Raw genomic sequence first — 55,296 nt, 5'->3', positions numbered from 1 at the left:
CCTCTCACCCCTCTCCCCCCCCCCCCCCGTTCTTCGCCCCGCCCCCCCCCCCCCCCCCTCCCCCCCCCCGCTCCCATGTCCGGGTCGGCTCCACCGCACCCTTGTTATGAGCGTACGCTCATGAGCACCTGTTCATGAACGTACGCTCATAACCGAGGAGAGGATCATGACGGACCTGTCGGTCCGCGGCCTGACCAAGCGCTTCGGCGCGGTCCATGCCGTTTCGGACCTGTCATTCGAGGCGCCCGCCGGTCGCATCACCGGGTTTCTCGGCCCCAACGGCGCGGGCAAGACGACCACCCTGCGGATGGCCCTGGGCCTGGTCACCCCCACCGCCGGCACCGCGTTGATCGGCGGACGCCGGTACGCCGACCTGCCCCGACCACGGCGGACGGTGGGCGCGGTGCTTGAGGCGACCGGCCTGCACCCGGGCCGTACCGGCCGGGACCACCTGCGGGTCCTCGCCGGACCAGCGGGGGTGGGACCGTCCCGGGTGGACGAGGTCATCGACCTCGTCCAGTTGACCGACGCCGCCGACCGGCGGACCCGCGGCTACTCCCTGGGCATGCGTCAGCGGCTCGGGCTGGCCGGTGCCCTGCTCGGCGATCCGGACGTGCTGGTCCTGGACGAACCCGCCAACGGCCTCGACCCGGCCGGGATGGCCTGGCTACGGGGCCTGCTGCGCGACCTCGCCGCGGGCGGGCGGACCATCGTGATCTCCAGCCATGTCCTCAGCGAGGTCGCCCAGACCGTCGACCAGGTCGTGATCGTCAACCGGGGACGACTGCGCTACGCCGGTCCACTCGACGGCCTCGGCGACTCACTGGAGGCCGCCTTCCTCGAACTCACCACCGCCGCCGGCTAGGAGATGAGCATGCGAACCGAGATCGACAAACTACGCAGCGTACGCGCTCCGCTGGTGCTGCTGGTCGCCGCCCAACTGGTCATCGTCGCGGGGGTGAGCGGGCTGTTCCTCAGCGATGACCCGGCCGTGGCCGACCCGGTGACCGCCCAACGAGCCGTCGCGCACGCCGGACTGGTGTCGCTGTTCTCCCTCGTCCTCGGCATCCTCGCCGTGGCCGGCGAGTACCGGCACCGGACCATCACCGACACCTACCTCGGCACGCCCCGCCGTGGCCGGGTGATCGCCGCCAAGCTCGCCGTCCACACCGGCGCCGGGGTGGTCTTCGGCCTGGTCAGCTCGATCGTGGCCATCGCGGCCACCGCCGTCTGGCTGGCCGCCAAGGGCGGTTCGCTGGACCTGGGCTCATCCGCGGTCTGGGGCACCGTCGCGGGCTGCGTGGCCTGGAACGCCTGCTTCGCGGCGGTCGGCGTCGGGGTCGGCGCGCTGGTCCGCAACGTCACGGCCGCCGTGGCGGGGGCACTGGCCTGGTTGGCCCTGGTCGAGGGCATCGTCGGGCAGTTGCTGGGTGATCTCGGCCGCTGGCTGCCGTTCCGCAGCGGGCAGGCGCTGGAGGGCGTGTCATTTCCGGGTGTCGACGTGCTGCCCCAGTGGGGTGGCGGGCTGGTTCTCGCCGGCTACGCCACCGTTCTCGTGCTGCTGGCCGGGTCGGTTACCGTTAGGCGCGATGTCACCTAGACGGACCAGAGTCACGCGGGGCCGGGTCGAGGACGACCCGGCCACCGCCCTGCGGGAACAGCTGGTCGATGCCGCCGAACGGCTCCTCACCGAACGGCAGGTCGGCTCGATCACCACCCGCGAGATCGCCCGTGCCGCCGGGGTGTCCGACGGCGTGCTGTACAACTACTTCGCCGACAAGTCGGAGCTGCTGGTGGCAGCCCTGGTCCGCCGCTACGCCCGGGAACTTGCCGGGTTCGAACGGGACCTGCCACAGCCCGGCACGGGCGACGTCCGGAACAATCTGATCACCTACGCGGGTGCCCTCCACAAGGTGGTCGCCGACACCCTGCCCGTGGTGACGGGTCTGGTCTCCGAGCCCGCGCTGCTGCACCGGTTCATGGTCGAGATCCATCGGGAGCCGATGGGACCCCAACGGCTACGCCAACCGCTGGCCGACTACCTCACCGGCGAGCGGCGACTCGGCCGGCTCGGCGACTTTCCGCTCGACGCCACGCTCACCATGATCATCGGTCCGGCGATGGTGCTCGGGTTCACCGAGATCGTCGGTGGCGTCCACCGCCCCGTACTGGCCGAGGGCATCCCCGACATCATCGACACGCTCCTCGCCGGCATCGCCCCGCGCTGAACCCCCGTCGGCGCGGCATCCCACCCCGCCGTCCTCCCCCGGCACGCGGACCGGAACGGTCGTCACCTTTCCGACAGGCACGACCGCTTCCGCGTGGGTCCATGGTGGACCTGGATCACTAGGATGGGGTGCCCTGCCGGTGCCACGGAGGTCGGATGGACGACGGGCGGTCGGGTCCCGACTTCTTCATCAGCTACGCGAGCGTGAACCGTGGCTGGGCCGAGTGGATCGCCGTCCAGCTTGAGCGGACCGGGTTCAGCACGGTGTATCAGGCGGCGGACTTCCGGCCGGGCTCCGACTTCGCGCACCAGATGCACGCGGCCGTCAGGTCGGCACGGCGGGTCATCGCGGTGCTGTCTCCGGCGTACCTGGAGTCGCCGTACTGCGAGGCAGAATGGCGGGCGGTGTTCGCCCGGGATCCGAGCGGGGAGCACGGGTTGCTGATCCCGGTCCGGGTGCAGCCGTGCGAGCCGACCGGGCTGTTGACCACCCGGGTCTACCTGGACCTCGTCGACGTGGCCGAGATGGGTGCCGGGAAGAAGTTGCTGGCCGCGGTGGATGTTGACCGGCTACGTCCGACCCGGGCGGCCTTCCCGGGCTCCCCCGGCCCGGCGGGTTCCCTCAGCCTAGCCGGCGACCTCAGCCCGGCCGACGACGGACCGGCGGCGGGCGGGCCCGCGCGGGTGCGGTTTCCCGGCGCCGGGCCGGCGGTGACGAACCTGCCGGCCCGCAATCAGGTCTTCACCGGCCGCGCCGAGGCGACTCGCGAGGTGTACCGCAGGCTGCGGGCGGACGCCTCGGCCGCCGTGGTCTCGGGCGCGGTGCACGGACTGGGCGGAGTCGGCAAGACCACGCTGGCGGTCGAGTACGCGTACCGGTTCGGCAGCGACTACGACCTGGCCTGGTGGATCGCCGCCGAGCAACCGGCCACCGTGCCGGCACAGTTGGCCCAGCTCGGGGGCAGACTCGGCCTACCCGCCGCGGCCGACGAACGGGAGGCGGTGGCGGCGGTCTTCGACCACCTGCGCGGCCGGGACCGCTGGCTGCTGGTCTACGACAACGCCGAGCGGCCGGAGTCGTTGGCCGGGCTGGTGCCGCCGGGAGGCCGCGGACACGTCCTGGTCACCTCCCGGTGGCCGGCCTGGGGCGCGCGGGCCGCACCGGTCGCCCTGGAGGTGTGGTCCCGGCAGGAGTCCGTGGCGTACCTGCGGAACCGGACCCGGCACACCGACGAGAAACTGCTGGGCGACCTGGCGGACCTGGTCGGCGACCTGCCGCTGGCGGTGGAGGAAGCCGCCGCCTACCTGGAGCAGACCGGCGAGGACCTGGCCGGGTACGTCGGGCTGGTCCGGGACCGCGCCCGGGAGCTGTTCGCGCTGGACGAAGCCGGTACCGGCAACGACCCGCCGGATCCGGACCGGCGGCGGGTGGCAACCGTCTGGACGCTGTCGCTGGAGCAGGTCCACGCCCAGCAGCCGCTGGCGGAACAACTGTTGAACCTGCTGGCATTCCTGGCCTCCGAGGTTCCCCGGGACCTGCTGCCGGAACGGGCGTCGCTGTTGCCCGAGCGGCTGGGCGCGGCGGTGGCGGACCGGCTGGCCTACAACCGGCTGCTGGCGGCGGTCGGCGGCTATTCGCTGGTCACCCTCGGCCCGACCGAGGTCGGCATGCACCGCCTGGTCCAGGCCGTGGTACAGGCCCGGTTGACCGACGGGGAACGGGGCGTCTGGGCCGCCGTGGCGGTCGACCTGATCCGGGTGGCCTTCCCCAACGACAGTTGGGAGGTGCCAACCTGGCCGGACTGCGAGCGGCTGCTGCCACATCTGCTGGCCGTGACCGATCACGCCGAGCGGCTGGGCGTCCGCGGCGAGCAGGCTGGCTGGCTGCTCGACCGCGCCTCGACCTACCTGCGCGAACGGGGCCAGTACCGCCAAGCCGAACCGTTGGCCCGGCGGGCCCTCGCCGTCACGGCGGCGACGCTCGGCCCGGACCACCCCGAGACGGGGCGTCGGCACGACGAAGTGGGTCGGGTCTTACAGAGCCTGGGCCAGCTCGACGAGGCCCGCGACCAGTACGAACAAGCCCTCACCATCAGCCTCGCCGCCCTCGGCCCCAACCACCCCGAGATCGGGATCCGGCGCGGCAACCTCGGCGGCGTGCTACGTGAGCTGGGCCGGCTCGACGAGGCCCGCGACCAGTACGAACAGGCCCTCACCATCAGCCTCGCCGCCCTCGGCCCCAACCACCCGGACATCGGCATCTGGCGCAACAACCTCGGCGGCGTGCTACGTGAGCTGGGACAGCTCGACGAGGCCCGCGACCAGTACGAACAGGCCCTCACCATCAGCCTCGCCGCCCTCGGCCCCAACCACCCCAACATCGGCATCCGGCGCGGCAACCTCGGCTACGTGCTACGCGCACTGGGACAGCTCGACGAGGCCCGCGACCAGTACGAACAAGCCCTCACCATCAGCCTCGCCGCCCTCGGCCCCGACCATCGGCGGACCCGAGCCATTCGAGCGGAGCTGGAATCGCTTGCCGGTGCGGGTCGCGAGCCCGACGATCCGACGAGAGGACCGGAATGAGTGACGCCGCGGACGTCGTGCTGGCCTACTGGACCGAGCACCGTCAACAGCTGCGCCAGTGTGAGGACCAGCGGGCCACCATGACCAACTTCATCCTGGTGATCACCGCCGGCCTCAGCGGGCTGATCATCCAGCAGAGGTTCGCCGACAGCACGATCCCGCTCGGCATTCTCATCGCGCTCATCGGCCTGTACGGCGCCCTCACCTCGGCGAAATACCACGAGCGTTCCCGCTATCACCTCAGCCAGGCCCGGGCCCTGACCACCACGCTCAAGGAGCTGAAGACGCTGGTCGAGGATCCGAACATCGTGCGGTTCCGGCAGCTGCACTACGACGCCCATCCCCGGCTGCACCGGATCCGCCTGCACTGGCTGTGGACCGGCCTGCACCTCGGCGTCGCAGGGTACGGGGTCGGGCTCACGGTGATTGCCATCGTCCACTGACGAGTCGCGTACCGGCGTCGGATGGCCTGGCCGGCGGCCCGTACCGGCAGGGTCGCTGGTTGGCCGACGGCCGTGCCGGTACGGCGGTCGGCTGGACGACATGGAACGGGCCGGGGGGGGGGGGGGGGGGGGGGAGAGGGCGGTTTGCTCTTCCCCCCCCCCCCCCGGCCCGTGATGTTCACGGTTGTTCGCCGTGTCGACTTCGTTCCGGCGGCCTGACTGTCAGACCTTGGTCCACTTCTGGTTGTTCTGGCCGTTGCAGGTCCACAGCTGGATCTTGGCTCCGTTGGCGGTGGACCCCCCGACGATGTCCAGGCAGAGCCCGGACTGGACCCCGGCGATCGAGCCGTCGGAGTTCATCCGCCACTGCTGGTTCGTCTGACCGTTGCAGTCCCAGAGGATCACCTGGGTACCGGTGCTGGTCTGGTTGTTGTAGGCGTCGGCGCACTTACCCAACACCTGCAACTGGCCGCCGCTGGTGAACGTCCACCGCTGGTTGGTCTGACCGTTGCAGTCCCAGATGTTCAGCTGCACCCCGTTGGTGGTGCTGCTGTTCGGGTCGTCCAGGCACCGGTTCGACGCGACGCCGCGCAGCCCGAACGTCGAGTCGCTGGGGCCGGGGCTGGGGGTGCTGGTGGTGCCCCCGGACACCCGGTACATGACCACCCCGTGCCCGGGAACGCTGGCGCTGATGCTGCCGCTCGTGGTGCTGGTCGCTCCGGACCACAGGTCCTTCAGCGAGTAGCTGTCGGCGCCGCTCTTGCCGATGGCGCCCACCGTGGTGCTGATGGTGGCCGTGGAGCTGCCCTCGTTGAACAGCACCACCGAGACGTCGCCGTTGGCCAGCGGCTTGGCCAGCACGTCCCGTCCGCTCGAGGAGCTGATCATCCGACCCTGCTTGCCCAGCGAGTCCTGGTCGACCGCGATCACGTCCCGGTTACCCAGGATGGACAGCGTGGTGGAACTCGCGTTGACCAGGTTGTTGCCGGCCAGCAGCGGCGCGGCCATCTCGGCCCACAGGCTGAAGTGGGCCCGGTCCTCGGTCGCGGACATGCCGTTGCCGACCTCGAGCATGTCCGGGTCGTTCCACGCGCCGGGCTTGGCGTACGCCGACAGTCCCACGTTCTGGTGGAAGATCGACAGCATGCTGTTGTAGTTGTTCTGGATGTCGCCGGTGGTCCGCCACAGGTTGCCGACGTCGCCGGCCCAGGTCCACGGGGCGTTGACGCCCCACTCGCAGATGCTGTAGACGATCGGCCGGTTGGTCGCGGCCAGCGCGTCGCGCATCGCCGAGTACCGCTGGATGTACTGCTGGGTGGTGCTGCTGCCGTTGTTGAAGCAGTTGTCGTACTTCAGGTAGTCGATGCCCCAGGAGGCGAACAGCCGGGCGTCCTGGGCCTCGTGGCCGAGGCTGCCCGGGTAGCCGGCGCAGGTGGACGTGCCGGCGTCCTCGTAGATCCCGATCTTGAGGCCCTTGGAGTGGACGTACGCGGCCGTGCCGGAGATCCCGTCCGGGAACTTGCCGTAGTCGGGCTGCAGGTTTCCGCTGCCGTCCCGGTTGTGCTGCATCCAGCAGTCGTCGATGTTGACGTACTGGTATCCGGCGGTGGCCAGGCCGGAGGACACGATCCGGTCGGCGGTCTGCTTGACCAGGTTCTCGGAAACATTGCAGCCGTACGCGTTCCAGTCGTTCCAACCCATCGGGGGCGTCAGTGCCAGCCCGTTCCCGAGCGCCTGCGCGGGTGGGGCCAGCGGCCCTGCGACCACCCAGAACGCGGCACCGATCAGCAGCAGCAGCGCCGCCATGAGCGGGCCGCGCCGTCGGCGGGCCCTCCTGTCTCCGAGACCCATCAGGTTCTCCCTCCGGGCCACATCGGGCCCTCCACCTCGACATGGCTGCCGGCCGTAGCCGGCGACCCGCACGAACCAGACCGGCAGCGTGCAGCGATCCGGTCGGGATCGCACTGCCCGGCGATGAACCGGTGACCGACCGGATGAAGATCATGGTCGGCACCCATCGGCATCGATGTTATCGATAACATCGGAACAGTCAACAGGTCTCACCACCACTGACCCGCCGGGTATCCCGGGGACGGCCGGCCCCGATCGGCCGGTGAACCAACGCGGATCGGCGCAACCGAACCGTCATCTATCGGCAAACAAGTCTTGACATCGGAATAGGTCGATTCTAATGTGGCGTCGAACCGATTCGCAGACTCCCCGGCCCACACCGCCAGACAGGCAGTCCTGGCAGGCAATTAGCGTGACACACATCAATCGAAACGATCCTATCGGTGTGCTGCGGGGCCGCGCCGGGCATCGGACTGGGCTGGACGGGCTCAGGTCGTGCGGCACACCGGACAGCGGAGGCAAAGGTGTCAGTCAGACTAAGGCGGACTTCCCGTCGGCATCGATGGTTGTTCGGATCGGTCCTCAGCGCGGTGGCCGTCGCGGTCGTCGCCGCCCTGCTGCCGGGGACGCCGGCGGTGGCGGCCGGTGGGGTGTCGGTGGACTTCTCCAGCACCCTGGGGGCGCCCACCTACCGCGGATCGGGCTGGATCTACGGAATGACCGAGAACGGTCAGAACCCGCCCGACAACTACTTCCGGGACGTCAAGTTCCAGGCGATGCGCGCCGGCGGCGCCCAACTACCCGGACAGGGCTGGGTCGGCGGCGGCTACGACCGCCGCTGGAACGCCACCCTGGCCCAGGCCCGCCGCACCGCCGCCCTCGGCGGCACCTTCGTACTGCTCAACCACGACATCTGGGGCGCCGACGGTGCCGGCATCAGCCGCTTCCCCGGTGACAACGGCAGCTGGACCGACTACGACAACTATCTGAACCGGCTGTTCAACGACGTCAAGACCGCCGGCATCACCGTCGAGTGGGACATCTGGAACGAACCCAACCTCAGCATCTTCTGGAACCGGTCCCAGTCCCAGTACTTCGAAATGTGGAAACACACCTACCAGCGCATCCGCTCCACCTTCCCGAACATGCTGATCGTCGGACCGAGCATGGCCGGCGTGCCGTCCACCGGCGGCTGGTGGACCCAGTACCTCGACTACGTCAAGGCCAACAACGTCGTACCGGACATCTTCAGCTGGCACTCCCTGCCCGGCGACCCGGTGTCCAACGTCAACACCGCCAACTCCACCCTCAGCTCCCGGGGCATCGCCCACCCGCGCCCCCACCAGATCAACGAGTACGGCGCCTCCAACGAGCAGAACCCCGGCAACGGCGCCTGGTACCTCGGCCGTCTCGAACGCGCCGGCGCCGACGGCCTGCGCGCCAACTGGGCCGGCGGACAGAACCTCCACAACGACATCGCCAGTCTGCTCACCCGCAACTCCAGCGGCCAGTACCAGACCAAGGGCGAATGGTGGGCCTACCAGTTCTACGGCTCCATGACCGGCAACCGCGTCACCACCACCCAGTCCGGCAACATGGAAGCCGTCGCCGCCAAGGACACCGGCACCGCCAAGGTCCTGCTCGGCAACCACGGCGACACCGGCACCGTCAACATCGCCCTCAACCGCCTCGACACCACGGGGCTGGTGCAGAACGGCCAGATCCGTGCCATGGTCCAGCGGGTCCCCTACAACAACGGCGGCGCCGTCTCCGGACCGACGACCGTTTCCGATCAGACGATCGCCGTCAACGGCAACACCGCCAACGTGAGCGTGAACTGGACCGACTCGCACGACGCCTACACCATCACCCTGCTGCCGCCGACGGGCGGTCCGACCGGCGGTCCGACGGGTGGGCCGACGGGTGGGCCGACCACGCCGCCGCCGTCGGGTGCGCAGCGGATCGTGGGTGGCCAGTCCGGCCGCTGCGTCGAGGTGCCGAACTCGTCCACCACCAACGGCACCCAGGTGCAGTTGTGGGACTGCAACGGCGCCGCCGGCCAGTCCTGGACCTACACCTCGGGTAAGCAGTTGCAGGTGTACGGCAACAAGTGCCTGGACGCGAACGGCGCCGGTACGAGCAACGGCACCACGGTGATCATCTGGGACTGCAACGGTCAGGCCAACCAGCAGTGGAACGTCAACTCCAACGGCACGATCACCGGTCAGCAGTCCGGCCTGTGCCTCGACGCCAACGGTGCCGGTACGGCCAACGGCACCAAGCTGATCCTGTGGTCCTGCAACGGCGGTAGCAACCAGCAGTGGAGCCTGCGCAGCTGACCCGACCGAGCAGGAAGGTCAGACAGCGCACCCCACACGGTCCGACCCGGCCACCCGCTGATCACACGCAGCGGGTGGCCGGTCGGCCAAGGGCAGCGGCTGGCGCCCGATGTGGACCCGCCGTCGGCGTCAGCCGGCGGCGGGTTCTGCCGTCAGCGCCCGCCGGGCGTAGGCCCGGACGTCGGCGTCCGGGTCGCCGTCGACCGCCACCCGCAGCGCCGCCGTCACGTCCGCGCGGTCGGTCCACGCCGCCAACGAACGCACCGCGGCCCGGCGGACGTCGAGGTTGCCGTCCCGGACCACGTCCAGCAGTGGGCGGACCGCGACGGCCGGGCCGGCCCCGGCCAGCGCGGTGGCGGCGGCCTCCCGCACCTGCCACGCGGGGTCGCGCAGTCCCTCGACGGCAACGGCGGCGAGGGGCTCCGGGCAGCCGATGGCGGCGGCGGCCACGAGCGCGGCGGCGCGTACCAGCGGATCGGGGTCGGTGGCCAGCCGCAGCAGCGCCGGTGCGCCCGCTGGTTCCGCGAGGCTGCCGAGCCCGTGGGCCACCGCGACGCGCACCTCCCGGGCCGGGTCGGTGCCGGCCGCCGCGAGCGCGCCGGTTGCGCCGAGCCGGACCAGGCCTCGGACGGCCGCGATGCGGACGGCCGGCTCGGCATCGGCGAGACCGCCGGTGAAGTCGTCCAGCACGCCCGTCCCGGTGACCCGGAGCAGTTCCAGCACGAGGCCGCGGACGGCCGGGTCGTCGTTGCCGGCCCGCTTCCGCAGCGGACCACCGAGATCCCGGGGCAGCACGTCGGCCAGTTCGCGCAGCGCCCCCACCGCCGCCCCCCGCACGCCCGGGTCGGCGTCGTCCAGCCGTTCGACCAGGGCCTCGGCGGCACCGTCCGGCGCGGACTCGGTCAGGGTGAGCACGGCGGTACGGCGCACATCGGGGTCGACGTCGACGAGGTACGGCGCCAGTCGGGTGAGGCTGGGCTGCTCCTCGGCGAGTCGCAGCAGCTCCAGCAGGCGGTCGTCCGCCCGGGCGACCCGACCGGCGCCCAGGGTCTGCGGGGCGGAACGGACACCGGCGAACCGGTGCGCCGGCTCGGCCACCACCAGCTCGTCCGGCCCGGCTGGCGGTGGACGGAACTCGGCGACCGGCACCAGGTACGGCGCGACCGGACGCTTGAGGAATTCCATCCTCCCGTCGGGCCGGCGCCGGAGGTTGAGGTGGCAGAACCAGTCGGCGTCGTTGCGTGCGGGCAGATCGGCCCGGTCGTGGTAGAGCCCCCACCGGCTCTCGGCGCGGACGAGTGAGGCGCGGGCGGCCATCTCGGCGCAGTCCCGGATGAAGCTCACCTCGGCGCACCGCATCAGCTCGTGCGGGGTACGCGCGCCCATCGCGGCGATCTCCCCGCGCATCCGGTCGAAGGACTCGATCGCGAGTTCCAGCTTGGCCGCGGTCTTCGCCGGTGCCACGTAGTCGTTGACGAACCGCCGCAACTTGTACTCGACCTGCGGCTGTGCCGGGCCGTCGGGGTTGGCCAGCGGGCGGTAGATCAGTTCGTGCGCGGCGGCGAGCTGGTCGGCCGGCAGGTCCGGCGGGGGTACCAGGGTGCGGGCGGCGTGGCCGCCGGCCAGATCGCCGAAGACGAAGGCGCCGATCATGTAGTTGTGCGGGACGCACGCCAGGTCACCGGCGGCGTACAGCCCCGGTACGGTGGTCGCGCCGTTCTCGTCGACCCAGACCCCGGACGCGGAGTGCCCGCCGCACAACCCGATCTCCGAGATGTGCATCTCGACGTCGTGCGTGCGGTAGTCGTGACCACGGCCCGCGTGGAACGTGCCCCGGGTGGGCCGCTCGGTGGTGTGCAGGATCGTCTCCAGCGCGGCGACCCGCTCCTCGGGCAGATGGGTCAACTTCAGATAGATGGGTCCGCGCGCGGAGGCGATCTCCCGGGACACCTCCGCCATCATCTGCCCGGACCAGTAGTCGCAGTCGACGAACCGCTCCCCCCGGTTGTTCACCTGGTACCCGCCGAACGGGTTGGCCACGTAGGCGCAGGCCGGGCCGTTGTAGTCCTTGATCAGGGGGTTGATCTGGAAGCACTCGATGCCGGACAGTTCCGCTCCGGCGTGGTACGCCATGGCGTACCCGTCACCCGCGTTCGTCGGGTTCTCGTAGGTCCCGTAGAGGTACCCGCTGGCGGGCAGCCCGAGTCGGCCACACGCGCCGGTCGCCAGCACGACGGCCCCGGCCGCGACGGTGACGAACTGACCGGTCCGGGTGTGCAGGCCGGCCACCCCGACCGCGCGCCCGTCCCGGGTCAGCACCCGCACCGGCATCACCCGGTTCTCGATCCGGACCCGCTCGCGCATGCGACGCTCGCGCAGCACCCGGTAGAGCACCTTCTTGATGTCCCGCCCCTCCGGCATCGGCAGGACGTAGCTGCCGGACCGGTGTACGCGGCGCACCGCGTACTCGCCGTACTCGTCCTTCTCGAACTTGACGCCGTACCGCTCCAGCCGGCGGACCATCTCGTGGCCCCGGGTGGCGGTCCGCATGATGGTCCGCTGGTTGACGATGCCGTCGTTCGCCCTGGTGATCTCGGCGACGTACTCCTCCGGGGTCGCCTTGCCGGGGATGACGGCGTTGTTGACGCCGTCCATTCCCATGGCGAGCGCGCCGGAGTGCCGCACGTGGGCCTTCTCCAGCAGGAGCACCCGGGCCCCGGCCTCGGCGGCCGTGATGGCGGCCATGGTGCCGGCCGTTCCCCCGCCGACGACGAGGACGTCGCAGGTCAGTTCCAGGCGGTCGGTGAGTGGCGGTGTCTGCACGGTCGGGGACTTCCTTCCGGACGGATCAGCGGGTGGTGCCGAGGGCGGCCAGGATGCGGTCGCGGGCGTCGGCGACCTCCGCCGCGCCCCGGGCCGCCACACCCCGGGGGTACGGGACGTCGACCAGGTCACGGACGCCCTCGGCACCGAGGACGGCGACCCGGTCGCCGAGCAGGAGTGCCTCGTCGACGTCGTGGGTGACGAACACGACCGTCGCGGGCGCGGCCGTCAGCACCTCGATCAGCAGCCGCTGCATGGCGGCCCGGGTCTGCGCGTCGAGCGCCCCGAACGGCTCGTCCATGAACACCGCGCGCGGGGCGCCGGCCAGGGTGCGGGCGAGCTGAACCCGCTGGCGCATCCCACCGGAGAGCTGCCCGGGCAGCCGCCGTTCCTGCCCGGCGAGGCCGACCCGGGACAGCCACTCGGTGGCCCGGTCGCGGCGCTCGGCGCGGGCGACGCCCCGGATCGCGAGCGGAAGTTCCACGTTGCGCCGGGCGGTACGCCATGGCAGCAGCGCGTCGTCCTGGAAGATCAGGGCCCGGTCCGGTGCCGGCCCGCGCACCGGAACGTCATCGGCCAGGATCGTCCCGGCGCGCGGCGGCAGCAGTCCGGCGAGGGCCCGCAGCAGCGTCGACTTGCCGCAACCCGAGGCCCCCGCCAGCACGAACAGTTCGCCCGGCCGCACGTCGAGGTCCAGGCCGCGGACCACCGGTGCCCCGTCGTAGCCGAGGTCCAGCCCGTCCGTCCGCAGCGAGATCACCGGGACCGCCCCCAACCGGACCGGTCCCGGGCCGGGAGCCAGCGGGTGGCCCGGCGACCGGCGAACTCGACCGCGCTGGAGGTGGCCCAGCCGAGCAGTCCGATCGTGGCCATCCCGACGAGCACCCCCGGATAGTCGACGATGGTGTACGCCTGCCAGGTCCGGTAACCGATCCCGTAGTCGCCCGAGATCATCTCGGCGGAGATCACGCAGATCCAGGCGACGCCCATCCCGACCGAGAGCCCACCGAACACGCCGGGTCGGATCCCGGGCAGCACCACACTGGTCAGTACGCGGATCCGTCCACCGCCCATGGTCCGTACGGCGTCCTCCCAGACGGTGGGCAGGGCGCGCACCGCGTGTCGGGTACTGACCAGGATCGGGAAGAACGCCGCGGTGAACGTGATGAACACGATGCCCTGCTCGTTCGTCGGGAACACCAGGATGGCCACCGGCACCAGGGCGATCGCGGGAATCGGACGGATCAGCTCGAACAGGGGTTGCAGCAGGTCCGCCAGCGGGCGGGAGCGGGCCACCGCGATCCCGGCGCCGACCCCGACCACCGCGGCGAGCGAGAAGCCGCTGAGGATGCGTACCAGGCTCTGGGCGATGTCGAGGTAGTACTCCGCGCTGGCCAGGTGGTGGCCGAAGGACCGGGCCAACTCGGAGAGGGTGGGCAGCCGGTCGAAGCGTACGCCGAGGTTGACGTCCGCGACGGTGACCAGCTGCCACAGTGCGAGTGCCGTCGCCACCGAGGCGGTACGCACGACCCAGCGCAGCCATCCGGGGTAGCGGACGGCCGGCGCGGTGGCCGGGCGCGGTGACGTCGGAGTCTGTTCGGTGGCGTCGGTCAGCACGACGGTGGTCATCGGGCCTCCTCTCTGGCCTTCCGGTTGGGCCTGGCCGTCCACTGCCCGTTCATGCCGCCCCGGCCAGGGCCGCGGAGTAGGACACCAGCGCCGCACCGGGGTGGTGGGCCAGGTAGGTCGCCGCCGTCTCGGCCGTGGTGAAGGGCTTGAATCGGTCCTGCTCCGGCGCGGCGGGGTCGCGGACCCAGACGGACTTGTCGGCGAACCAGCGGGTGCCGGTGACGGTGTCGGGCACGTACCCGGCCCGGGGTGTGGCACCCGCCCGGAGCGCGCGCAGCAGGCAGGTCGGGGTGGCCGCGGCCCGGGTGGTGTCCGTGCCCGCCGGCCACAGTTCGCTGGCCCGCGCCGGATCGTCCACCGCCCGGTGGCAGACCTCGTCGGTGCCGCTGATCGCCGCCGGGTTGGTCAGCGCGGCGACATCCCGGTCGTAGTCGGGGCCGTACGCCGTCCGCACCGCACCGTCGTCGACGAAGGCGGGCAGGTCGACCTGTTGGAGGACGCCGATGGACTTCAGGAACGGGATGTCCCGGGCCAGCGCGTCCCGCAGCGGCGCCTTGACGGTCACGTCGAAGGTCGCCACCCCGTTCGGCCCGTTGTAGAGGTAGACCACCTCGGGCGGCAGCCCGGTGGCGTCGGCGACGATCTTCGCGGCGGCCAGCGGGGACCGGTGCAGGAACCCGGTGGCGTCGAGCTGCGCCCGCAGGAACGCCCCCAGCACGTCGCCGTGCTCGGTGGCGAACCGCTCCCGGACGACCACGCCGTGCAGGGTGGGTACGCCCAGCGCGCCGCCGTCGTAGAGCATCCTGGCCTGGCCCTGGTGGACGAGCAGCCCCGGCCAGGCCACGAACTGCGCCAGCGCGGCGACGGCGCCGGACCGCAGCGCCGACGCACCCACCTGCGGCTGCTGGTTCTCGGTCCGGAAGTCCTTCGCCGGGTCCAGGCCCGCCCTCGTCGCCGCCTGCACGAGCAGGCCGTGACCGGCCGAGCCGATGCTGGCGGAGACGGTCCGGCCCCGCAGGTCGGCGAGCGTCCGCACGGGCGAGTGGGGCGACACCACGATGCTGTTGAGGCCGCCCCGGATGTTGTAGCCGGTGATCGACACCAGCCGGGTCCGGGTCTCGGCGGCCTGCTGCCCCCGGGCCGCGTTGATCAGCAACGGGTAGTCACCCATCGAGCCGATATCGATCTTGCCGGCCATCATCTGCGCGGTGATCGGCGCGCCCGTGTCGTAGTCCTGCCAGGTCACCGCGTACTTCCTGCCGGTGGAGCGGCCGAGTTCGGCCAGCCGCCGCTCGAAGTACCCCTGGGCCCGCAGCAGCGTGCCCGCGGTGACGGTGTTGATGGTCTTCGACTGGTAGCCGACCACCACCCGTTCGGCGTCCCCGGCGGCGGCCCGGCCCGCGACGGTGCAGCCGCTGCCGAGCAGCAGGACGGCGGCCAGTACGGCACCGGCCCGGCGGCCGGCGGCCGGTACGGCACCGGCCGGACCCGTGGCGGCCGGACTGGTACGGCGGATTGTCATCTGCGTGAACGTCCTCACCTGATCAGGTACGGCATGTTGACGGTCACCGCGCCGGTGGGGCACCGGGCGGCGCACGGCCCGCAGTACCAGCACTCGTCCACATGCATGTACGCCTTGTTGGTGGCCGGGTCGATGGCCAGGGAGTCGAGCGGGCAGACGTCCACGCACAGGGTGCAGCCGTCGATGCACAGGCTCTCGTCGATCGTCACCGGTACGTCGACCCGCTGGTTGACCAGCGCCATAACGTCTCCTCGGTCGTGTTGTCGCGGCTGGCACCGCGCGTCGATGGGTGGCGCGACCGGACTCGACCCGGCGCCGCCGGGCTGGACCGGCCCGGTTCGCCGCGCGTCGATGGGCGGCGGTGGCCGAGCAGGCTCGGCCCGGGTGAGGCTCAACCCGAGCGGGGTCAACCCGGGCGGGGTCGGACCGGGTGGAGCTGGGCCCGGGTGGGCCAGTGCGGGTGGGGGTCAGCCGCTGCGGGCCGGTGGCACCGCCGACGCGGGTTCGGTCCGGGCCAGCCGACCGCGCATGGTGAGCCGGTCACCACGGAAGCGGATCCACTCCAGGTCGACCGGACGCCCGTCGGCGAGATGGGTCAGACGTTCGACCATCAGCAGCGCCGCGTGGCTGTCGGTGTCGAGCAGGGCGGCCGAGTGCGGGTCGGCGTTGACCGCCTCCAGCGAGACGTCCGCGGTACCCAGCGGCTGCCCCGCGATCCGTTCGATGAGCACGAAGACGTCCTGACGGCCGAGGTCGGCGGCGAGCAGCGGCTCGCCGATGTCGCGCGGCAGGTAGGTCAGGTCCAGCGACAGGGGCACCCCGTCGAGGTGCCGGATCCGTTCGAGGTACACCACCTGCTCCCCCGGTGCCAGCCGCAGCCGGTCGGCCACCGCGGACGGGGCCCGGGTCAGGGCGACGGTCCGTACCTCGTTGCTGATCTCGCCGTGCTCGTGCAGGGTCTCCGCCAGCCCCATCAGGCGGTGCAGGCCGTGCGGATACTTGGCGGTCACGACCGTGGTGCCGACGCCGGGGACGCGTTCCACCAGTCCCTCGGCGACCAGCAGCGCCAGCGCGGTCCGGACCGTGTTGCGGGAGACGTCGAACTCCCGGCAGAGGGTGGTCTCCGAGGGCAGCGGACCCGCGCCGAACACGTCCGTCAGCACCTGGTGCCGGAGCACGTCGGCGACCTGCCGGGCCCGGTCGGCCCGCCGGCGACGCGCCTCGACGAGGGTGGCGACCGGCTGGTTCGGCACGCTCATTCGCCCCTCCTCCGCGAGCCTTCGACCGGCGTGACGGTTCCGGGTCGCGGCCCGCCGCCGGTGCGCTGTGCGGATTACCCTAGTAAATCAGTGGGGATAGTGGGAATATCGCCGCCGCTGCGCCACCTCGAGCCACCGCGGAACCCCCTCCCACCTGCGGCGGACCGGATCGCCGGGAGCATTGCGCCACATCGGCCATCCGGATCGTGGGATCGTCCTACGGAGACACCCGCTGGGCGGGCACCGCCACGTCGTGCCGGCAGTCGGGCAGGTAGCCGCGCAGCACGTGCGCGCTGTCCGCGGTCGCCACGACCAGGGTCGCCGGCCCGGCCAGCGGCACCCGCACCGCGTTCGGACCGAGCACCAGCGGCGCGGCCGGCGGCTCCGCACCGACCCGCAACAGCGAGCCGGTCGCCTTCGCCCCACCGAGCACCGCGGGCCCGTCCCAGCCGGCCCCGGAACCGACCGTCAGGGTCTGGTGCAGCAGCGGCCGACCGGCGTACCGGACCCGGGTGGTGACGCCCAGCTCGCCGCTCGGCTCGTCGTACCGGCCGCAGACCAGCTCGTCGCGCCACAGCAGCGACGCTCCGGCGGCGAGTTCGACGGTGGCGTCGCTGCGGTGCCGGCAGCCGGCGGCGGCGACCGTCTGTTCCGGCAGCCAGTGCAGGGTGCCCCCGGCGGCCACCGAGGCGACCACGACGAACCGGGACGCCACCGCGGACCGGGCGGGCAGCGCCACCGAGGCCGCCACGGTGCCCAGGCACAGGGTGGCGTCCGGCCCCACCTCGACGTCCAGCCGCAGGTCGTCCCCGCCGAGCGGCCCGGCGGCGCCCCCGACCAGCCGCACCGTCGCGACGGGTCCGGCCGGCCCGGTACGGCGCAGCAGCAGCGGCACCTCACCGCGTACCCGGGTCAGCCGGGTGCCGCCGTGACCGTCCGCCTCCGCCACCACCCGGGCCTGCGCCCGCATCAGGGCCCCGGCTCCGCCGCCGTCCCGGGGTCGTGATGCGCCGAGACGAGATGCCGGACCCAGTCCGCGACCGGCGTGGCCCGGGGGTCGGCCGTCAGCGACAGGAAGACCGTGGGCAGCTCGCCCCGGCGCGAGCGGGCGTCGCGGTCCATCACCGACAGGTCCGCGCCGACCAGCGCGGCGAGGTCGGTCTTGTTGATGACCAGCAGGTCGGCGGTGGTCACGCCCGGCCCGCCCTTGCGGGGCACCTTGTCGCCACCCGCGACGTCCACGACGAAGATCTGCCGGTCGATCAGGCCCCGGCTGAACGTGGCGGTGAGGTTGTCGCCACCGCTCTCGACCAGCACGAGATCCAGCGGCCCGAGCGTGGTCTCCAACTCCTCGACGGCGTCGAGGTTGGCCGAGATGTCGTCCCGGATCGCGGTGTGCGGACAGCAGCCGGTCTCCACCGCCCGGATCCGCTCGGCCGGTAGCACCCCGTTGCGTTTGAGGAAGTCCGCGTCCTCGGTGGTGTAGATGTCGTTGGTGACCACGCCGAGGCGCAGTTCCCCGCCGAGCGCCCGGCACAGCGCGGCGACCAACGCGGTCTTGCCCGAGCCGACCGGGCCGCCGATGCCGATGCGCATCGCCCGCGCGGCCGGCGGCAGGGGGTTGTGTGGATCGGATTCCGGATGCGGATGGTTGTGGGCGACGGTGTCAGGAAGCAAAGAGACGCACCTCCCAGCTGGCGTGGACTTCGGCGTAGATGTCGGCGAGTGGGGCCGTACCGGCCGGTAGCTCGGCGGGCGGACCGCTGGCCGCGACCACCGCCGCGCGCGCGGTCCGGTCGCAGGCGCCGGCCAGGCCGGCCAGCACCCCCTGGGTCCGGTACGGGTCGAGCCCGAGCAACCGCACCGCCGCGCTGGCCGGCCCGGTGAGCACCCCGTACGCCCCGACCAGTGCGGTCTGCTCGACGGTGAGCCGGGCCGCGAACCCGGTCAGGCCCAGTGCGATCGGCTGGTGGCAGCCGTCGGGATGTGGTGGTGCGGCGGCGAAGACCGGCGACGGCCAGGTGGCCCGGCCGGCCCGTAGCAACGCCCGGCCCTGACGCCGGGACGCCAGCCGGAGCGCGGGTGCGGCGGTGCGGGCGTCCAACTCGGCGTCCAACTCGGCCAGCGCGGCGCTCGGGTCCGGGTCGGCCGCCCGGCGGTGGGCGGCCGCGGCGAACGCGGCGGTGACCGGGCCGGCGGTGGCCAGCCGGCCGCGCAGGAACGCGTCCAGGTCGGCCGGGCCGGTCACCCGTCCCGCCGCCACGGCCGCCTCCAACCCGCTGGAGTGGGCGTGGCCGCCGGCCGGGAACCGCCCGTCGGCCAGCAGCAGCAGCGCGGTCGTGTCCATCAGAACAGGAAGTAACGCTGGGCCATGGGCAGTTCGTCCACCGGATCCGGTTCGACCACCACCCCGTCGACGCGCACCGTGAAGGTGTCGGGTTCGACCTCGACGCGGGGCATGGCGCCGTTCTCCGGCAGGTCGGCCTTGCCCCGGGACCGCACGTTGGCCACCGGTACGAGGGGACGCCGCACGTCCAGCCGCAACCCCGCCTCCAGCGCGGCCGGCGCGACGAACGCCAGGCTGGTGGCCGCCGGCACCACCCCGTACGCGCCGAACATCGGGCGGGGCAGCACCGGTTGCGGGGTTGGGATCGAGGCGTTCGCGTCCCCCATCTGCGCCCACGCGATCATCCCGCCCTTGATGACCAGATCGGGGCGGACCCCGAAGAAGGCCGGAGTCCACAGCACCAGATCGGCCAGCTTGCCGGCCTCGACCGAGCCGACGTGCTCCTCCAGCCCGTTGGCCATCGCCGCGCAGATCGTGTACTTGGCCACGTACCGGCGGGCCCGGTGGTTGTCGGCGCGGCCGTCCCCGGGCAGGGCGCCCACCCGGCGCTTCATCACGTGCGCGGTCTGCCAGGTACGCAGGACTACCTCGCCGATCCGCCCCATCGCCTGCGAGTCGGAGCCGATGATCGAGATCGCCCCGAGGTCGTGCAGCAGGTCCTCGGCGGCCATCGTGGAGGGCCGGATCCGGCTCTCCGCGAAGGCCAGGTCCTCCGGCACCTCCGGCGACAGGTGGTGGCAGACCATCAGCATGTCCAGGTGCTCGGCCAGGGTGTTGCGGGTGTACGGCCGGGTCGGGTTGGTCGAGGACGGCAGCACGTTCGGGTGGCTGGCCACGGTGATGATGTCCGGCGCGTGCCCGCCGCCCGCACCCTCGGTGTGGTACGAGTGGATGGCCCGGCCGTTGATCGCCTTGAGGGTGTCCTGGACGAACCCGGCCTCGTTCAGCGTGTCGGTGTGGATGGACACCTGCACCCCGGAGGCGTCCGCCACCCGCAGGCAGGCGTCGATCGCGGCCGGCGTGGTGCCCCAGTCCTCGTGCAGTTTGAAGCCGCCGGCGCCGGCCCGGAGCTGTTCCCACAGCGCGTCCGTGGCGACCGTGTTGCCCTTGCCGAGCAGCAGCACGTTGACCGGAAAGGTGTCCAGCGCCTCGTGCATCCGGGCCAGGTGCCAGGCGTTGGCCGTCACCGTGGTGGCCTTGCTGCTCTCGGCCGGGCCGACGCCGCCGCCGACCAGGGTGGTGACGCCGCCGGCCAGCGCCTCCGCGACCAGTTGCGGGCAGATGAAGTGGACGTGGGTGTCGACGGCCCCGGCGGTGAGGATCCGGCCGTTGCCGGCGATGACCTCGGTGCCGGGACCGATCACCAGGTCGGGGTGGATCCCGGGCATGATGTCCGGGTTGCCGGCCTTGCCGAGCGCGACGATCCGGCCGTCGCGGATGCCCACGTCGGCCTTCACCACCCCCCAGTGGTCGAGCACGACGGCACCGGTGATGACGGTGTCCGGGGTGCCCTCGGCCCGGGTCGCCCGGGACTGGCCCATCGACTCCCGGATCACCTTGCCGCCGCCGAAGATCACCTCGTCGCCGCCCACACAGTGGTCCGCCTCGACCTCGATCAGCAGGTCGGTGTCGGCCAGCCGGATCCGGTCGCCGGTGGTCGGGCCGTACAGCGCCGCGTACCGGGCCCGGTCCATCCGGCTCATCGGGACCGCCCCCCGGCGGCGTCCAGTCGACCGCCGCACCGGCCGCGCAACCCGACCACCACCCGGCGCCCGCCGAGCGGCACCAGGTCCACCTCGCGGGTCACGCCCGGCTCGAACCGCACCGCGGTCCCCGCCGGCACGGCCAGCCGCAGTCCCCAGGCCGCCGCCCGGTCGAACGACAGGCCCGGGTTGGCCTCGGCGAAGTGGTAGTGGGAGCCGACCTGCACCGGCCGGTCGGCGGTGTTGGTCACGACGAGCGTGGTCACCGGGCGGTCCTTGTTGATCTCGATGTCGCCGTCGCCCGGCAGCGTCTCGCCCGGGATCACGGGATCGGGTGGTGCACCGTCACCAGCTTGGTCCCGTCCGGGAAGGTCGCCTCCACCTGCACCTCCTTCAGCATCTCGGGAACGCCGTCGAGCACGTCGGCACGGCTCAACACGTGCCGACCGGCTTCCATCAGGTCGACCACGGTCCGCCCGTCCCGGGCTCCCTCCAGCAGGAAGGCCGTCAGGATCGCGACCGCCTCGGGATGGTTGAGCCGCAGCCCACGGTCCCGGCGGCGACGCGCCACGTCGGCGGCGACATGGATGAGCAGGCGGTCCTGCTCGTGTGGGGTGAGGAACACGCGATCTCCCGATCACACCGTGAGGGCCCGACGGACCGTGGCCAGCGCGTCCGTGCCGCCCGGACCGGACGAGGCGACCCGTCCGGAGGCCAGTACGAAGTACCGCTGGGCCGCGGTGAGGGCGAAGCCGACGTGCTGCTCGACCAGCAGGATCGCCATGCCCCGGCCGGCCAGGGCCAGGATCGTCCGCTCGATCTCCGCGACGACCGTCGGCTGGATGCCCTCGGTGGGTTCGTCGAGCAGCAGCACGTCCGGCCGGGTGATCAGGGCACGCGCGATGGCCAGTTGCTGCCGCTGCCCACCGGACAGCAGTCCCGCGCGGCGGTGCAGCAGGCCGACCAGGGCGGGGAACACGTCGAGCGCCTCGGCCAGCGCGGCCCGCCCGGCCCGGCGGCCGTCCGCGACGAGTTGCAGGTTCTCCTCGGTGGTCAGGTGCGGGAAGCACTGCTGGCCCTGGGGCACGTACGCCATGCCCCGGGCGACCCGCTGGTGTGGCGCGAGGCCGGTGATGTCCTCGCCGGCCAGCCGGATCACGCCGCCGCGCGGCTTCAGCAGGCCGATGGCGGCGCGCATCAGCGTGCTCTTGCCGGCGCCGTTGTGGCCGAGTACGGCCGTCACGCCGTCGCCCGGCACGCTCAGTGAGACGTCGTGCAGCACGACGCTGCGGCGGTACCCGACGTCGACGTGGTCGAACTCGAGCATCCCGGCTGGCTGGGCCATCACGTCTCCCCTACCGTCGGCGTCAACTCCCGGTCCCGTTCCCCGCCGCTGTGGCCGAGGTAGACCTCCTGCACCCGGGGGTCGGCCTGGACCTGGGCCACCGTCCCCTCGGACAGCACCCGACCCTCGTGCATCACGGTGACCGTGTGCGCGTAGCGGCGCAGGAAGTCCATGTCGTGCTCGATGACCAGCACCGTCCGGTCCCGCGCCACCACCCCGAGCAGTTCACCGGTGCGGTCCCGCTCGTCCTGGCTCATGCCCGCGACCGGCTCGTCGAGCAGCAGCAGCCGCACGTCCTGGACGAGCAGCATCCCGATCTCCAACCACTGCTTCTGGCCGTGGGACAGCGCCCCGGCCGGCCGGTCCGGCACGCCGGCCAGGCCGACCGTCTCCAGCGCGGTCGCCACCGCGGGCGGGACCGCGCGACGGCGCCGCAGCAGGGTCAGCGGGCCCCGGCCGGCGCCCGCGGCGATGTCCAGGTTCTGCAGGACGGTCAGCTCCTCGAACACGGTGGAGGTCTGGAACGTCCGGCCGACACCCAGCCGGGCGATCCGGTGGACCGGCCGGCCGAGCAGTTCCTGGTCGTCGAAGCGGACCGACCCGGCCGCCCGGACCAGGCCGGTGACCGCGTCGACCAGGGTCGTCTTGCCGGCGCCGTTGGGCCCGATGAGGAACCGGATGTCCCCGGCCCGGACGTCCAGGTCGACGCCGCCGAGCGCGGTGAACCCGTCGAAGACCACCCGCAGGTCCCGGATGCGCAGTCCGGCGGTGGTGTCCGTGCTCATGTCGTCACCTCGGCCGGGGTCGGCGCCGGCCGCGGCGCGGTGGGCCGGTCCGGGGTGGACCGGCGGCGGCGCGGCAGGAGCCGCACGGCCGCCGCGAACCCGCCCGGCAGGAACGCCACCACCAGGACGAACAACAGCCCTTGCAGGTACGTCCAGGCGGCCGGGAACTGTTCGGACAGCGCGGTCCGGGCCCAGGCCACGGCGACGGCGCCGAGCACCGGCCCGAGCAGCGTGGCCCGGCCACCGACCGCGACCCCGATGACGAACTCGATCGACGGCACGATGCCGATCAACGCCGGGTTGATGATGCCGACCGCCGGCACGAACAGCGCGCCGGCCAGGCCGGCCATCCCGGCCGCGACCACGTACGCCACCAGCTTGACGTTCGCCGGGTTGTAGCCGAGGAACCGCACCCGCTCCTCGCCGTCGCGCACCGCGACGAGCAGTTCGCCGTAGCGGCTGCGCATCAGCTGCCGGACCAGCGCCAGCAGCGCCAGCAGCGCGGCGGCGACGATGAGGTACACCATCCGCTGGTTGACCGGATCGTCCAGGTCGTAGCCGAAGAACCCCTGGAAGTCGGTCAGCCCGTTGGTGCCGCCGGTGGTCCCCTGCTGCCCCACCAGGAAGATCGCCAGCGCGGCGGCCAGCGCCTGGGACAGCAGCGCGAAGTACGCGCCCCGGACCCGGCGCCGGAACACCAGCGTGCCCAGCAGCAACGCCACCAGCATCGGCAGGACGACGGTGGCCGGCAACGCGAACCAGGGGCTGGCGAACGGCCGCCACCACCACGGCAGTTCGTCCAGTTGGCCGTACAGCTGCATGAAGTCCGGCAACTGGCCCGGACCCGCGTCGGCCAGCTTGAGGTGCATGGCCATCGCGTAGCCGCCGAGTCCGAAGAAGACCCCCTGGCCGAGGGTGAGCATGCCGCCCCGCCCCCAGGCCAGCCCGATGCCGACCGCGACCATCGCCACGCACAGGTACTTGGCGAGCAGGTTCAGCCGGAAGTCGGACAGCACCCCGGGAGCCACCGCGAACAGCAGCACCGCCGCGGCGGCGAAGCCGGCGCCGGTGAGCGCCGCCGACCCGAACCGGGCCCTCACGCCAGGCTCCGGGTACGCAGCGTGAACAGCCCCTGGGGTCGCCACTGCAGGAAGGCCACGATGGCCACGAAGACACCGACCCGCGCGACGCTCACCGTGGTCGAGTACTCGATCATGGCTTGCAGGATCCCGAGCAGGAACGCCACCAGCACGCTGCCGCGCAGGTAGCCGATCCCGCCGGCCACCACCACGAGGAAGGCGTCGATGATGATGTTGGTGCCCATGGTGGGGCCGATCGGCCCGAGCAGGGTCAGCGCCACCCCGGCGACCCCGGCGAGCCCCGAGCCGATGAAGAAGGTCAGCCGGTCGACCCGGCCGGTCGGCACGCCGGACACCGCCGCCAGGTCCCGGTTCTGCACCACGGCGCGGATCCGCCGGCCGAGCGGGGTGAACCGCAGTACCAGGGTCAGCGCGACGACCGCGAGCACCGCCAGCCCCAGGATGAACACCCGGTTGGTCGCCAGCGCGAGATCGGGGCCGATCCTGATGTTGCCGGTGAGCAGTTCCGGCGCCCGGGTCTGCACGTTCGGCGCCCCGAAGATGTCCCGGGCCAACTGCTGGAGGATCAGCGAGACGCCCCAGGTGACCAGCAGGGTGTCCAGCGGCCGGGCGTACAGGCGGCGGATCAGCAGCAGCTCCAGCACCACCCCCAGCGCGCCGGCCACCCCGAAGGCGACGGGCAGCGCCACCAGCAGCGAGAGCCCGGCACCGGTGACCGCCTTCTGCAACACGTAGACCGTGTAGGCACCGGCCATGATGAACTCGCCGTGGGCCATGTTGATGACGTTCATCTGCCCGAAGGTGAGGGCGAGGCCGAGCGCGATGAGCAGCAGCACGGCACCGATGCTGATCCCGGTGAACAGTTGACTGACGATGACCATGGTCAGCTCAGACCCGTCGCCCAGGAATAGCCCTTGAGGTACGGGTCGGGTTTGACGGGCTGACCGGAGTTCCACACCTCCTTGATCAGGCCATCCGAGCCCACCTTGCCGATCCGGGCGGTCTTGTAGATGTGCTGGGTCGCGCCGTCCACCGTGACCTTGCCCTCGGGCGCGTCGAAGACGATCCCGTCGCTGGCGGCCTTCACCTTTTCCACGTCGAAGGAGCCGGCCTTCTCGACCATCGCCTTCCACAGGTAGACCGACACGTAGGCGGCCTCCATCGGGTCGCTCGTCGGCTTGTCCGCGCCGTACTTCGCCTTGTACGCCTTGACGAACCGGTCGTTGGCCGCCCCGGCCGTGGTCTGGTAGTAGTTCCAGGCGGTGAGCTGCCCGTCGAGGTACTGGGTGCCGATGCTCTTGACCTCTTCCTCGGCGATCGACACCGACACCACCGGCATGCTGGTCGCGGTGAGGCCCGCGGACTTGTACTCCTTGAAGAAGGCCACGTTGCTGTCGCCGTTGAGGGTGTTGAACACCGCCGACGCCTTGGCCGCCTTGACCTTGTTGACGATCGTGCCGAACTCGGTGGACCCGAGCGGGGCGTAGTCCTCGCCGAGCACCTTCATCCCGTTCGCCGCCGCGTACGCCTTGATGATCTTGTTGGCGGTCCGCGGGAACACGTAGTCGCTGCCGACCAGGTAGATCGACGTCTTGCCCTGGGCCTTCAGGTAGTCCAGTGCCGGCACGATCTGCTGGTTGGTGGTGGCCCCCGTGTAGAAGATGTACGGCGACTGCTCCAGGCCCTCGTACTGCACCGGATAGAACAGCAGCGCCTTGTTCTTCTCGAAGACCGGCTTGACCGCCTTGCGGCTGGCCGACGTCCAGCAGCCGAACACGGCCGCCACCTTCTCCTGCTTGATCAGCAGTTCGGCCTTCTCCGCGAAGGTCGGCCAGTCGGAGGCGCCGTCCTGGACGGCCGGCGCGAGATGCTTACCGAGTACGCCGCCCGCGGTGTTGATCTCCTCGATGGCCAGCAGCAGCGAGTCCCGCACGGTGACCTCGCTGATCGCCATGGTGCCGGACAGCGAGTTGAGCAGCCCGACCTTGACCGTGTCGCCGGAGGTGTCGGCGACGGCACCGGCCGATGACTTGTCGGCACCCGTCCTGCTGCCGCACCCGGCGAGCATGGTGGTCACAGCGAGCAGCAGCGCGCACGCCCCGACACGTACCCCACGGATTCTGAACATGAAGCCTCCCTACCGCCTCGGTGGAGTCTCCGATGTGGAGAATTGATCCTTTTTCAACCTGAACCCGCGACACAGGCGTCCCGCCTTCGACCTCCGCCGGCGTCGGACCGCAGGAGGAGGTGGAAAGGGTTCATTGGTGACACATCCGAGTTGGGGTGCCGCATGCGACGATGAATGCCAAGCACTGATGGCGACGCGGAACGGCGGCCTGACCGCCACGCTCCGTCGGGTGGGCGACCGGGCCCGCCGGAATCGGGATCTCCCCTTCGGCCGTCTCGTGGTCGGCCGCGAGGAACACCGGTCCGGCCCGGTGGTTTCACCTGTGCCGGTCTGTTGATCGGCACCGTAAGCGTGACGACTGTCGATTTCTGGGAAGTTTCACGTCGCTCAATTGGACGTTTCCGAGCCGGCCGCGCCGCTGCCCAGACGCGAAACGGCGGCCGGAGTCCGGCCGCCGTTCCAGGTGCGTCGTCGTACGTGGTCGGTCACGCGCTACAGGTGGCGCCGTTCAGGGTGAAGCTGGTCGGCTTTGCGGGGTTGCCGGTGTGGGTGGCCTGGAAGCCGAAGTCGACCGAACCACCCGCCGGGATGGCGGCGTTGTAACTGACATTGCGGGCGGTGACCGCGCCGCTGGTCGGCGAGTACGTCGCGTTCCAGCCGTTGGTGATCGTCTGCCCACCGGGCAGGGTGAACGCCAGGCTCCACCCGTTGATCGCGGTGGTGCCGGTGTTGGTGATGCTGACACTCGCGGTGAGACCGTTGTTCCAGGCGTTCACCGTGTACGCGACCCGGCAGGCCCCGGTGCCCGGCGGCGGGCTCGTGGGCGGCGCGCTCGTCGGGGGCGCACTGGTCGGCGGGGCACTGGTCGGCGGCGCACTCGTGGGCGGCGCGCTCGTCGGCGGCGCGCTCGTCGGCGGCGCGCTCGTCGGCGGCGCGCTCGTGGGCGGCGCGCTCGTCGGCGGGGCGGGCCGGTCCAGCCCGAAGAACGCGATGGCCACCGCGGCCTGACCGGTCATTGGCAACTGGTGCCCGGCGCCCTGGATGCTGTACGCCTCGACCTTCACCGCGCCGGAGGAGTCGGCGTACTGCCGGCGGTTCCAGCCGGACTGCGGGGTGTCCGACCGGGTGGGCGTCTGGCTCAGCCCGAACACGTTGGTCCACTGCTCGATGTCCTCCTGCAGCAGCGAGTACGGCACCAGGGTGTCGGCGGTGCCGTGCCACAGTTGGATCTTCGGCCGGGGACCGGTGTAGCCGGGGTACGCCGCCCGGACCGCGTCACCCCACTCCTGCGGGGTCCGGTTCATGCTGCCGCCCGTGCACTTGCTGCTGCCGGGCGGGTAGTCGGCCGCGTTCGCGAAGCAGTTGAACGGCACGCCCATGAACGCCGCGCCGGCCTTGAACACGTCGGGATAGAGCGTCAGCATCTCGTCGGTCATCATGCCGCCGGACGAACTGCCGGTGGCGAAGACCCGGTTCGGGTCGCCGCCGTACCGCTGTTCGGCGTAGGTCACCATCGAGACGATCGAGACCGGGTCGCTGCCGCCGCCGCGTCGCTTGGCCGCGTCGGACCAGGTGTCGAAGCAGTTGCCGAAGCCCGCCTGCTGCATCGCGCTCGGATAGATGACGATGTAGCCGTACCGGTCGGCCAGCGAGGCGAACTCGCTGCCCGAGTAGAAGCCCGGTCCCGAGCCGCCGCAGCCGTGCATGGCCACCACGATCGCCGGGTTGGCCGGGCGGACATCCGGGACGTAGATGTGCATCCGCATCCCACCCGGGTTGTTGCCGAAGTTGGTCACCTCGACCAGCGAGGCGGCCGCGGCCGGGCCGGTGAACACCGGGGCCAGCACGGCCAGGCCACCGACGGCCAGCGCCACCGACAGGCCGGCGAGCGCCTTGCGGATGCTCTTCATCTCATTCACTCCCCTAGTCCGGGCCGGAGCTGGAGGCCGGTCGAGCCGGCATCCAATCGATGTGTGTCGCTGAGTATCCCGACCGGACAAAAAACTGTCAATCGAGAACTCTTGATCCCCCTCGCACCTGCGGGATTCCGGTCCGGTTAGAGTTGATGTCCACCCGCCCCCCGGACGCCGGAGACGCCTCGTGGTGCGCCCCTTCGATCTCGACGAGATCCTCCCCGACGTCGGCGTCGACCCGGTCCGCCTCCCCCGGCGGCAGGCCGGCGGGTCGCCGCAGGGCATGGCGGTGACGCTGCTGGCCGACTACAGCCTGCGGACCCGGGCCTGGCTGCCGTCCGCGGCGATCGTGGCGCTGCTGACCGAGTCCGACGTGACCCGGGGCGCCGCGCGCACGGCGATCAGTCGGCTGGCCCGGCGCGGCGTACTGGAGAACAGCCGCCAGGGGCGTAGCACGTCCTACCGGCTCACCGAGCCGGCGGCCGTCGCGCTCGCCGTCGGTGGCCGGTCGGTGGTCCGGTTCGCCGCCCAGGCCGAGTCCTGGGACGGCACCTGGACGCTCATCGCCTTCTCGCTACCCACCGAGGGGGACGCCGAGCGGCGCGCGCTGCGCGCCCAACTCCGCTGGCTCGGCTACGCGCCGCTGTACGACGGGCTGTGGGTCTCCCCGCACGGCCAGCCCGAGAAGGCCGCCACCGTGCTGACCGGGATCAGCCGCGGCACCATGACGGTGTTCCGGGCCCGTGGCGTCCGGCTGCCCGGAGTCGCCGACCGGGATCCGCTCGACGCCTGGGACATGGCCGGCATCGGCGAGCACTACGAGACCTTCGTGGCGCGGTGGAGTCCGCTGCTGCCCCGGATCCGCTCCGGGCGGATCACCGGCACCGCCGCGCTGCGGGCCCGGACCGAGGTGATGGACACCTACCGGCGCTTCGTCGCGCTGGATCCCCGGTTGCCCATGCGGCTGATGCCCGCCGGGTGGCTCCGGGAGCACGCCCGGGAGGTCTTCGCCGCCGTGTACGACGGCCTTGCCGAACCGGCCCGGCGGCACGTGCTGGCGACGGTCGCCCGGTTCACCCCGGACCCGACGCCGGACGTCGGCCCGCACACCGTGGCGGAGCTGTTCGCCGGCATCTCGCCCGGCGCCCGGTCCGCCGACGCCACCGCGCCGGCGGGACCGCCACACCGCTGACCCGTCACGACCCGGCCTCGCGCTGACCCGTCACGGCCCGGCCCGCCACGACCCACCCGGCCCCGCCACCGGACTCGTCACGACCCGGCCTCGCGGTCCCGCCACCAGGCCCGCGACGGCCCGCGCCACCGGTCACGCCGGTCGAGCATCAGCTCGCGCGCCTGCTCGCCGCTCCACCGCCGGGGCAGCAGGTCGGGCGGCAGGCCCGGGTCGGCCAGCAGCAGGCGCCGCCACTGGTAGAGCAGGTGGGCCAGCTGGGCCAGGGCCTCGCCGGGCGTCGCGGGCGACACGGCGGCGAAGCGCTCGACGAACGCGGCGTACTGACGGTCGAGGTCGGCCACGTCCCACGCCTGGTCGACCAGGCGGTGGCGCTCCTCCGGCTCGTCCAGTCGGGCGTGCAGCAGTGTCCCGTGGACCGGTTCGCCGAGCGACGCCAGCACCTGCCGGGCCTCGGCGGCGCGCGACGGGTGCGGGCTGAGCCAGACACCCGGGCCCAGCGAGCCGAAGCCCGCCCAGCCTAGCGAGACCCGCAGCCGGTGCCGCAGGTTGCGATGGCTCTCCGGTACGGCGGTCAGCAGCACCAGCCAGTCGCCGGTCCAGTCCGGTTCCGGGCCGCTGGCGAACAGCCGGCTCTTGGCGGCGGACAGCGAATCCCGGCCGGCCGGGGTGAGCAGCCACCGGGTGCGCCGCCCGACCCGGTGCGGCGTGAGCAGCCCCGCGGCGGCGGTGCGGGCGAGCGCCTGCCGGACGGCCTTCTCCTCGAACCCGGCCAGGCCGAGCGCGTCCAGCAGGGTCTGCGTCCAGGCGGCGTCACCCTGGTCGAACGCGTACTCACCGAGCAGGAGCAGCAGGTAGGACCGGGCGCTCGGTCCGCGCGCGGCACCGGGCGCGCGGGCGCCGTACCCCGGCACACCCTCCACAATACTCCCCACAGTCTTGACGGACGACTATCTATGTGTCGCATTATAGGGACACCGCATCGCCGGTCGGATGGAGGTGAGGCCCGTGTCACCCGGGTCGGCGCCACTTCGGGTACACGGACTGACCGTGTCCTACGCGGACGGCACGCGGGCACTGCGGGACGTGTCGATCGACGCGCCGGCCGGTGGCGTGGTGGCCGTGCTCGGCGGCAACGGGGCCGGCAAGAGCACCCTGCTGCGCGCGGTCTCGGGCACGCTGCCGTTCCTCGGCGGCCGGCTGGACGCCGGAACGGTCGAGTTCGCGGGGCAGCGGTTGGACCGCCTCGATCCGGCGGCGGTGGTCCGGGCCGGGGTGGTGCAGGTCCCCGAGGGCCGGCAGATCTTCGAGGACCTCACCGTGGCGGAGAACCTGCGCGCGGGCGCGCTGACCACCCCGCCGCGACTGCGCGGGTCGGCCCGGGACCGGGTCCACGGGCTGTTCCCGGTGCTGCGCGAACGGGCCGGGCAGCGGGCCGGCCTGCTGTCCGGCGGAGAGCAGCAGATGCTGGCCATCGGCCGGGCCCTGATGGCGCGGCCCCGGCTGCTGCTGCTGGACGAGCCCTCCCTGGGCCTGGCCCCCCGGCTGGTCGAGCGGATCGGGGAGGTGGTCGCCGAGATCCACCGGCAGGGCACCGCGGTGGTCCTGGTGGAGCAGAACGCCGCGCTCGCGCTGCGCCTGGCCGACGTCGCGTACGTGCTCGAGGTGGGCCGGGTGACCCTGCACGGCCCGGCGGCCCGGTTGATCGACACCGACGAGGTCCGCGACCGGTACCTCGGGGTGGGACCACCGCCGGACGAGCCCACCCCGCCCACCCCGCCGGCCTCGCCGGACGGGACGGCCACGCCGGACGAGACGGCCACATCGGACGGGACGGCCACGCCGGACGGGCCGGCCCGGTCCACCCCGCCGGACGGGCCGGCCGGGACGGCGCCGGGCGGCCGAGCGGCGCCGGCCGAGTTGGCGGTACGCGGACTGAGCGTGCGGTTCGGCGGGGTGACCGCGCTGTCCGAGGTCTCCTTCGCGGTCGTGCCCGGCTCGGTACACGCGCTGATCGGCCCGAACGGGGCCGGCAAGTCGACCTGCCTGAACGTGCTCACCGGTGTCTACCGGGCCAGCGCCGGCAGCGTGCGGTACGGCGACGCCGAGCTGGTCGGCCGGCGCCCCCACCAGATCGCCCGGCTGGGGGTGAGCCGCACCTTCCAGAACCTGGCGCTGTCCCCGGCCGCCAGCGTGGCGGACAACCTGCTGCTCGGCCGGCACCGGCACGGTCGGGCCGGCTTCGTCCGGGCCGGCCTGCGGCTCGGCGGGGCCGTCCGGGAGCGGGCCGAGCAGGCGCACCGGGTCCGGGGGATCGCCGAGTTGCTGGACCTCGACGACGTGCTGGACCGGCCGGTGGCCACGCTCGCCTACGGCGTCCGCAAGCGGGTGGAGCTGGCCCGTGCGCTGTGCGCGGAGCCGACGCTGCTGCTGCTCGACGAGCCGGTCGCCGGAATGCCCGCCGACGAGTCGGCCCGGCTGGCGACCGTGCTGGCCCGGGTCCGCGCGCAACTGCGGATCTCCATCGTGCTGATCGAGCACGACATGACGTTCGTGATGGGCCTGGCCGACGAGGTGACGGTGCTGGACTTCGGCCGGCGCATCGCGGGCGGTTCGCCGCCGAGCGTGCGGCGCGACCCCGAGGTGATCCGGGCCTACCTCGGCGGTCCCGCACCGGAGGTGGCCGGATGAACCGACTCGTCGAACTGCTCGGCAACGGGCTGTCGCTGGGCTGCATCGACGCGCTGATCGCGCTCGGCTTCGTGATCGTGTTCAAGGCCACCCGGGTGGTCAACTTCGCGTACGGCTCCCTGCTGCTGCTCGGCGCGTACGTCGTCGGGCGCGGCCACGAGGCGCTCGGCTTCCCGGTCGCGGTGCTGCTGGCGGTGCTGGTCACCGCGGCCGTGGCCGTGCTGATCGGGGTCGTGGTGCTGCGCCGGGTGCGGCTGGCCGACCCGGGCAGCCTGGCGGTCGTCACCCTCGGCGTGGACATCGTGCTGGCCACCGACCTCACCCGCCGGATCGGCACCGACCTGCTCACCACCGGCGACCCGTGGGGCGCCCGGGTGGTGACCGTGGCCGGGGTCCACGTACCGCAGACCCGGGTCGCCGCCGCCGTCGTCGCCGTGCTGCTGGTCGCCGCCCTCCTGGCCGGGCTCCGGCTGACCGACTGGGGCGTCGGCCTGCGGGCCGCCGCGGAACGGCCGGCCACCGCGGCGCTGATGGGCATCCGGCTGAACCGGGTGGCCGCCGGGACCTGGGCGTTGGCCGGTGGGCTGGCCGCGGTGGCCGGACTGTTCTTCACCGCGTTCCCGTCGCCGGGCATCAGCGGTGCGGCCGGGCCGGCCGCGTTGGGGGCGGCGGTGCCGGCGGCCGTGCTGGGCGGCCTGGACTCCACCACCGGCGCGCTGGTTGGTGGTCTCGCGGTCGGCGTCACCGCCACCCTGGTCGCGGGCTACCAGGACCAGCTGGGGTTCCTCGGCCGCGGCTTCGGATCGGTGGCGCCGTACCTGCTCATGCTGCTGGTCCTGCTGGCCCGCCCGGCGGGGCTGTTCGGTGCCCGGGAGGTGACCCGTGTCTAGCCGGATCCGGCCGCTGGCCCGGGCACCGCTGGCCTGGGCGGCCGTGCTGGTGCTCGCGCTGGCGGCACCGCTGTCCCTGACCGGTTTCTGGTTGCAGACCGCGCTGTTCGCGATGGCCGCCGCGATCGGCGCGATCGGGCTGACCCTGCTGGTCGGCGTCGCCGGGCAGCTGTCCCTGGCGCACGCCTTCTTCGTGGCCGTCGGCGCGTACGGCTACGCCTACCTGGCCGGTACGCCGGACGGCCGGGTCGCCGGCGCTGGGTGGCCGCCGGCGCTCGCCGCGCTCGGCGCGGTGCTGCTGGCCGGGCTGGCCGGCGCGGCGTTCAGCCCGATCGCCGGTCGGCTGCGGGGGATCTATCTCGGCCTCGCCTCGCTGGCGCTGGTCTTCCTGGGACAGCACGTCCTGCGCGAGGCCACCTCGGTGACCGGCGGGTTCAACGGCCGCGACGCCACGCCGTTCCGGTTGTTCGGCTTCTCCTTCACCGCCACCGATCCCGAACTGGTGGTGCTCCGGGTGCCGTTCGGGTCCCTGGAGCGGCTGTGGTACCTCGGCCTGCCGCTGGTGGCGTTCGCCTACTGGTACGGCCGCAACGTGCTGCGCGGCCGGCCCGGACGGGCGCTGGCGGGGCTGCGCGACAGCGAGGTGGCCGCCGCCAGCATGGGGGTGGACGTCCGCCGGTACAAGGCGGCGGCGTTCGTCGTCGCGGGCGGGTACGCCGGCCTGGCCGGCGTACTGCTCGCCCTGGCGTACGGCCGGATCGTGCCGGACAGCTTCGGTTTCGCGCTGTCCATCGACTTCCTCGCCATGGTCATCATCGGTGGACTGGGGTCCATCCCGGGGAGCGTGGCCGGCGCCGTGCTGGTCACCGCGCTGCCGCTGGTCCTCGGTCGGTACGGCGGCGCGCTGCCGTTCCTGGCCCGCCCGGGTGAGTCCGGCGTCGGCGCCGCCGAGGCCGCCCGGCTGCTCTACGGCGCCGCCGTGGTCGCCGTGCTGCTGTTCGCACCCGGCGGCCTGGCCCAGCTCGCCCGCCGCACCACCACCGCGATCCTCACCCGCCGCACTCCCCCGGCGTCCGCCCCGCAGGTCGCCGCGGCACCCACCCACCGCACCTCACCGGCGCCCACCCGCCGGTTCTCCCCGGCGCTCACCCGCCGCACCCCCCGGACCGAGGAGCAGGCCCATGAACCGAAGAATCCTGGCCCTGACGACAGCGCTGTGCCTCACCCTGACCGGCTGTAGCAAGGCCACCTCCACCGGGCAGGACGCCGGCGGTGTGCGGACCGGCGTCGGGGTCACCGATCACACCATCAAGCTCGGCAGCCTGGTGGACCTGACCGCCGTGTTCGCCCCGCTGAGCAAGACCGTCGTGCAGGGTACGGAGCTGTTCTGGAAGCAGCAGAACGCGGCGGGCGGGGTCTGCGGCCGCACCGTCGAGGTCACCGTGAAGGACCACGGCTACGACCCGCAGAAGGCGGTGTCGGCCTACCGCGAGCTGTCCGGTGGCGTACTGGCGATGCAGACCGTGCTCGGATCCTCGGTGATGACGGCGCTGAAGCCGACCGTGGACCAGGACGACATGTTCGTCGGCTTCGCCGGCTGGAGTGCGTCCGTGCTGGCCGACGAGCGGATCCAGCTGCTCGGCACCACCTACGACATCGAGACCATCTCCGGGCTGGACATGCTGCTGCGGGAGCACCGGATCAAGCCCGGTGACAAGATCGGTCACGTCTACTTCGAGGGCGACTTCGGGGAGAACGCGTTACAGGGCAGCCAGCACTTCGCCGCCGGCAACAACCTCACCATCGTCGGCCAGAAGATCAAGTCGTCGGACACCGACCTGTCGGCGCAGGTGACCGCGTTCCGCGGCGCCGGGGTCACGGCGATCCTGGTCTCGGCCGGACCCAACCAGACCGCCTCGGTGGCCGGGGTGGCCCGGTCCGTCGGACTGAACGTGCCGATCGTGGCCAACGGCCCCGGGTTCACCCCGCAGCTGCTGAAGACCCCGGCCGGCCCGGCGCTGACCGCCAACCTCTACGTGGTGTCCAGCATGGCCCCACCCGCCCTGGACACGCCGGCGGCCAGGCAGCTTCAGGAGGCGTACGCCAAGGAGTATCCGGACGGTCAGCCCACCCAGGTCGGCTCGGTGTTCGGCTACGCCCAGGCCCGGGTCACCCGGGACGTGCTCCAGCGGGCCTGCGACAACAAGGACCTGACCCGGCGCGGTGTGGTGACCGCGCTGCACCAGCTCTCCACCGTGGACACCGGCGGCCTGGTGGCCGGCCCGCTCGACTACACCCGGGCCGGACAGCCACCGACCCGGACCATCTACATCAGCCACGCCGACCCGAACGTACCCGGCGGGCTGAGCGTGGTCGGCGGCCCGACCGAGGCCGCCCCGGCCCGCGACTACCAGCCGGCCGGCTGACCAGCTGACCCATCGACGGAAGGACTGCCCGTGGATCTGAAGGGCCGAGTCGCCATCGTCACCGGAGCCGGCCGAGGTCTCGGCCGGGCCTACGCCGAGGCCCTGGCCGCGGCCGGCGCGCGCGTCGTGGTCAACGACGCCGACCCGGCCGCCGCCGCCGAGGTCGCCGGAAAGCTCACCGCCGCCGGGGCCAGTGCGGTGGCCGAGCCGGGCGCGGTCGGCCCCACCGAGGTGGCCCGGCGGCTGACCGACCGGGCCGTCGAGACGTACGGCCGGCTCGACATCCTGGTCAGCAACGCCGGCCTGCTGCGCGACCGGATGCTGTGGAAGATGTCCGACGAGGAGTTCGACGAGGTGGTCGAGGTCCACCTGCGGGGCACCTTCACCTGCGTCCGGGCCGCCGTCAGCCGGATGCGCGAGCAGGGCGAGGGCGGCCGGATCATCGCGGTCGGTTCGCCGGCCGGCCAGCTCGGCAACATCGGGCAGACCAACTACTCAGCGGCCAAGGCGGCGATCGTCGGCGCGGTCCGCACCTGGTCGATGGAGTGCGCCCGCGCCGGCATCACGGTCAACGCCGTGGTCCCGGTCGCGGCCACCGCGATGACCGCCACCATTCCGGCCTTCCAGGGGTACGTCACGGCCTGGCGCGACCACGGCACCCCGCTGCCCCGGTGGCTGCGCGCCGCCGAGGGCTTCGGCAGCCCCGAGGACGCCGCCGGGCTGGTGGTCTTCCTCGCCTCCACCCGCTCCGCCGGGATCACCGGGCAGGTCCTCGGGATCGGCGGGGACCGGTTGTCGATGTGGTCGCACCCGAGGGAGGTCGCGACCGCGTACCGGGACGGCGGATGGGACGCCGACGCCATCGCCGACGACGCCTGGCCGGCGCTGGCCCGCTGGACCCAGCCGGTCGGCATCCCGGCGCCGGAGCCGCCGGCGGAACCGGCGGCCACGCCCGAGCCGGAACCGGCGGTCACGCCCGAGCCCTCGCCGGAACCGCCCGCCACGCCGGAAACACCGGGGGCTCCGCGCCCGTGAACGTCGACGAGTTGGTCGCGATCGACGTACACGTCCACACCGAGGTCTCCGCGAGCGGCCACCCCGCGCTCCCCGCGCACCTGATGACCGGCTCGGCCCGGCACTTCGGGGTCTCCGGTGACCGGCAGCCGACCGTTGCGGAGATCGCCGCGTACTACCGGGACCGTCGGATGGCGGCCGTGGTGTTCACCGTGGACGCCGAGACCGCCCTCGGACATCCGCCGATCCCCGCCGATGAGGTGGCCGAGGAGGTGGCGGCGCACCCGGACACGCTGATCCCGTTCGGCAGCGTGGACCCGTGGCGCGGTCGGACGGCCGTCCGCCGGGCCCGCGAGCTGGTACGGCGGTACGGCGTCCGCGGGTTCAAGTTCCACCCCAGCCTCCAGGCGTTCCACCCCAACGACCGGATGGCGTACCCGCTGTACGAGGTGTTGCAGGAGCTGGGCGTGGTGGCGCTGTTCCACAGCGGTCAGACCGGTATCGGCGCGGGCCTGCGCGGCGGTGGCGGGATCGCCCTGAAGTACGCCAACCCGATGGCGCTGGACGATGTCGCCGTCGACTTCCCCGACCTGCGGATCGTGATCGCGCACCCGTCGTTCCCGTGGCAGGACGAGGCACTCGCGGTGGCCACCCACAAGCCGTTGGTCCACATCGACCTGTCCGGCTGGTCCCCGAAGTACTTCCCGCCGCAGCTCGTCCGGTACGCCAACACCCTGCTGCGTGACAAGGTGCTGTTCGGCTCCGACTTCCCGCTGCTGACCCCGGACCGGTGGCTCGCCGACTTCGAGGCCCTGGAGATCAAACCGGAGGTGCGCCCGTTGATCCTCAAGGAGAACGCGACCCGGCTGCTGCGCCTGGGACGGTACGCCGATGACTGACCGGGGCATCGGTTCCTGGACCGAGCGGCGGGCCCGGATGTCACCGGACCGGGTGGCCGTGGTGTACGGGGACCGCGAGTGGACGTACGCCGACCTGCACCGGCGGGCCGGCGCGGTGGCGCGCGGGCTGGCCGGGCTCGGGGTCCGGCGCGGTGACCGGGTCGGCTACCTCGGCCCCAACCATCCGGCCTTCCTGGAGACGCTGTTCGGGGTCGGACTGCTCGGCGCGGTGTTCGTGCCGCTCAACTGGCGGCTCGCCGTGCCGGAGCTGGACTTCATGCTGCGCGACAGCGGCACCCGGCTGCTGGTGGTCGCGCCGGAGCACGCCGCCGTGGCGGCCCGGCTGCGCGAGCTCACCGGCGTCCGGACCGTCACGCTCGGCCCGGAGTACGAGCGGCTGCTGGCCGACCCGGCCGGTCCGGCGGATCCGGATGGTGCGGAGTCGACCCCAACCCCGACGGAGCCCGGCGCGGCAGACCCGGCCGGGTCCGATCCACCCGACCCGCTTCCGGACCCGCCGGTCGGGGCGGACGACATCTGCATGATCCTCTACACCTCCGGCACCACCGGGCGGCCGAAGGGCGCGATGCTGACCCACGGCAACGTCACCTGGAACTGCCTCAACCTGCTCCTCGACCTGGACCTGGTCGCCGACGAGGTGACGCTGGTCGTCGCGCCGATGTTCCATGTCGCGGCGCTGAACCAGACGGTGCTGCCCACCCTGCTCAAGGGCGGTCGGGTGGTGCTGGTGCCGGCCTTCGACCCGGACCGGGCGCTGGAGCTGATCGCCCTGCTCCGGGTGACGTACCTGTTCGGCGTACCGACGATGTTCCTGGCGATGGCCCGCGCGGCCGGCTGGCCGGACGCGGACCTGACCTCGGTGCGCCTGGCGATCTGCGGCGGTGCCCCGGTGCCGGTCGCCGTCATCGCGGCCTACCAGGAGCGTGCGGTGACGTTCCTCCAGGGGTACGGGCTGACCGAGGCGTCCCCGGGGGTGCTGTTCCTGCGCCGGGACGACGCGGTCCGCAAGGTCGGTTCGGCCGGCACCCCGGTGTTCTTCGGCGACGTGCGGCTGGTCCGCCCGGACGGCGCGCCCGCCGGGGTCGGCGAGCCCGGCGAGATCCTGGTCCGTGGCCCGAACGTGATGGTCGGCTACTGGGAAAGGCCGGACGAGACCGCCGAGGCGCTGTCCCCGGACGGGTGGCTGCGCACCGGCGACATCGGCGTCACCGACTCCGACGGGTACGTCACGGTCCGGGACCGCACCAAGGACGTGATCATCTCCGGTGGCGAGAACATCTATCCCGCCGAGGTGGAGGACGCGCTCTACCAGCATCCCGCGGTGGCCGAGTGCGCCGTGATCGGGGTACCCGACGAGCACTGGGGTGAGGTCGGCCGCGCGGTCGTCGTCCGGCGCCCCGGCACCGAGGCCGGGCCGGCCGAGCTGCTCGGCTTCCTCGAGGGTCGGCTCGGGCGGTTCAAGTTGCCGAAGTCGGTGGTGTTCGCGGAATCCCTGCCGCGAACCGCCTCCGGAAAACTGATCAAGGGCGAGTTGCGCGCCCGCTACACCTGAGGGGAGACCCGTGCCGACCATCGTGAATGGACTGGGCGAGCTCGGAAAGCTGGCCGGCGCCGAGCTGGAACCGAGCGGCTGGCTGGAGGTGACCCAGGACCGGGTGGACACCTTCGCCGAGGCCACCGGCGACCGCCAGTGGATCCACGTGGACGTCGAGCGGGCCCGGACCGGGCCGTACGGCGGCACCATCGCGCACGGCTACCTGACCCTGGCCCTGGTCATCCCGCTCTGGACGGAGGTGCTGCGGATCGACGGGATCTCGATGGCGGTGAACTACGGGCTGAACCGGCTCCGGTTCCCCGCACCGGTGCCGGTGGGTTCCCGGATCCGGCTCCGGGCCCGGGTGCTGACCGTCGACGAGGTGACGGGCGGGGCGCAGGCGACCGTCGAGCTGACCGTGGAGCGGGAGGGCGCCGACAAGCCCGCGGCGGTGGCCGAGGCGGTCTACCGCTACTACGCCTGAGCGGTCTACCCGCTACCACGCCTGAGCCGCCCCGGCCGGACCGGTCGGGGTGGCCTGGCGCGCCGCTCAGCGGACCGTCGACTGGCCGGGCGGCGGGTCCAGCAGCACGGAGGGCACGCTCTCCGGCCAGGTCCGCGACGGTCCGGGCGAACTCCCCCACCTCCGGGTCGCCGGTCTGCCGGGCGACCGTCGAGAGAAACAGTCCGATGCCGGGTACGCCGTTGTACAGGTCCAGTCCCGCGGTGCCGGCCCGCCAGTGCATCTCGTCGACGTACCGCAGGCCGACCCAGCCGACGTCCTCGCCCCGGCGTACGGACGACCGGATGAGCCGGCGCGCGATGTCCAGCGCCGCCTCCCGGGCCCCGTCGGCGGTCAGCGGCTCGGCGGCCAGCGGCAGGACGGCCGCCGCGTTGCCCCGCCCGGCGCTCATGACCGGACCCGTCCCGCGAGCCTCCTCCGCCGCCCCGATGTCCGCCGATCCGATCGCTGGCCCGATGTAGGCCGATCCGATGTCCGCTGGTCCGATCGCTGGCCCGATGCCCGCCGGTTCGATGCCCGCCGGTCCGGTCGCTGGTCGGGTGAGCGACCCGTCGTCGTGACCCACGCGTCCATCACTGGTCCCCCTGCTGGATCGGCGTCCGCCCGCGGCGGAACCTGACGGCGATCACTGTCCGGGACCGGCCTTGACGGATCCGCGCGGAAATCTTGAACGGATTCCCGGTCGGTCACCCGCGAACGGGTTCTCCCGGCCGCCCTCGAACGGTTCCCGGCCGCCCTCGAACGGGGACGGTCGGGCTACCCGCGGCGTACCACTGCGTCGACGCCCGCGCGGTGGGCGGTGGCCGAAAATGAGGCGACAAGTGCAACCGGCATCCGAACAATCACCTGATGATCACCGCCGTCCTCCGCCGAGCGCGCCCCCCATCGGCTCTGGCCGGGCGGCTCAGCGCCCAGTCGCTCCTGTTCGCCCTCGGCGAGGGCACCTTCCTGACCGGGTCGGCGGTGTTCTTCACTCAGATCGTCGGGCTGTCCGCCGCCCAGGTCGGTCTCGGCCTGACCTGCGCCGGCGTCGCCGCGTTCCTGGCGGCACTGCCGATGGGCAAGCTGGTCGACCGGTTCGGGCCGAAGAAGATGTGGGCGCTCAGCGCGACCGGACAGGCGGCGATGTTCGCGATGTGGCCGCTGATCACCGACTTCCGGGGCTATCTCGCGATGGCCATCGGCATGGAGGTGATCGGCGCCCTCGGCGGCGCCGCGCACGGCGCGTACACGATCGACGTCCTGCCCGCGAACGAGCGGGTGAGATCGCGCGCCTACATGTACTCCGCGCTGAACGTCGGCTTCACCCTCGGCTCCCTGGTCGGTGGCGTCGCGCTGGCCTTCCACTCCAACAACCTGCTCCACGTGCTGCCCTGGTTCACCGCCGTGGTCTTCCTGGTCAACGCCGCCGCCATCACCCGGCTGCCCCGGGCCTCCCACGATGAGCGCACCCAGGAGGACCGGAAGGTCAAGATCCCCGGGCCCGGTCCGCTCCGCAACCCCGGCTGGCTGCTCACCACCTTCTTCAGCGGGGTCTTCTGGACCAACCAGGTGCTGCTCAACGTGGTGATCCCGCTGTGGCTGGTGGAGAAGACCGACGCCCCCCGGGTACTGCTGGCCTTCCTGTTCGGCACCAACACGGTGATGTGCATCTTCCTGCCGATGGTGACGTCGCGCGGCGTCCGGGACGTGCCGACGGCGCTGCGGGCCGTCCGGGTGTCGTCGGCCTTCTTCGTGCTCTCCTGCCTGATCACCCTGGCCACGCACGACACCGTCGGTTGGCTCACCATCGCACTGGTGTGGCTGGGCCATGTGACCGTGACCGGGGCGGAGCTCTACCTCTCGGCGGCCGGCTGGTCGTTCGAGGCCGAACTCATGGACCCCCGCCAGCGGGGCGCGTACCAGGGAGCAGCCGAGCTGAGTGGCACGCTGGGCCGGGTCTGGGCACCGGCGCTGTACACGTTCCTCGCCATGAACTGGGGCGCCGTCGGCTGGCTGCTGATCGCCGGCATCATCCTGGTGGCCACCGTCGCGGTTCACCCCTCGACCCGGTTGGCCCGGCGGTTCCTCGAACAACACGTCCCGGCTGAGGTGCTGGCCGACGCACGCGCGTCCAGCATCAGTGCGGAGCCGCCGACGCCGGTCGGACAACCGGGCTGACAGCACCCGGACGGTCCGACGGGTCGCAGAAGGCAGACCGCGGCCCCTCCGTCGCAGGAGAGGCCGCGGGTCTGATCCTTGGCCGCCGCCGGGCTTCCAGGGGTGTCCCTGGTTGCCGGTCAGGCCACCGTGCAGGGGATGCCGTTGAGGGTGAAGGCGGTCGGTTCGGCGGTGTTACCGGTGTGGGTGGCCTGGAAGCCGATGTCGACGGTGGCTCCGGGGGCGATCGTGCCGTTGTAGCTGACGTTGCGGGCGCTCACCTGACCGCTGGAGGGCGAGAAGGTGGCGTTCCAGCCCGAGGTGATGGACTGGCCCGAGGGCAGGGTGAAGGCCAACGTCCAACCGTCGATCGTCGAGGTGCCGGTGTTGGTGATGCTGATGCTGGCCGTGAAGCCGGAGCTCCAGCTGTTCATCGTGTAGACGACCCGGGGGCCCGTGCCACCAGCCGTGGGGCTGGTCGACGGGCTGGTCGAGGCGCTGGGCGAGGCGCTGGGTGAGGTGCTGGCAGACGGGCTCGGCGACGCGCTGGCCGTGACACTCGCCGACGGGCTGGGCGACGAGGTGCCGCTCACGCTGGTCACGAAGGTCGTCATGCTCCGGGCGGGCAGCGTGACGCTGATGGAGCCGTTCGACATGCTGAGCGCGCCCTGGGCCGCGACGTTCCGGCTGCCGTCGGTCACCCAGCTGGAAACACTGCCGGACGCGGTCGTGTTGAGGGTGAACTGCTGGCTCACCGACGAGGTGTTCTTGTTGACGGCGACGATGACGACGGTGTCGCCGCCCCGGTACGCCGAGACGAAGACGTTCGACGACGGGTTCGCTGTCGCGTCGATCCGCACGTATCCAGGACGGACGAACCTGGCGAACTGCGCCATGATGGCACCGCGCTTGCTGATCTGGCCGTCTTCCCGCATGGGGCCGTAGCTGCGCCGGATGTACCACCAGACGTACGCCTGGAACTGGGCGTCGACCATGGCGTGGTGCATGTGCTCGCCGACGTCGAGCGCCTCTGGCCAGGAGTCCCCCGAGTTGGCGTTGCTGTTCGGGTAGTAGACCTCGGTCATCCAGAGTTCCTTGCCCGCGCCCTTCTGCTGGAAGAGGGGGTAGGGAAAGTTCGAGTACGACGTCCCGTAGAGGTGCGCCCCGATGATGTCCACGTTCGCGAGGGCCGCGGCGTCGTTGAGAATCGGGTCCGACATCGACTTGATGTACTGGAACGACTCGGGCGCCATCACCCTGGTGTTGATCGAGCCGGCGTTCTGCTTCAGGAAGTTGACGATTTCGGTGGCCGTCCACGACGTCCACTCAGTCGCGTAGTCGGGCTCGTTCTGCACCGACACGCTGTACAGGGTCACCCCGTTGTTGCGCATGTACGTGTTGAAGTCGTTCAGGTGCTGAGCGTAGGCGCCGTACGAACTGTACTTGACGCGCTTACGGCCGTTGACCGTCTCGGCCATGCTGGCGGGCGGGTTCCACGGCGACGCGAAGACGGTCGCCCCGAGCGCGGTCGCGCGTTGCGCGGTCGCCAGATCGCGGCTCCAGTCCGACTGGTTCTCGTTGATGGGGATCCGCAGGATGGAGAACCCCAGCTTGCCGTCACCGGTGCCGAACGCCGTGTCGCGCTGGGCGGCCGTCAGGTCGCCGATCCAGGACGCGTGGGCCATGCCACCGAAGCCTTTGATCGTCTGCCGCTGCGCCGACAGATTGATGCTCGCCGTCGCGGCGGCGGCCTCCGTGGCGTTCAGCACCGACGCCGCGACCGTGAGGACCGGTACGGCTCCCATCGTCGTCAGGACGGTCCTCCGGTTCAGCAGTCTGCGCTGGCTGAGCACCGGCTCATTCTGATCTTGCGTCATGTTTCGTCCTTCTGGCTGTTGGTGCTGATCCGCGCCTTCTCGGTCTGGTCGGCCCGGCCGGCACCGGTCTCCTGCGTCGCCCCGGGAGTAGCCCTGATTCCGGTGCCAACGCTCATCATTGGATCGGTGTTCATCCATTGATTGCCCACTATGGCAGAACCGGTCTGCTACCGCAATGACCGTTTCGCTAGTAAGCACTTTCAGCAGTAGCAGCGCGATGAGCAGGCAACTATCCATCCCTGCGGAGCTACAAAAGAGACTTTATGCTCCACGTATCGACACAGGAATAGCTCCATGCCGGGCCGGAAACCGCAACCCGACCGGGGCCTTCAACCGCGTCAGACGCCTCCGTCGCCCCCTCCGGAACCGCGGCGGCGGACCGACGAGGACGAGCGGTGCTGTGTGGAGCTATCTGTGGAGCTATGCGCTACGGTCTGACCATGCTAACCGGAAGCGGCCAGCCGCGGGCGCGGGGTGAGATCGAGAAGCTGCCCAGCGGTTCCCTGCGGGTGCGGGTCTACGCAGGCGTCGATCCCGCTTCGAAGAAGCGGCAGTACCTCGCGCAGACCGTGCCGGCCGGAGCCGACGCCGCAGCCGAGGCGGACAAGGTGCGCACCCGTCTGTTGCGGGAGGTCGCCGAGCGCCGCGGTCTGCGGCGACGGCCGCAGCAGTCGCCCGAGACCCGCCCGCCGGACGACCCGGCGCCGGCGGCCGGTACGGCCACCGCCCAGACCCGCGAAGGCGGAAGACCGGGGCGGCGTGGCGCGCTCACGGTGGCCGCGATCGCGCAACTGGCCGGCGTCTCGCCGCCGACGGTGTCGAAGGTGCTCAACGGGCGTCCGGGGGTGGCCCCGAACACCCGCCGTCGGGTGGAGGAACTGCTGCGTGGGCAGAGCTACCGGCGGCCCGAGAAGGTCACCCGGGCCGCCTGCGTCGAGGTCGTCTTCTACGGCGCGCTGGGCCAGGTGGCGATCGAGCTGCTGCGGGGGGTGAAGCAGGTAGTGGTCGAACACGACCTCGCCGTCGGCTTCACCGACGTGTTGCGGGAGGCCGCCACCGGCCGTAACTGGGAACGGGATCTGCTGTCGCGGCGGCCGGCGGGCATGATCGTCGTACAGATGGGCGTCGCGCCGGAACACCACGGGCTGCTGGCCGCCTGCGCCATCCCGCTCGTGGTGGTGGATCCCACCGTGGAGCCGCTGCAGCCGGTGCCATCGGTGGCCGCGGCCAACCGCCGGGGCGCCTTCGCCGCCGCCCGTCACCTGCTCGACCTGGGTCATCGGCGGATCGCCGTGATCAGCGGGCCACTCGACCGGCTGTGCGCGCGGGAACGCCTGGACGGCATCCGGGCCGCGCTCGCGGCGGGCGGCGCGCCGCTGGACAGGAACCTGCTGCGCCACGGAATGTGGTTCTCGTTCGAGGACGGCCGCACGCACGCCGCAGAGCTGCTCCGCCTCGACGAGCCACCCACGGCCGTGCTCTGTGGCAACGACCTGCAGGCCTTCGGCGTGTACGAGGCGGCCCGACAGGCCGGGGTACGCATTCCGGACGAGCTGAGTGTGGTCGGCTTCGACGACATCTCGTACGGCGGCTGGTGCGGACCGCCGCTGACCACGGTCCGGCAGCCGATCGTCGAGATGGGCGCCACCGCCGCGCGGCTGGTGCTGGCCCTGACCACCGGGGAGACCATCAGCCAGACCCATGTCGAGCTGGCGACCACCCTGGTCGTGCGCGGCAGCACGGCCGCACCGCACGACGGCACGGCCACGCCGCGACGGATCGAGGTGAGGTGACCATGCGGGTGGCGCTCTTCATCACCTGCCTCAACGACACCCTCTTCCCCGACGCCGGCACGGCGACGGTGACCGTCCTGGAGCGGCTGGGCGTCGAGGTGGACTTTCCGCAGCGCCAGACCTGCTGTGGCCAGATGCACTTCAACTCCGGCTACCGCCGCGAGTGCGTCCCGATGGTCCGCGCCTTCGCCGACACCTTCGCCGGCTACGAGGCGGTCGTCACGCCGTCGGCCTCCTGCGCGGCGATGGTCCGCCACTACCACCGGGTCGTCGAGCCGGGCAGCACCACACCGGCCGTCTACGAACTGTCGGAATTCCTCGTGGACCGGCTCGGCGTCACCGATGTCGGCGCCTACTTCCCGTACCGGGTGGCCCTGCACGAGACCTGCCACTCCCTGCGTCTGCTCCACCTCGGGGACCGGCCCCGCCGCCTGCTCGAAGCGGTCGACGGCCTGACCCTGACCGAGCTGCCACGGTCGAAGGAGTGCTGCGGCTTCGGCGGGACCTTCAGTGTGAAGAACCCGGAGACCTCGGTCGCCATGGGCCTGGACAAGGTCACCGACGTCACCGCCAGCGGCGCCGAGGTGCTCACCAGCACCGACAGGTCGTGCCTGATGCACCTGGGCGGCCTGATGTCCCGCCAGCACCACCCGACGCGCCTCGTCCACCTCGCCGAGATCCTGGCGGCGCGACGATGAGCACTCCCACCTTCCTCGGTATGCCACCGTTCCCCGTGGCGGCCCGCGGCGCGCTCGCCGACACCCGGCTGCGGGCCAACCTGAGCCGCGCCACCACCACGATCCGCGACCGCCGCCTGCGCGCCATCGCCGAACTGGACGACTGGGAGCAGTTGCGCCTCGCCGGTGCCGCGATCAAGGACGACGCCCTCGCCCGCCTCCCCGAGCTGTTGACCAGGCTGGAGGAGGCCGTCACCGCCGCCGGTGGCGTGGTCCACTGGGCCCGGGACGCGGCGGAGGCCAACGCCATCGTCACGGCCATCGCCCGCGAACACCGCGTACCCGAGATCGTCAAGGTCAAGTCGATGGCCACCCAGGAGATCGAGCTCAATGCCCACCTCGAGGCCGAGGGCATCGACGTCTGGGAGACGGACCTGGCCGAGTTGATCGTCCAGTTGGGACACGATCTCCCGTCGCACATCCTCGTCCCGGCGATCCACCGCAACCGCGCCGAGATCCGGGACATCTTCGTCCGCGAGATGGGTACGGTGGGCCGTCCGGCCCCCGAGGGCATCGGTGACGACCCCGCCGAACTGGCCGAGGCCGCCCGGCTGCACCTGCGCGAGAAGTTCCTGCGGGCCCGCATGGCCGTCTCCGGCGGCAACTTCGCCATCGCCGAGACCGGTGCCGTCGTCGTGCTGGAGTCCGAGGGCAACGGCCGGATGTGCCTCACCCTCCCCGACATCCTCGTCACCGTCCTGGGCATCGAGAAGGTCCTGCCCACCTGGAACGACCTCGAGGTCTTCCTGCAACTGCTCCCCCGCTCCTCCACCGCCGAGCGGATGAACCCGTACACCTCGATCTGGACCGGCGTCACACCCGGCGACGGACCCCGGGTGTTCCACCTCATCCTGCTGGACAACGGCCGCACGGACACCCTGGTCGACCCGGTGGGCCGGCAGGCCCTGCGCTGCATCCGCTGCTCCGCCTGCCTCAACGTCTGCCCCGTCTACGAGCGCACGGGCGGCCGCGCCTACGGTTCGGCCTATCCCGGTCCGATCGGCGCGATCCTCACCCCCCAACTGCGCGGCGTCAACCGGCACCCGGTCGACGAGCAGACCGCCTCGCTCCCCTTCGCCTCCAGCCTCTGCGGCGCCTGCTTCGAGGCCTGTCCGGTCCGCATCGACATTCCCGAGGTCCTCGTCCACCTTCGCGCCAAGGTCGTCGACCACCAGCGCGGCGACGACCCCGACCGGCACCACTCCGACCAGCGCGACGGCGACACCGGCGCCCATCAGCAGAGCGACGGCGACAGCGCGCACGGCGGTGGAGCGCACGGCGACGATGCCCGCCGCGCCCCGCACGGCCACCGGGCCGAGCGTGCCCTCATGGCGGTGGCCGCGGCCCTCTTTGCCAAGCCGGGTCGCCTCGACGCCGCCCAGCGCGTCGGCGCCGCACTCCTCGGCCGCGCCCACCGGCTGCGCCTGCGCGGCCCCGGCTGGGTGGGCGCCTGGTTCGGCGCCCGCGACCTGCCCCCACCGGCCCGCCAGTCCTTCCGCCGCTGGTGGCGCCACACCCACCGGGGAGGCACGCCCCGATGAACGCGAGAGCGGAGATCCTCGCCCGCATCACCCGGGCCCTCTCCGACAATCCCCCGAAACCTCCGAACCCGCAGGGCTACGCCCGGGAGCTGCCGAACTCGGTCGACCTTGTCGCCCTCTTCGCCGAACGCGCCGCCGAGTACCGTGCCACCGTCACCCGCACCGACGAAGCCGCCCTCCCCGGGGCCATCGCGCACGCGGCCGGCGACCTTCGGCTGGCCGTTCCCGCCGACCTCCCCGCGGCCTGGATCACCGGCGTCGAGACGGTCGGCGACGACCCTCCGCTCGGAACCGACGAGCTGAACAGCATCGGCGGCGTCCTCACCAGCGCGGCCGTGGCCATCGCGCTCACCGGGACCGTCATCCTGGACGCCGGCCCGGGACAGGGACGCCGCGTGCTCAGCCTGCTCCCCGACCGTCACATCTGCGTGATCCGCACCGGGCAGATCGTCGGCACCGTCGCCGAAGCCCTGCGCCGGCTGAACCCCACCCGCCCGCAGACCTGGATCAGCGGACCCTCCGCCACCAGCGACATCGAACTCAACCGCGTCGAGGGCGTCCACGGCCCCCGCCAACTGCATCTCCTGATCGTTTCCTAGCCTGGTCGTGCACCAGCGGCTTTGTCTCCCCGCTGGCCCGACGCTCAGGGCAGGAGCGGATCAGGGGACGAGGGCCACGAAGCCGAGGCCCGTCGTACGCTCCGCCAGGTCGAGTGCGGTCGCCGGGTCGTCCAGGCCGACCGTCAGCAGCTCGATCGCGGACAGGTCCAGCAAGCCGGAGCGGACCAGGTTCCACACCGTGGTCACCGTCTCGTCGTCACTCATCCAGGAGCCGCGCAGGGTGAGCCGGCGGCGCATCAGGTCACCGTACGGAATGGCGAGGTCCTGGCGTACGCCGCCGATGAGCACGAGGGTGCCGCGCCCCCGCAGGCTGTCGTAGGCGGCCATGGTCGGGTCCGCCGTCGGCGTGGCGCCGAGGGCGTCGAGGGCCACGTCCACCGGGCCGATTCCCGCCGCATCCGTCGCGCGGTCGCCGGTCAGCCGGTGGGTGCGCACCCGGGGGCCGAGCTCGGCCAACCGGTCGAGCGACTCCTTGTTGCGGCCCACCGCCGTGACCGTCGCCGCGCCCTCCGCCAGTGCCACCAGCACCGCCGCGCCGCCCAACTGACCCGTCGCACCGATCACCGCGACGTCGCGGCCGGCCAGCGGGCCCGCCGCGTGCAGGCCCGAGGCGGCGATGCAGAGCCACGGCAGGAATGCCAGGCGGGCCGGGTCCGGGAAGTTCTCCGCGCCGGGCAGCCTGACCATCGTCTCCTTGGCACACAGCGCGCGTTCCGCGAAGACGCCGTCGTGCCACACCGTACGCATCCGGTCCGTGCGCTCGCTGCCGGTGCCGGAGCCACCCAGACCGATCCAACCCACCAGGATCTCGTCGCCGCCGCCCGCGTCCAGCAGCGCCGTGTCCAGCACGATGTCCCCCGGGGCGACGTGGAACACGTCGGGCGCGACGTCGGTCACGCGCCCGACGCAGGAGGGGCCCAGGATCAGCGGGACCGGCAGGCCGCCGCGGTTACCTCTCACCACCATTCTCGTGTACGCCGGCAGGTGCGCGGCGAGCACCTCCACGAGTACGCCGCCGCCCTGGAGGGTGGGCGCCGGTACCTCGGAAAGGCGTAGGTCGTCGTCCTGTGAAGCAACAGTCCAAGCTCGCATGGGGCAAGCCTGGCAGCACAGTAAGCTGGTATCCAGAATCGTATTATTCTGGTATTGGAGGTTCCAGGATGAGCGTCGAGCTGGGCGCGTTCCTGCGTAGCCGCCGGGAGCGGGTGAACCCGGCCGACGCGGGCCTGCCGGTCACCGGGCGCCGCCGTACTCCCGGGCTGCGCCGCGAGGAACTGGCCCTGCTGGCCGGCATCAGCGCCACCTGGCTCACCTATCTCGAACAGGGCCGCGACGTACGCCCCTCCGGCCAGGTGCTCGACGCGCTGGCCCGGGCGCTGCGGCTGACCGGTGCCGAGCAGGAGCACCTGCGCCGCCTCGCCGGTGGTGCAGCGACACCCGAGCAGGACGCCCCCGAGGAGGTCGCGCCCGAGGTCGCGGGTGTCCCGGCGTTGCTGGGCGACAACCCCGCGTACGTCACCGGCATCTGCTACGACATCCTCGCGGCCAACGACGCCGCCACGGAGCTGTTCCGTGGCATCGGGGCGGGCGCCAACGTCGTGCGCTGGATGTTCACCGAGCCCGCCGCCCGCCAGGTGCTGGTCGACTGGGAGCGCGAGGCGCACAGCATCCTGGCCCGGCTGCGGGCGATCGCGGGACGGCATCCCGGTCACCCGCGCGTGGCCCGGCTCGTGGCCGAGCTGACCGCGGCGAGCCCCGAGGTGCGCGAATGGTGGCCGCGGTACGACATCCAGTTCAGCCACGCGGGCCGCAAGCGCTTCCGGCATCCCCGACTGGGCGTGATCACCGTGTCGCACGCCGCGTTCCACGTCGCCGAGCGGCCCGAGCAGACGCTGGTGGTCTACCACCTGCCCACCGGCGCAGAAGAATGAGCTCGCTAGCAGATTGCCCCGACGTTCCCCCCGTTCCCCGGTCGGCTGCCGGTGGCGATGCCGCCGGTGCAGGTGGTGCCGTTGAGGGTGAAGCTGGTCGGATCGGGGTTGGAGCCGGTCCAGCGCCGGAGGGCGACAGCGCGTCCTGCCACCCTCCGGTCATCCGGTGAATTCAGTTCGCGGTGCAGGTCGCGCTGGTCGGCGGGGAGCCGGTGCCCTGGAAACCGAACTCGGTGCTACCGCCGGCGGAAACCTGGCCGTTGTACGAGACGTTGGTGAATCGAACGGTCCCGGTGGTGCCGCTCGACTGCGCGCTCCACGAGTTCGTGACCGCGGAACCGCCCGGGATCGGAACCGAGACCGACCAGCCGGTGAGCGCCGAGGAGCCGGCGGTGACCCGTACGGTGCTGACGAAGCCACCGGTCCAGGCGTTGTTGGTGATGGTCGCGGTGCAGCCACCCGGACCGGGTGACGACGACGGCGAGGACGAGGGCGAGGACGACGGGGACGACGACGGCGAGGCCGACGGCGACGACGAGGGGGATGACGACGGCGAGGCCGACGGGGACGGCGACGTGGTCGTGGTGGGGGTCAGGTAGATGGCGAAGGCGTCGTGCGAGGCCTGGAACGTCACGGGTACGGTGACGGCGCCGCCGGAGACGTTCACCGTCTGGTTGTAGACGACCTGCGGTGAGCCCAACTGCGCCTGGTCCGGGATGCGGTCGACGACCACCTTGACGCTGCCGTTGCCGGCCAGCCAGGGGACCGACGAAGCGCCGTTGAAGGTGATCGTCGCGTTGCCCGTGTAGCCGTTGCTGTCGCCGATGATGGCGACGGCCCGTTGGTTGGTGCTGTCGATCGAGGCGGAGATCGCGGTACTGCCGACCTGGCCGGAGGTGTTGACCAGGGTGCCGGTCATGTCGGCGTAGGCGCGCATCGCCCACCAGTTGCCGTTGGTGGTCCAGTTTCCGTTGGTCTGGGTCAGGATGCCGGTGAGGTTGGGGATCATGCAGCACACCCAGTTGCCCCGCATCGCGTTGGCGTATCCGGACTGGGCGAACCGGGCCAGGTACCAGGCCGTGACGCCGGCTGTCTGCCGGTCGGCGGGCTGGTATTCGTTGGCCGACAGCGGCCGGGCCGGGATGCCCGCGGCCGAGAGCTGGTTGTTGAGTGCCTGGGACACCGTGACCGGGTCGTCCACGTCACCCTCGTCGTGGTTGGTGATCCAGTCCGGGACGGTACCCGCCGACTTGACGTGAGCGAGCCAGGTGCTCCACTGTGCCGGCCGGGCCTGCGGGGTGTACGCGAAGGACGGGCCGACGATCAGCGCGCCCGGCGCGACGCGCCGGATCTCCCGGTACGCGGTGTCCCACATCTGGAAGTACTGGGTGCTGTTCACCCCGGCCTTCCAGAACACGGAGATGTCCGGTTCGTTGTCGATGTCGTAGGCGAACGTCAGGCCGGTGGCCTGCAGAGCCGCCACGGTCGAGTCGATGAACGTCACCCAGTTCGAGCAGTTGCCGTTGTCGCAGGGGTAGACCGTGTTCGACGGTTGGCCGCCGTTGAGCCCGTACAGGTCGGTGAGCAGCACCTGGTACTGCGGGTGGTTGCCGACCCGGTTCAACATCCTGGCCTGTGCGGTGATCGAGGTGATGTCCGCCTGCGTGGCCGAACCGAACCGGTAGTTGTCCCGGATCCAGCCACCGGAGAACCAGCCACCGCCACGGAAGGCGTTGAGGCGTAGTGGCTGCGTGAACTGGTCCGCCGGCTGCGTACCGTCCTGGTTGATCCCGTAGAGGATTCCCTCTCCGACCTGGGTGGACGGTCCACGGCTGGACGCCAGGTCCACGGACATCGACTCGTTGGTCGCGGCCTGGCTCTCCGCCATGACGGTGAGCGGGGCGGCGGCGGCCACGACGAGGCCGATCACGATCCCGGCCCGTGCGGCCAGGCGGCCAACTTTTCGTTGAGGTTGCATTGGTGTCTCCGTCGGTGAGTTCACTTGGGGGCGTAGGTGCGCGGTGTCGAGATCGAGTCGGGGGCGGCATCAGCCGCGTGGCGACCTGCGGGCCGGCGTGCCACGCCGGGCTGCCGGCACCGGGGGTGCCGGATGCTGCGGGCGGCGCGGCCGACGGTCAGGTACGGCGGCCCACTCCTCCGCAGACCCCGCTCCGCGTCCAGGTGGCGGTGCTGGTCCGTTAGCCAATCCCACGGATCACGGCCTGACCTCCCTCAGCCTGCCGCCTGGCGTACCGCCGGTTGGTCTCCACCGCCGACGACCGAGTTATCGAATCGATTCACGGATCAAGGTAGGCAGTGATGCCGGTTGATGTCAATGATGTCGCGCGACGGTGACCGCAATGTTCCGCCCAGAGCCATTCGATGAGGTCAGCCACGCCACCTGTCCGACGCACGAAGCCGGCCGCCCACCGGCCACGGAGATCGAACCGATTCCGCACGCGCCGGGTCGTACCTCGGTCGTGATCCACCGACGACAGCCCCGGGTCGGGGGCCCCACCAGCCAGGGTGATCGAGGTCGCCGGCCTGGCCCTTGAGGCCGCACGGCGGTCCGGCGACCGGCCCGTGGGAGGCGGGGAAACATACGCCGAGCTGGGCCGCGACCCGCTGGGCGATCACTCGGCCGGAGGCGCCGCCGGGGCGGTGAAGGTGGACCAGAACTCGACATGCCGGAAACCCATCGACTCGTAGAGCGGCCGGCCGGCTGCGGACGCCTGCAGATAGGCCAGATCCGCACCGGTGGCGAAGCCGTCCGCCATGGCCCGGGCGGTCAACGCCCGGCCCAGCCCTCGGCTGCGGGCCCGAGGTGCGACGGCGATGTTGTAGACACCGACCACGCCGGGACCGTCGACGGCGAGCCCAGTGCCGTCCGGCTCGTCGGACGGGCCGGCCAGGTAGCCGGCGAACCCGGGGGCGTCGAGCACGGAACCGCCCATCAGCGAGCCGAACCAGCTGGCCGGAACCTCGAAGCCGTCGGCGAGGGCGCCGGTGTAGGCGCCGGCGGAGGCAGAGCCGACCCGCCGGATCGATTCAAGCCGGTCGTCGTCGGCCGTGAGCACCGCCCGCTCCACGGCGCAGGCCATGACGCCGATGTCGCTGCGGCTGGTCAGCCCGTATCGAGCGGCCAACCCGGCGGCCGCCTCACTCGCCCCCGGGCGGACCACGATCGACCAGGGCACCTCGAAGCCTGCCACCTCGCCGGCCATCGCGTCGAGAGCCGCGAGGTCGGGTTCGGCCGTGATGCTGACCGCGACGTTGAGCGACGCCAGAGCGCATCGGGAGACCAGCGCGGTCGCGTCGCCCTGTGCCGAATGCCAGCCCATCGGCATGGCCTGGATCAGCCGGGTGTTCGCGTCCAGCCACGCGGCGGCGATCCGATCCGCTGGATCCGTCATGGTTCTCTCTTCTCCTCGTCCCGGCCGCGAAGTCGTACGCCGCCAATCGCGTACGGAAACCACCCTCGGTAGGAAGTTAGCCAGGGGCGCTGAACAGTTACTTGATCGGCGATCAACTCGTCATCCACCTGCGCCTTGAACCCTGGAGAGATGCTTCACGAGACGAACGAGCCGCAGCTCAGAGCCCAGCAGAGCCGGCACACAGCCGCCCCGGTCCGACGCCGGCGGTTGACGCTGTTCGCGCTGGCGCTGGGGACCTTCGCCATCGGTACCGGTGAGTTCGGCAGCAACGGCATCATTCAGCTTTTCTCGTCCGGTCTCGACGTGTCCGTCCCGGTCGCCACGTACGCGATCACCGCCTACGCGTTCGGCGTCATGATCGGCTCCCCCGCGATCGCCCTGCTCGCCGCGCGGGTCAACCGACGCACCCTGCTGCTCGGCCTGATGGTGCTGTTCCTGGCCGGGAACGCGCTGTCGGCCCTGGCCCCGAACATCGAGCTGCTCGTTGTCTTCCGCTTCGTCACCGGCACCGTGCAGGGCGCCTACTTCGGGGCTGGTGCGGTGGTCGCCGCCCACGCGTACGGCCCAGGCAAGGGCGGCAAGGCGTTCGCCACGGTGATGGCCGGCCTGACCATCGCGACCATCGTCGGCTCACCGCTGGGCACCGCCATCGGTCAGGCCGCCGGCTGGCGGGCCATGTACGTGGTGGTGGTCGGGGTCGGCGTTCTCGCGACGCTGGCGCTGCTGGCCTGGGTGCCGCGCACCGACGAGTTGCGGGGCAACCCGGTCGCCCGCGAGCTTGGCGCACTCCGCCAGCTCAACGTGTGGACGATGGTCGCGGTGGCCGCCCTCGGTATCTCCAGCATCTTCGCCGTCTACACGTTCATCGGCCCGTTCATCACCGACGCGGCCGACCGTGGCACCTCCCTCATCCCCATCGCGCTCGCCGTCTTCGGCATCGGCATGGCCGTCGGCAACTACCTCGGTGGACGGATCGCCGACCGGTCCGAGAGCCGCGGCCTGGTGTACGGCTACGGCGGAGTCCTGGTGCTGTTGGCCGTGATCGGCGTGGCGGGCAGCAACCCGACGATCCTGCTACCGGCCCTGTTCGGCGTCGGCGCCACCATGATGTTCGCCATCCCCACCATCCAGGTCCGGCTCACCAACCTCGCCCCTGACGCACCAACCCTGATGGGCGCGCTCAACCTGGCCGCCCTCAACCTGGCCAACTCCCTGGGTGCCATCGGCGGCGCCATGACACTCGGCGCCGGCTGGGGCGCGCTGTCCACGGTGTGGGCCGGCTTCACGCTGACCTCTGCCGGCCTCCTGCTGTTCACCCTCGCGCTCCCCCGGACCGGGCGAGCGTTCGTGGGACTCCCCGTCGAGACCAGCGGAAGCTGAACTGGCTGCCCACCGGCGATCGCCCCACCGGCGAGCGTCACGGGGATCAGGGGCCGAGTCACCCCAGCCCGGCCGGGCCGAACGGGTCGTCCAGCACCCGTCCGGCCCGGCCCGCCGGAGTCCTCGGAGCACGCTGACGATGCCGGGCTGATGCTGCTCATCAGCGGCATGTCGAGCACGTCCTCAGCCGAGGTTGGCCTTCTCCAAGGCGGCGGGCCATGATGCGGGTGACAACGTACGGGTCGACGTCGGCGTTGGGACGGCGGTCCTCGAGGTAGCCCTTCTGGTCGACCTCGACCTGCCAGCGGATCCGCACCGAAGCACCCCGGTCGGACACCGTAGCGCCTCGCAGGCCTCGATGATCGCGGCGTAGCCCTCCCGCATGGCCTGAGTGGAGAAGTTGGTGTGCGCGCCCGCACCGTTCCAGTCTGGCTCGGGCTCCCCGCAGTTGTTGCGGGCCGGCGGAACGGCTTTCGGGTCCTTGGACGGGGCCGGGGGCCTCCGTGGTGCTGGTGTGGAGGCCCCCGGGTTGGTTGGGTGGGATTTTAGGGGGTGGTGAGGTCGAAGCGGTTGATGGTGGTGGTGCCGCCGAGGGTTTGGGTGGCGTAGTTGAAGATGCCGTAGCGGTAGCCCATGAAGAAGGGCCAGTTGTTGTCG

General features: G+C 71.9%; 47 protein-coding genes and 1 pseudogene. 23 read left to right on the top strand and 25 right to left on the bottom strand.

The window, feature by feature from the left end; translation table 11 throughout:
• Positions 1-166: 166 nt before the first annotated feature.
• The 5 genes and pseudogenes from ACXN5W_RS21390 to ACXN5W_RS21370 all read left to right on the top strand — a co-directional run.
• Positions 167-808 (top strand): annotated as a pseudogene (locus ACXN5W_RS21390) (ABC transporter ATP-binding protein); the annotation flags it as partial.
• Between the two features lie 66 nt (positions 809-874).
• Complete coding sequence (locus ACXN5W_RS21385) at positions 875-1,600, top strand: ABC transporter permease (protein WP_473160118.1); 726 nt, start codon at positions 875-877, stop codon at positions 1,598-1,600.
• Complete coding sequence (locus tag ACXN5W_RS21380) at positions 1,590-2,228, top strand: TetR/AcrR family transcriptional regulator (RefSeq protein ID WP_473160117.1); 639 nt, start codon at positions 1,590-1,592, stop codon at positions 2,226-2,228. Before ACXN5W_RS21385 ends, ACXN5W_RS21380 begins: the two co-directional genes overlap by 11 nt.
• Positions 2,229-2,383: 155 nt before the next feature.
• Positions 2,384-4,813, top strand: coding sequence for an FxSxx-COOH system tetratricopeptide repeat protein (fxsT, locus tag ACXN5W_RS21375; protein WP_473160116.1), 2,430 nt, complete (start codon positions 2,384-2,386; stop codon positions 4,811-4,813).
• The gene (locus ACXN5W_RS21370; protein ID WP_473160115.1) at positions 4,810-5,256 is read left to right on the top strand and encodes a hypothetical protein; all 447 of its coding nucleotides are present in this window, start codon (positions 4,810-4,812) and stop codon (positions 5,254-5,256) included. Before fxsT ends, ACXN5W_RS21370 begins: the two co-directional genes overlap by 4 nt.
• A 222-nt stretch (positions 5,257-5,478) precedes the next feature.
• Here the strand turns inward: ACXN5W_RS21370 and ACXN5W_RS21365 are convergent, their stop codons facing one another.
• Positions 5,479-7,107, bottom strand: coding sequence for a glycoside hydrolase family 27 protein (locus tag ACXN5W_RS21365; protein ID WP_473160114.1), 1,629 nt, complete (start codon positions 7,105-7,107; stop codon positions 5,479-5,481).
• 566 nt (positions 7,108-7,673) lie between these two features.
• Between ACXN5W_RS21365 and ACXN5W_RS21360 the strand changes: the two genes are divergently transcribed.
• On the top strand, positions 7,674-9,446 hold the full coding sequence (locus tag ACXN5W_RS21360) for a ricin-type beta-trefoil lectin domain protein (protein ID WP_473160113.1): 1,773 nt from the start codon (positions 7,674-7,676) through the stop codon (positions 9,444-9,446).
• A 129-nt stretch (positions 9,447-9,575) separates the two neighbouring features.
• Here the strand turns inward: ACXN5W_RS21360 and ACXN5W_RS21355 are convergent, their stop codons facing one another.
• The 18 genes from ACXN5W_RS21355 to ACXN5W_RS21270 form a co-directional block, all read right to left on the bottom strand.
• Complete coding sequence (locus ACXN5W_RS21355; RefSeq protein ID WP_473160112.1) at positions 9,576-12,269, bottom strand: fumarate reductase/succinate dehydrogenase flavoprotein subunit; 2,694 nt, start codon at positions 12,267-12,269, stop codon at positions 9,576-9,578.
• 25 nt (positions 12,270-12,294) lie between these two features.
• Positions 12,295-13,029: an ABC transporter ATP-binding protein gene (locus tag ACXN5W_RS21350; RefSeq protein WP_473160111.1), complete on the bottom strand. Its 735-nt coding sequence runs from the start codon at positions 13,027-13,029 to the stop codon at positions 12,295-12,297.
• Complete coding sequence (locus ACXN5W_RS21345) at positions 13,026-13,898, bottom strand: ABC transporter permease (RefSeq protein WP_473160110.1); 873 nt, start codon at positions 13,896-13,898, stop codon at positions 13,026-13,028. Before ACXN5W_RS21345 ends, ACXN5W_RS21350 begins: the two co-directional genes overlap by 4 nt.
• Positions 13,899-13,947: 49 nt before the next feature.
• Positions 13,948-15,420 (bottom strand): ABC transporter substrate-binding protein, encoded by a 1,473-nt coding sequence (locus tag ACXN5W_RS21340; RefSeq protein ID WP_473160109.1) that lies wholly within the window; start codon positions 15,418-15,420, stop codon positions 13,948-13,950.
• Positions 15,421-15,434: 14 nt separating this feature from the next.
• The gene (locus ACXN5W_RS21335; protein WP_473160108.1) at positions 15,435-15,662 is read right to left on the bottom strand and encodes a 4Fe-4S dicluster domain-containing protein; all 228 of its coding nucleotides are present in this window, start codon (positions 15,660-15,662) and stop codon (positions 15,435-15,437) included.
• 225 nt (positions 15,663-15,887) lie between these two features.
• Positions 15,888-16,679, bottom strand: a complete 792-nt coding sequence (locus tag ACXN5W_RS21330; RefSeq protein WP_473160107.1) for a GntR family transcriptional regulator — start codon at positions 16,677-16,679, stop codon at positions 15,888-15,890.
• Between the two features lie 217 nt (positions 16,680-16,896).
• Positions 16,897-17,649, bottom strand: a complete 753-nt coding sequence (locus ACXN5W_RS21325; protein ID WP_473160106.1) for an urease accessory protein UreD — start codon at positions 17,647-17,649, stop codon at positions 16,897-16,899.
• A complete protein-coding gene (gene ureG, locus ACXN5W_RS21320) occupies positions 17,649-18,356 on the bottom strand; it encodes an urease accessory protein UreG (protein WP_473160105.1) in 708 nt (235 codons plus the stop codon). The genes ACXN5W_RS21325 and ureG overlap by 1 nt, the downstream gene beginning before the upstream one ends.
• The gene (locus ACXN5W_RS21315) at positions 18,346-19,026 is read right to left on the bottom strand and encodes an urease accessory protein UreF (protein ID WP_473160104.1); all 681 of its coding nucleotides are present in this window, start codon (positions 19,024-19,026) and stop codon (positions 18,346-18,348) included. The genes ureG and ACXN5W_RS21315 overlap by 11 nt, the downstream gene beginning before the upstream one ends.
• Positions 19,026-20,729, bottom strand: a complete 1,704-nt coding sequence (locus tag ACXN5W_RS21310) for an urease subunit alpha (RefSeq protein ID WP_473160103.1) — start codon at positions 20,727-20,729, stop codon at positions 19,026-19,028. Before ACXN5W_RS21310 ends, ACXN5W_RS21315 begins: the two co-directional genes overlap by 1 nt.
• Entirely contained in the window at positions 20,726-21,055 is a 330-nt protein-coding gene (locus tag ACXN5W_RS21305) for an urease subunit beta (protein WP_473160102.1), read from the bottom strand. Before ACXN5W_RS21305 ends, ACXN5W_RS21310 begins: the two co-directional genes overlap by 4 nt.
• Entirely contained in the window at positions 21,052-21,354 is a 303-nt protein-coding gene (locus tag ACXN5W_RS21300) for an urease subunit gamma (protein ID WP_473160101.1), read from the bottom strand. Before ACXN5W_RS21300 ends, ACXN5W_RS21305 begins: the two co-directional genes overlap by 4 nt.
• A 12-nt stretch (positions 21,355-21,366) precedes the next feature.
• Positions 21,367-22,074: an ATP-binding cassette domain-containing protein gene (locus ACXN5W_RS21295; RefSeq protein WP_473160100.1), complete on the bottom strand. Its 708-nt coding sequence runs from the start codon at positions 22,072-22,074 to the stop codon at positions 21,367-21,369.
• Positions 22,074-22,859 carry an urea ABC transporter ATP-binding protein UrtD gene (gene urtD / locus ACXN5W_RS21290; protein WP_473160099.1) on the bottom strand — a complete coding sequence of 262 codons (786 nt, stop codon included), beginning with the start codon at positions 22,857-22,859 and terminating at the stop codon, positions 22,074-22,076. The genes ACXN5W_RS21295 and urtD overlap by 1 nt, the downstream gene beginning before the upstream one ends.
• Positions 22,856-23,959, bottom strand: coding sequence for an urea ABC transporter permease subunit UrtC (gene urtC / locus ACXN5W_RS21285; RefSeq protein ID WP_473160098.1), 1,104 nt, complete (start codon positions 23,957-23,959; stop codon positions 22,856-22,858). Before urtC ends, urtD begins: the two co-directional genes overlap by 4 nt.
• Complete coding sequence (gene urtB, locus ACXN5W_RS21280; RefSeq protein WP_473160097.1) at positions 23,956-24,840, bottom strand: urea ABC transporter permease subunit UrtB; 885 nt, start codon at positions 24,838-24,840, stop codon at positions 23,956-23,958. Before urtB ends, urtC begins: the two co-directional genes overlap by 4 nt.
• A 2-nt stretch (positions 24,841-24,842) precedes the next feature.
• Positions 24,843-26,087 (bottom strand): urea ABC transporter substrate-binding protein, encoded by a 1,245-nt coding sequence (urtA, locus tag ACXN5W_RS21275; protein ID WP_473160096.1) that lies wholly within the window; start codon positions 26,085-26,087, stop codon positions 24,843-24,845.
• 485 nt (positions 26,088-26,572) lie between these two features.
• A complete protein-coding gene (locus ACXN5W_RS21270; RefSeq protein WP_473160095.1) occupies positions 26,573-27,997 on the bottom strand; it encodes an extracellular catalytic domain type 1 short-chain-length polyhydroxyalkanoate depolymerase in 1,425 nt (474 codons plus the stop codon).
• A 190-nt stretch (positions 27,998-28,187) separates the two neighbouring features.
• Here ACXN5W_RS21270 and ACXN5W_RS21265 point away from each other — a divergent pair, with 190 nt between their 5' ends.
• Positions 28,188-29,192 carry a PaaX family transcriptional regulator gene (locus ACXN5W_RS21265; protein ID WP_473160094.1) on the top strand — a complete coding sequence of 335 codons (1,005 nt, stop codon included), beginning with the start codon at positions 28,188-28,190 and terminating at the stop codon, positions 29,190-29,192.
• Between the two features lie 77 nt (positions 29,193-29,269).
• Here ACXN5W_RS21265 and ACXN5W_RS21260 read toward each other — a convergent pair whose 3' ends face one another.
• A complete protein-coding gene (locus tag ACXN5W_RS21260; protein WP_473160093.1) occupies positions 29,270-30,103 on the bottom strand; it encodes a PaaX family transcriptional regulator in 834 nt (277 codons plus the stop codon).
• Between the two features lie 136 nt (positions 30,104-30,239).
• Between ACXN5W_RS21260 and ACXN5W_RS21255 the strand changes: the two genes are divergently transcribed.
• The 10 genes from ACXN5W_RS21255 to ACXN5W_RS21210 all read left to right on the top strand — a co-directional run bounded on the left by ACXN5W_RS21255 (position 30,240) and on the right by ACXN5W_RS21210 (position 41,347).
• A complete protein-coding gene (locus tag ACXN5W_RS21255) occupies positions 30,240-31,880 on the top strand; it encodes an ATP-binding cassette domain-containing protein (RefSeq protein WP_473160092.1) in 1,641 nt (546 codons plus the stop codon).
• Positions 31,877-32,770, top strand: a complete 894-nt coding sequence (locus tag ACXN5W_RS21250; protein WP_473160091.1) for a branched-chain amino acid ABC transporter permease — start codon at positions 31,877-31,879, stop codon at positions 32,768-32,770. Before ACXN5W_RS21255 ends, ACXN5W_RS21250 begins: the two co-directional genes overlap by 4 nt.
• The gene (locus ACXN5W_RS21245; RefSeq protein WP_473160090.1) at positions 32,763-34,010 is read left to right on the top strand and encodes a branched-chain amino acid ABC transporter permease; all 1,248 of its coding nucleotides are present in this window, start codon (positions 32,763-32,765) and stop codon (positions 34,008-34,010) included. Before ACXN5W_RS21250 ends, ACXN5W_RS21245 begins: the two co-directional genes overlap by 8 nt.
• On the top strand, positions 33,952-35,196 hold the full coding sequence (locus ACXN5W_RS21240) for an ABC transporter substrate-binding protein (protein ID WP_473160089.1): 1,245 nt from the start codon (positions 33,952-33,954) through the stop codon (positions 35,194-35,196). Before ACXN5W_RS21245 ends, ACXN5W_RS21240 begins: the two co-directional genes overlap by 59 nt.
• Before the next feature lie 30 nt (positions 35,197-35,226).
• Entirely contained in the window at positions 35,227-36,231 is a 1,005-nt protein-coding gene (locus ACXN5W_RS21235) for an SDR family NAD(P)-dependent oxidoreductase (RefSeq protein WP_473160088.1), read from the top strand.
• On the top strand, positions 36,228-37,109 hold the full coding sequence (locus ACXN5W_RS21230) for an amidohydrolase family protein (RefSeq protein WP_473160087.1): 882 nt from the start codon (positions 36,228-36,230) through the stop codon (positions 37,107-37,109). Before ACXN5W_RS21235 ends, ACXN5W_RS21230 begins: the two co-directional genes overlap by 4 nt.
• The gene (locus tag ACXN5W_RS21225) at positions 37,102-38,682 is read left to right on the top strand and encodes an acyl-CoA synthetase (protein ID WP_473160086.1); all 1,581 of its coding nucleotides are present in this window, start codon (positions 37,102-37,104) and stop codon (positions 38,680-38,682) included. The genes ACXN5W_RS21230 and ACXN5W_RS21225 overlap by 8 nt, the downstream gene beginning before the upstream one ends.
• 10 nt (positions 38,683-38,692) lie before the next feature.
• Entirely contained in the window at positions 38,693-39,148 is a 456-nt protein-coding gene (locus tag ACXN5W_RS21220) for a MaoC family dehydratase (RefSeq protein ID WP_473160085.1), read from the top strand.
• A gap of 242 nt (positions 39,149-39,390) precedes the next feature.
• On the top strand, positions 39,391-39,648 hold the full coding sequence (locus ACXN5W_RS21215) for a hypothetical protein (RefSeq protein ID WP_473160084.1): 258 nt from the start codon (positions 39,391-39,393) through the stop codon (positions 39,646-39,648).
• Positions 39,649-40,036: 388 nt separating this feature from the next.
• Positions 40,037-41,347: an MFS transporter gene (locus ACXN5W_RS21210; protein ID WP_473160083.1), complete on the top strand. Its 1,311-nt coding sequence runs from the start codon at positions 40,037-40,039 to the stop codon at positions 41,345-41,347.
• Between the two features lie 119 nt (positions 41,348-41,466).
• On the opposite strand, the gene xynC is transcribed toward ACXN5W_RS21210, so the two are convergent.
• The gene (xynC, locus tag ACXN5W_RS21205; RefSeq protein ID WP_473160082.1) at positions 41,467-43,203 is read right to left on the bottom strand and encodes a glucuronoarabinoxylan endo-1,4-beta-xylanase XynC; all 1,737 of its coding nucleotides are present in this window, start codon (positions 43,201-43,203) and stop codon (positions 41,467-41,469) included.
• Complete coding sequence (locus ACXN5W_RS21200; RefSeq protein ID WP_473160081.1) at positions 43,200-43,337, bottom strand: hypothetical protein; 138 nt, start codon at positions 43,335-43,337, stop codon at positions 43,200-43,202. Before ACXN5W_RS21200 ends, xynC begins: the two co-directional genes overlap by 4 nt.
• Before the next feature lie 306 nt (positions 43,338-43,643).
• Here ACXN5W_RS21200 and ACXN5W_RS21195 point away from each other — a divergent pair, with 306 nt between their 5' ends.
• The 4 genes from ACXN5W_RS21195 to ACXN5W_RS21180 are packed head-to-tail and all read left to right on the top strand — an operon-like array spanning position 43,644 to position 47,873.
• Positions 43,644-44,996, top strand: a complete 1,353-nt coding sequence (locus ACXN5W_RS21195) for a LacI family DNA-binding transcriptional regulator (RefSeq protein ID WP_473160080.1) — start codon at positions 43,644-43,646, stop codon at positions 44,994-44,996.
• A gap of 2 nt (positions 44,997-44,998) precedes the next feature.
• Complete coding sequence (locus ACXN5W_RS21190) at positions 44,999-45,694, top strand: (Fe-S)-binding protein (RefSeq protein WP_473160119.1); 696 nt, start codon at positions 44,999-45,001, stop codon at positions 45,692-45,694.
• The gene (locus ACXN5W_RS21185; RefSeq protein WP_473160079.1) at positions 45,691-47,274 is read left to right on the top strand and encodes a lactate utilization protein B; all 1,584 of its coding nucleotides are present in this window, start codon (positions 45,691-45,693) and stop codon (positions 47,272-47,274) included. The genes ACXN5W_RS21190 and ACXN5W_RS21185 overlap by 4 nt, the downstream gene beginning before the upstream one ends.
• Positions 47,271-47,873, top strand: a complete 603-nt coding sequence (locus ACXN5W_RS21180; protein ID WP_473160078.1) for a LutC/YkgG family protein — start codon at positions 47,271-47,273, stop codon at positions 47,871-47,873. Before ACXN5W_RS21185 ends, ACXN5W_RS21180 begins: the two co-directional genes overlap by 4 nt.
• Positions 47,874-47,933: 60 nt before the next feature.
• Here ACXN5W_RS21180 and ACXN5W_RS21175 read toward each other — a convergent pair whose 3' ends face one another.
• Positions 47,934-48,986, bottom strand: a complete 1,053-nt coding sequence (locus ACXN5W_RS21175) for a zinc-binding dehydrogenase (RefSeq protein ID WP_473160077.1) — start codon at positions 48,984-48,986, stop codon at positions 47,934-47,936.
• Between the two features lie 68 nt (positions 48,987-49,054).
• Here ACXN5W_RS21175 and ACXN5W_RS21170 point away from each other — a divergent pair, with 68 nt between their 5' ends.
• Positions 49,055-49,825, top strand: a complete 771-nt coding sequence (locus ACXN5W_RS21170) for a helix-turn-helix transcriptional regulator (protein WP_473160076.1) — start codon at positions 49,055-49,057, stop codon at positions 49,823-49,825.
• Positions 49,826-49,997: 172 nt separating this feature from the next.
• On the opposite strand, the gene ACXN5W_RS21165 is transcribed toward ACXN5W_RS21170, so the two are convergent.
• Together ACXN5W_RS21165 and ACXN5W_RS21160 are read right to left on the bottom strand one after the other, a co-directional pair.
• Positions 49,998-51,803, bottom strand: coding sequence for a cellulose binding domain-containing protein (locus tag ACXN5W_RS21165; protein WP_473160075.1), 1,806 nt, complete (start codon positions 51,801-51,803; stop codon positions 49,998-50,000).
• Positions 51,804-52,458: 655 nt separating this feature from the next.
• Positions 52,459-53,238 carry a GNAT family N-acetyltransferase gene (locus ACXN5W_RS21160; protein ID WP_473160074.1) on the bottom strand — a complete coding sequence of 260 codons (780 nt, stop codon included), beginning with the start codon at positions 53,236-53,238 and terminating at the stop codon, positions 52,459-52,461.
• Positions 53,239-53,388: 150 nt separating this feature from the next.
• Between ACXN5W_RS21160 and ACXN5W_RS21155 the strand changes: the two genes are divergently transcribed.
• Complete coding sequence (locus ACXN5W_RS21155; RefSeq protein WP_473160073.1) at positions 53,389-54,639, top strand: MFS transporter; 1,251 nt, start codon at positions 53,389-53,391, stop codon at positions 54,637-54,639.
• Positions 54,640-55,296: the final 657 nt, after the last annotated feature.

The organism is Plantactinospora sp. A48 (genome assembly GCF_055793945.1).
Note: the sequence above shows the minus strand (reverse complement) of the source record. Positions and strands in the feature narration are given on the sequence as shown.

Coding starts and splice junctions, on each gene's coding strand:
- ACXN5W_RS21385 (WP_473160118.1), top strand. CDS start 875: ATGCGAACCGAGATCGACAAACTACGCAGCGTACGCGCTCCGCTGGTG.
- ACXN5W_RS21380 (WP_473160117.1), top strand. CDS start 1,590: ATGTCACCTAGACGGACCAGAGTCACGCGGGGCCGGGTCGAGGACGAC.
- fxsT (WP_473160116.1), top strand. CDS start 2,384: ATGGACGACGGGCGGTCGGGTCCCGACTTCTTCATCAGCTACGCGAGC.
- ACXN5W_RS21370 (WP_473160115.1), top strand. CDS start 4,810: ATGAGTGACGCCGCGGACGTCGTGCTGGCCTACTGGACCGAGCACCGT.
- ACXN5W_RS21365 (WP_473160114.1), bottom strand. CDS start 7,107: ATGGGTCTCGGAGACAGGAGGGCCCGCCGACGGCGCGGCCCGCTCATG.
- ACXN5W_RS21345 (WP_473160110.1), bottom strand. CDS start 13,898: ATGACCACCGTCGTGCTGACCGACGCCACCGAACAGACTCCGACGTCA.
- ACXN5W_RS21340 (WP_473160109.1), bottom strand. CDS start 15,420: ATGACAATCCGCCGTACCAGTCCGGCCGCCACGGGTCCGGCCGGTGCC.
- ACXN5W_RS21335 (WP_473160108.1), bottom strand. CDS start 15,662: ATGGCGCTGGTCAACCAGCGGGTCGACGTACCGGTGACGATCGACGAG.
- ACXN5W_RS21330 (WP_473160107.1), bottom strand. CDS start 16,679: ATGAGCGTGCCGAACCAGCCGGTCGCCACCCTCGTCGAGGCGCGTCGC.
- ACXN5W_RS21325 (WP_473160106.1), bottom strand. CDS start 17,649: ATGCGGGCGCAGGCCCGGGTGGTGGCGGAGGCGGACGGTCACGGCGGC.
- ACXN5W_RS21315 (WP_473160104.1), bottom strand. CDS start 19,026: ATGGACACGACCGCGCTGCTGCTGCTGGCCGACGGGCGGTTCCCGGCC.
- ACXN5W_RS21310 (WP_473160103.1), bottom strand. CDS start 20,729: ATGAGCCGGATGGACCGGGCCCGGTACGCGGCGCTGTACGGCCCGACC.
- ACXN5W_RS21295 (WP_473160100.1), bottom strand. CDS start 22,074: ATGGCCCAGCCAGCCGGGATGCTCGAGTTCGACCACGTCGACGTCGGG.
- urtD (WP_473160099.1), bottom strand. CDS start 22,859: ATGAGCACGGACACCACCGCCGGACTGCGCATCCGGGACCTGCGGGTG.
- urtB (WP_473160097.1), bottom strand. CDS start 24,840: ATGGTCATCGTCAGTCAACTGTTCACCGGGATCAGCATCGGTGCCGTG.
- urtA (WP_473160096.1), bottom strand. CDS start 26,087: ATGTTCAGAATCCGTGGGGTACGTGTCGGGGCGTGCGCGCTGCTGCTC.
- ACXN5W_RS21270 (WP_473160095.1), bottom strand. CDS start 27,997: ATGAAGAGCATCCGCAAGGCGCTCGCCGGCCTGTCGGTGGCGCTGGCC.
- ACXN5W_RS21250 (WP_473160091.1), top strand. CDS start 31,877: ATGAACCGACTCGTCGAACTGCTCGGCAACGGGCTGTCGCTGGGCTGC.
- ACXN5W_RS21240 (WP_473160089.1), top strand. CDS start 33,952: ATGAACCGAAGAATCCTGGCCCTGACGACAGCGCTGTGCCTCACCCTG.
- ACXN5W_RS21225 (WP_473160086.1), top strand. CDS start 37,102: ATGACTGACCGGGGCATCGGTTCCTGGACCGAGCGGCGGGCCCGGATG.
- ACXN5W_RS21210 (WP_473160083.1), top strand. CDS start 40,037: ATGATCACCGCCGTCCTCCGCCGAGCGCGCCCCCCATCGGCTCTGGCC.
- xynC (WP_473160082.1), bottom strand. CDS start 43,203: ATGACGCAAGATCAGAATGAGCCGGTGCTCAGCCAGCGCAGACTGCTG.
- ACXN5W_RS21200 (WP_473160081.1), bottom strand. CDS start 43,337: ATGAACACCGATCCAATGATGAGCGTTGGCACCGGAATCAGGGCTACT.
- ACXN5W_RS21195 (WP_473160080.1), top strand. CDS start 43,644: ATGCTAACCGGAAGCGGCCAGCCGCGGGCGCGGGGTGAGATCGAGAAG.
- ACXN5W_RS21190 (WP_473160119.1), top strand. CDS start 44,999: ATGCGGGTGGCGCTCTTCATCACCTGCCTCAACGACACCCTCTTCCCC.
- ACXN5W_RS21185 (WP_473160079.1), top strand. CDS start 45,691: ATGAGCACTCCCACCTTCCTCGGTATGCCACCGTTCCCCGTGGCGGCC.
- ACXN5W_RS21180 (WP_473160078.1), top strand. CDS start 47,271: ATGAACGCGAGAGCGGAGATCCTCGCCCGCATCACCCGGGCCCTCTCC.
- ACXN5W_RS21175 (WP_473160077.1), bottom strand. CDS start 48,986: ATGCGAGCTTGGACTGTTGCTTCACAGGACGACGACCTACGCCTTTCC.
- ACXN5W_RS21170 (WP_473160076.1), top strand. CDS start 49,055: ATGAGCGTCGAGCTGGGCGCGTTCCTGCGTAGCCGCCGGGAGCGGGTG.
- ACXN5W_RS21165 (WP_473160075.1), bottom strand. CDS start 51,803: ATGCAACCTCAACGAAAAGTTGGCCGCCTGGCCGCACGGGCCGGGATC.
- ACXN5W_RS21160 (WP_473160074.1), bottom strand. CDS start 53,238: ATGACGGATCCAGCGGATCGGATCGCCGCCGCGTGGCTGGACGCGAAC.
- ACXN5W_RS21155 (WP_473160073.1), top strand. CDS start 53,389: ATGCTTCACGAGACGAACGAGCCGCAGCTCAGAGCCCAGCAGAGCCGG.